Source organism: Streptomyces sp. NPDC048420 (assembly GCF_040651535.1).
Classification (GTDB): domain Bacteria; phylum Actinomycetota; class Actinomycetes; order Streptomycetales; family Streptomycetaceae; genus Streptomyces.
The window spans coordinates 1-54,424 of record NZ_JBEZKG010000043.1 but is presented as its reverse complement, the minus strand read 5'-3'; the positions used below and the strand labels follow the sequence as shown (position 1 = coordinate 54,424).

Below are 54,424 nucleotides of genomic sequence, written 5' to 3'. Positions count from 1 at the left end.
CGATCCGAAAACCGGTCATCCGACGACGACTTCACCTGTCCGGGCCTTGGCACACCACACCCAACGACCCGAAAACCCCAAAGTCACCGGTATTGGGGCTAGAGGACTGGAACCGTTGTCACCGCGGCTGTCGGGGCGCATGGCTCAACTGCGTTCCTGCACGAGCTTCACGCGGTGCCCCTCAGGATCGAGTACCCAGGCGTACCGAAGACGTCCGTCGGGCGAGTCGGTCGGATTCGTGAGTGGCTCGCCTCCTGCGTCGAGCGCCGTCCGATGCAGGCCGTCAACGTCGTGGCACCACAACACGACCTCGGTGTTCTGGCCGGGCGTCGTGGCGATGCCGAACAGCTCGCTGCCCACACGGGCGGAACTGAACCCGATCCGGACGCCCGCAGCCTCCACCTCGACCTGCTGAGGCTCGCCGTCGGACGGGAAACGGAATTTCTCCGGCATCCCGAGGCTGCGGAAGAACGCCGCGCAGCGCTCCACGTCATCGCACCACAGGTTCACCTGAACACCCTCGAACACCGCCATGCCCACACGCTACTCGGCAAGGTGTGGGCGCAGGCCGCTGACCGGAAGTCGGTGCGCACCGACTTGGCCCGACTTTGGGGCAGCTGCGGCCTACGGCGGTTTTCTCGCCGCCAGGTATGTCCGGTACGGCTCGGGATGTGTACCGGTTGCCGGCGGTGGCGAAAGGCTGAGCCTCAGCTTCATCGTCTAGCATCGTCGTTCGCTTGTGCGACATCCGACGAGTTCGATGAGGCTACGACGGGGGCGGCCGACGTGAGTGCGGAGGCGTTGCGGCAGGGCAACCTGCGGGCGTTGGTGGGGGAGTTCCGGCGCGGCGAGGTGTTGGTGCCGGTCGTGGACGGTTCGTTGCTGTCGGCGGAGTCGGGTGGCATCCGCTGGTTGTTTGCGTTCACGGATGTCGCGGCGCTGGAACGGTTCGCCGAGGCGCGGGGTGAGGCGCTGCCGGAGCGGATACCGGTGTTCGGGGCGCGGTTGCTGGATCAGGTGATCCCGAGGGTGGACGGCCCGGCGGGGATCGCGGTGGACGCGGGCAGTCCAACCGGCTTCGTGCTGCCGCCGGTTGTGGGGATCGTGCCGGATGCGGTGGCCGTGGACGTCGCGTCGTGAGCGCCGGTGACGGCTATCAGGTCGATCCGGAGGCGATGGAGCGGATCACCCGCGGGATCGACCAGGCGATGGCGGAGCTGAAGGAGTTCGGCTTCGACATCGAGGCGAACCTGGGCCGAGGTTTCGGTGATTTGTCGCTGGCGGGTCTGGAGGCGGGTGATGACGCCCTGCAGCAGGTGTTCGCGGACTTCTGTGACCGTTGGGGCTGGGGTGTGCGGTCGCTGATGGGTGACGCGAACGAGTTCGCGGGCCGGCTGGGGCTGTCGGCGGGGATCTATCACGAGCAGGAGCAGTACGTCTCCGACACGTTGAAGTCCGTGTGGACGGCTGGCACGGGCAACCCCTACCTGTCGCCCGAGCAGGTGAAGGGAACGTTCCTGGTCGCAGACGTTGAAGGACAACCCGGTCTCGCAGGTGGCGGATGCGGACTACAGCGCGGAGTCGTTCACGGCGGGGCAGGACGAGGTGAGGGCGGCGTGGTCGCAGGCGGCGGAGGACGTGCGGACGTCGACGGTGGTGCGGGGAGTATTGGAGAGGGCTGGTTCTGGGTCCATGACCCAATGGGTGTGCACCTTCCTTCTCGGATCGCTTCTGTGATCGGACGGCCTGAATTCATGGCCTTGTCTCCGGATGGTGCTCGCTTGTGTGCTGTCTCGCTGGAGGGTGATGAATACTGGGTGATCGCCCATCATTTTTCAGCGTAACGAATATGAAGCCTCTGTGGGGCCCCGAAGAATTGATAGGTGAAGAATGTCGTTCGGTCCGCCTCCTGCGGGCTTCGGTCCTCTCGCTCCGTCTTCCTGGACCCCTCCCTCAGAAGTCGAGCAGGCACTCCTGGATGCCAAGTCTCGTGACGATTGGCCGGCGTACTTCGATGCGCTGGCGCAGAGTCGCGTGTACTTCGAGATCCAGCGGGACAAGGTGGACGCCAGGTCCACTGATATTCGGGCGCTCTTCGAGTTCGACTCCCGGGTCGCCGGCGGGAGGATTTGGGCGGTCTACACCGAGGGCATGCTGCCCGCGCCTGAACCACACCGCGTATTCGATTGGCAGCCCCTCTCATGGTTCGCGAAAGTCTGGGATCCAACCGACCCTCCGATGATCGTCGTCAATCCCAGGACACCATGCGAGGCGTTCCTGCCCTCCGCGCCGCCGCACTCCCATGCCTGGGCTCAGTACACGGACCGGAAGAAGAGCCCTTCGGACGAGGCAGCTTTGCGGGCCCTCAGGGTGGGCGGCCCACTGCACGGACCCGTGGCCCAAGGGCTGGCTTGCGGCGCCCATCTCATCGTTCTTCGCGGCCTGCCGTGGAACGCCCTGGCGTACCACGGTCAGGGCTACCCCGCCGAGCGCGAAATGCTGAGCACGTACTGGGGCATCACCAGCCACCAACAGTGGCAGGTCCAGCAGCACGCCCTGCTGTCAACCGACGGCGCCAACCCGGTCTGGGAATTCGCCCTCGGCCTGCGTCGCGTCATCGCGCGTGACTTCGGTGGCTACGTCGAGACCGCTCTCTGGCGAGATTCAGCCGCGCGGGTCCTGCGCCAGCGGGCGGAGGGCGAGATTCTTCTCACCCCGGACGGCATCACGAAGACCGAGCCCGTCCCCGCGGCCGAGACCGAGGCGCGCGTCAACGGAGTCCAGCACCTCATCGGCCGTATCACCCGTTACGAGGCCCGCATGCGCGCTGACGGCATCCTCGACGAAGGCCAGTACGTCAGCTCGGCCGACGCCTGGGATCTCGGCCGGGCTTCGTGCATGGCCCGCTGGGGCGTGAGCACCCGCTACTGCGCCGTGCCGGAGGCCGAGGCAGCCGTCGTCGAAGCCGGGTATCGGGCCGCCCGTTGCTACGAGTCCTGGCGGGAATTCTCTGCCGCGTTCATCCTCGGCCGCTGTCTGCAGTTCGACAACGAGAAGTTCGGCAGTTGGTACCAGGACATGGTCACCGTCCACAGGATCCTGACTTCGGACCCGGGCAGTCCCTGGCTCAACATTCCCTTCCGGTAGATCCCCGACGGGGTCTGTCCTACGCCGGTTTCCTCGCCACGAGGTAGGCGCGGGACAGCTTCTCGTCGTCCAGGGGCTCTCGGAGTACGCGGACGATCACCTGGAGGCCTGCCTTTGCGAGTTTTTCGGCGACCTCGTCCGGGGTGCGCCAGTGGTAGTCGAGGGAGATCTCGTGGCCGAAGCGTTCGTCCAGGTGCATGTGGCCGCCGCCTTGCTCGTACTGGAAGCCGATCAGGGCGTGGGTGCCGGGGGCGAGGACGCGGTGGAACTCTGCGAAGGCTGTCGGCAGGTGGTCGTCGGGGACGTGGATGATCGAGTAGAGGGCCGTTATGCCGCCCAGCGTTTCCGACGGTAGGTCCAGGGACGTCATCGAGCCCACGTGGAAGCGGAGGTTCGGGTGGGTCCTGCGGGCCAGTTCGACCATCTTCGGTGAGACGTCCACGCCGAAGACCGGGATGCCGAGTTCGTGGAGCGCCGCGGTCACGTGTCCCGGGCCGCTGCCGATGTCGGCCACCGGGCCCTTGCCCTGCTCCTTCACCAACTCCGCGAAGCCCGTGATCTGGGCTCTGTCCAGCGTGGGGATGCCGGCCCAGTCGGAGAACTGCTCGGTGTAGGGCTCGGCGATCGTGTCGTACGCGGTTCGGGTGGCCCGTATGAAGTCAGGGGTCTCGGCGTTCACGGGCTGCACCCTAGCGGGGGGTGAGGGCGGAGTGCGGTGACTTCAGGGTGGTGAGGAAGGCGCTGAAGGCCGTGGTCGGGAAGGTGAGGGTGGCCCTCGTCCGGGTCTTCGAGTCGCGGACGGCTATGTGGGAGTGCAGGTCCGCTATCTCCACGCAGTCGTTGCCCTCACCTCCACCGGAGAAGGACGACTTCTTCCACTCGGCGGGGGCGGTCATGTCGGTCCTCACAGTTCCTTGGCCAACTGGTGGATGAGGTCACGCGACTGCTCCGGAGGCAGTGACCCCTCCTTCACCCTACGGAAGAGCTTTCGAAAGTGGTCCAGTTGGGCCTCGGAGTCCACGAAGGCTGTTCCGTTGGGGGCGTCGCGGATCACGGTGTCCAGTCGGGGGACTGCTCCTCCCAGGTGGACCAAGGTGCTTCCGCCTCCCGCAAATTCGTTCAGGCTGAGGGGGATGACCCTCACCGTGACGTGATCGGCCTCGGACATCTCCAGGATTCGGGTCAACTGGGCCCGGGACGCGGCGGGTCCGGCGACCTTGATGCGGAGGGCCGCTTCGTGGATCACCGTCTCGTACGGGATGGGAGCGGGGCCTTCGATCACGACCTTTCGCCTCATCCGGTGAGCCACGCGGAGCTCCACCTCGTCGTCCGGGAACTCCGGGTTCATGTAGGCGAAGAGGGCCCGGGCGTAGTCCTCCGTCTGGAAGAGCCCCGGCACGTGGATGACGGCCACGTCGTGGCGAAAGGTGGCGTGGTGATCCAGCTCGGCCAGGTCCAGGTAGGCGGAGGGAAGGACGCCTCGGTACTCCTCCCACCAGCCCTGGGTCCGATCGGTCGCCATGGCCACCAAGCTGTCGATCAACTCGGCGTCTGAGCAGGTGTAGTTGGCGGCGATACGGCGAAGACGCTTCTCGCTCAGCCCTGCGAGCCCGGCCTCGATCTGGCTGATCTGCGCAGAGCTCACCCCCAGCAACTCCGCAGCCTGGCGGGTCGTGAGTCCCGCCGCTTCGCGGAGTCGACGCACCTCTACCGCCAGACGTAGCTGACGTGCGGTTGTCTCGCGCCGCAAGACCATCCGGTGTTCCTCCCAACGCGCCTGCGGGCGCGACTCGTTCGGGGTCAGATTACGGGACCGACTTGCGGAACCTAAACCGTAATCCGTACCGTCGGTGACGCGACGCACACTCTGCGGAATCGCCGGGACCCCCGGAAGCGCACCGCCCCGTCCTGCCATGACGGCCGCGGCACTGCCACCGCCCGCCGAACTCCCCCCGCGCACACCACCCGAACGGAGCTGACCCATGCCGGAAAGCGCCCCCTGGGAGTACACCCTGTACATCCCCAACGACCTCCGCGCTGTCACCGTCGCCCGCCGCACCCTCCGCCTCATCCTCACCCTGCACGGCCTGATCCGCCTCGTCGACACCGCCGAGCTCCTGGCCGCGGAGTTGGTCTCGTATGCCGTACGGCATACGAAGGGGCCGGCCGCGCTGCGCGTGCGTTACATCGCAGGGGTGTTGCGGGATCGGGGCCTGGGACGCCGATCCCGAACCGCCTGAACCTCCCGGGAAGTTGGGCGACATCACGGAGACGGAGATGGAGTCGGGACGGGGGCTGGCGATGGTGCGGGCCTGTGCCGATCTGTGGGGGTGGCAGCCGTTGGTCAAGCAGGGCAATCGTGGGAAGTTCGTGTGGTGTGAGCTGGGGGCCGCCTAGACAGGGTGTCGGCCTCCGCGAAAACCCGTTGGTGAACCCCCATCACCCCTGCTAGCTTCCCCGTGGCCGTGCCGGAGAATGAGGAGGTGGTACCCGTGAACGCAGTATCGACATGGGTGCTCCCCTCCGGGGTCGCGGTCGGGCGGTAGGTCGTCCGGGAGCGCCGTTCATGCGCACTCCCGAAAGGCACGACCATGGAAAACAAGATCCTCGAATTCGCTTCCGAACAGCGTCTCGACGACCGCGTCATCGAGCGCGAGTTCACCCTCGGCGAGATCCCCGGCACCCTGTGGACGCCCGAGTCCGCCACGCCCGCCCCGCTGGTGCTCATGGCCCACAACAACGGCCTGCCCAAGCGGGACTCCCGGCTGGTGGCCCGGGCCAGGATCACCGCGGCGCACGGCTACGCGGTGGCCACCATCGACGCCGAAGGGTGCGGGGACCGGCCCCGTTCCACCGCCGACGAGCAGATCCGCGCCGAGCTGCGGCGGGCGATGCAGGCCGGCGCACCGCGCGACGAGGTCGACGAGATCTTCGAGTCCCTCGTCGGCCCGCTGGTCGAGAAAGCCGCCCCGGAATGGCTGACCACCCTGGACGCACTCCTCTCACTGCCCGAGATCGGCGGCCCGGGTGAGTCGGTCGGGTCGGTCGGGTACTCGGGATGGATGGCCCTCGGTATCCGGCTGGCAGCGGTCGAGCCGCGTATCGCGGCCGTGGGCTTCTTCGCCGGAGGATATGTGCCCCGCGCCCAGCGCGAGGAAGCCCGGCAGGTCACCATCCCGCTGCTGATGCTGTTGCAGTGGGACGACGAAGGGAACCCGCGGCGACGGGCCCTGGACCTGTTCGACGCCTTCGGCAGCAAGGAGAAGACGTTGCACGCCAACCTCGGCGGGCACACCGGCACCCCGGCGTTCGAGCTGGAGGACGGGAACCGGTTCTTCGGCCGCCACCTGAGCCGTCACCTGACATGAGACCGGGCCGGCATCAAGACAGGGTCGGCCGTTCGAGTGAATCCGGTGCGTGACGGATCGGGTGCGGTCACGTAGGGCGGCCTGTCCGAGGCGGGCCGACTGGGCCGCGCCGGCTGCGCGGGGACCGTCGTACTCCCTGCGCAGTCGCCCCGTCACACAGCGGTGATGATTCCGGGACCCCGCTCCGGTTCCGCCTCCGGCCGGTTTCGACAGGTGAACAGATCGGCATGCGGAACCGGGGGCATGGTATGCGTGGAGAAACGGGGTTCCTACCCATCTCCATCCACCCCCATGCGTCGAGCGGCCAGATTTTCTTCCCTTCGGGGTTGAAGTTTTGTTGATCGAGGGTCGGCCGGCCACTCCCGCGTCCTACGCTTAAGAGGGTGAAGCAACTGATGTCACCAGAGTCCGAGGTCGATCTTCCCGGGGAAGCCGTGCTTCCCGGTGTGCTGAGTGCGGAACTGCACGCCGAACTCGTGGCCTTCCGGCGCGACCTGCACATGCACCCGGAGCTCGGCAACCAGGAGTTCCGCACCACCGCGGCGATCAAGGAACGGCTGGAGAGGGCCGGGTTGAAGCCGCGTGTGCTCGCCGTCGGGACCGGGCTCGTCTGTGACATCGGGGAGTGGGACGGCGAGCGGCCCATGCTCGCCCTGCGCGCCGACATCGACGGGCTGCCCATCCCGGACACGAAGACCGAATGCTCGTACCGGTCGACCGTGCCCGACCGGGCGCATGCCTGCGGGCATGACGTGCATACGACCGTGGTGCTGGGAGCGGGACTCGTTCTCGCCGAGCTCGACCGGAAGGGCCTGCTGCCCCGGCCCGTGCGGCTGCTCTTCCAGCCCGCCGAGGAAGTGCTGCCCGGCGGCGCCGCCGACGCCATCGACTGCGGGGTGCTGGAGGGGGTCGGGAAGATCCTCGCCGTGCACTGCGACCCGCGGGTCGACGCCGGGAGGATCGGGCTCAGGACCGGTGCCATCACCTCCGCCTGCGACCGGCTGGAGATCTCCCTCGACGGGCCCGGCGGGCACACCGCCCGGCCGCACCTCACCACCGACCTCGTCACCGCCGCCGCCCGCGTCGTCACCGACGTGCCCGCGATCGTCGGCCGGCGCGTCGACACCCGGGCCGGCCTCGCCGTGACCTGGGGGCGGATCGAGTCGGGGCACGCCCCGAACGTCATCCCGCAGCACGCCGAGCTCTCCGGGACCGTGCGCTGCCTGGACCTGGACACCTGGCGGCAGGCCCCGGACGTCGTCGTCGCCGCGATCGACGAGGTCGCCAATCTGCACGGCGCCAAGTCCGAGATCAACTACGTGCGGGGCGTCCCGCCCGTCGTCAACGACGCGGGCATGACCGAGCTGCTCCGGGACGCCATGACCGCCCGCCGCGGGCCCGAGTCGATCGAGGACACCGAGCAGAGCCTCGGCGGCGAGGACTTCTCCTGGTACCTGGAGCAGGTGCCGGGTGCCATGGCCCGCCTCGGAGTGCGGACGCCGGGCGAGCGGACCGTGCGCGACCTGCACCAGGGCGACTTCGACGCCGACGAGTCCGCGATCACCGTGGGTGTGGAGATGTTCACGGCCGCCGCGCTGATCGACGCCGCACAGTGATCCCAGCGTGACTGACGGCCCCCTCGGGGGCCGTTCCGCCGACCGGCGCAACATGCTCGTAAGCCAATTGTGCGCGCATCGCAATCCGGGTGTGCGAGGCCCGCAGACCCTCAGTTCAGACGCTGTTTGCCTCGAATCGATAACGGCTTCGGAAGAGGTCTGTTTCCGACATCTACGCGCGTTACGATGCCGCGAAGCCGACGCCGCAGGGGCGTGCAGGCCCGGGCACTGGCATGGTGCTCACATGAAGCGCCGACAAGGCGCTCAGGTCAGGTGAAGGAGCCTCCCGTGCGCCGGGTAGCCAAGCTTTCCGCTGCGTGTATCGCGACCGCAGCTCTCGCACTGACTGCCACTGCCTGTGGCAGCACCTCCTCCGAGGAGGACAGCTCGTCCTCCTCCTCCGCCAGTGGCGGTACGGGCATCAAGATCGGCCTCGCCTACGACGTCGGCGGCCGTGGCGACCGCTCCTTCAACGACTCCGCCGCGCGCGGTGCCGACAAGGCCGAGAAGGAGTTCGGCGGTTCCATCAAGGAGCTCACCGCCAAGAGCTCCGACACCGAGGCCGACCGCGAGCAGCGCCTGACCGACCTGGCGGACGCCGGCTACAACCCGATCGTGGCCGTCGGCTTCTCCTACGCCACCTCGGTCGACAAGGTCGCCGCGAAGTACCCGAAGGTCAGCTTCGGCCTCATCGACTCGGTCGCGACCGCCAAGAACGTCGACAGCATCACGTTCACCGAGGAGCAGGGCTCCTACCTCGCCGGTGTCGCCGCCGCACTGAAGACCAAGAAGAACCACGTCGGCTTCATCGGTGGCGTGGACACCCCGCTGATCAAGAAGTTCGAGGCGGGCTACGCGCAGGGCGTCAAGGACACCAAGCCCGCGGTCAAGGTCGACGTCCAGTACCTGACCCACGGCTCCGACCTGTCCGGCTTCGCCAGCCCCGACAAGGGCAAGGAAGCCGCGTCCGGCATGCTCGACAACGGCGCCGACGTGATCTACAGTGCGGCCGGCTCCTCCGGCAACGGCGCGATCGAGGCCGTCTCCGCCGTCAAGGGCGCCTGGGCCATCGGCGTGGACTCGGACCAGTACAACATCCCGGGTCTGAGCAAGTACAAGAACTCGATCCTGACCTCGATGGTCAAGAACGTCGACGTCGGTGTCTACGACTTCGTCAAGTCCGTGCACGACAAGAAGCCGCTGACCGGCAACCAGGTCTACTCGCTCGCCAAGGGTGGCGTGGGCCTGGCCACCAGCGGTGGCTTCATCGACGACATCCAGCCGCAGCTGGACGCCGCGAAGAAGAAGATCGTCGACGGCACCGTCAAGGTCAAGACCAGCTGATCTGACGGTTCCCGCGGGACCCGGGCTCGGCGAGGGGGCCTCGACAACCCCCTCGTCGAGCCATAACAATGTGTCAACTCTACGCGTGTAGCGTGGAGTTGCCGCGCTAGAACCTGTCCGGTGGATCAGGTCGGTGCCGAGCAGCGGTACCTTGTCAGCGCGGGTGAGCGGGGCCTGGAGCGTCCAGCTGCAAGGCGGAGGAGGGCGTCGACGCGGAGCGTCGGCAACCGACGACAACGCCGCAGATGGGTGTGCCGGGCCCAGCGACACCGGCATGATCCGCCGGCCAGGCCCTGAGCGTCGCCGACGCCTGCCCTCCCCTACGCAGCCCCTTTTCCCCGAGGAGAGTGCGCCATCAACGCGTCCAGCCCTCCCGCTGCCGTCGAACTGCGCGGCATCACCAAGCGATTCCCCGGCGTCGTCGCCAACAAGGACATCGACATCACCGTCCGCACGGGCACCGTGCACGCCCTGTGCGGTGAGAACGGCGCCGGCAAGTCCACCCTGATGAAGATCCTCTACGGCATGCAGCAGCCGGACGAGGGCACCATCACGGTGAACGGCGAGACGGTCACCTTCGCCACCCCCGCCGACGCCATCGGCCGCGGCATCGGCATGGTGCACCAGCACTTCATGCTCGCCGACAACCTCACCGTCCTGGAGAACGTCGTCCTCGGCGCGGAGAAGCTCTACGGCATCGGCGCCAAGGCCCGCGCGAAGATCAGGGAGATCTCCGACGCGTACAGCCTGAACGTCCGCCCCGACGTCCTCCTGGAGGAACTCGGCGTCGCCGACCGCCAGCGCGTGGAGATCCTCAAGGTCCTCTACCGCGGCGCCAAGACGCTGATCCTCGACGAGCCCACCGCCGTTCTCGTGCCGCAGGAGGTCGACGCCCTCTTCGACAACCTGCGGGAGCTGAAGGCGGAAGGCCTCACGGTCATCTTCATCTCGCACAAGCTGGGTGAAGTCCTCTCCGTGGCCGACGAGATCACCGTCATCCGCCGCGGCACCACCGTCGGCACCGTGAAGCCGGCCGGCACCACGACCAAGCAGCTCGCCGAGCTGATGGTCGGCAGCGAACTGCCCACCCCGGAGACCGAGGAGTCCACGGTCACGAACGTCCCGCTGCTGAAGCTGGACGGCCTGCGCCTGGCCCAGACCGACCTCGACGGCGTCGAGCGGATCATCCTCGACGACATCTCCTTCACCATCCACAAGGGCGAGGTCCTCGGCATCGCCGGCGTGGAGGGCAACGGCCAGTCCGAGCTCGTCGAGGCCATCATGGGCATCCGTGCCCTGAACGCCGGCACGATCGCCCTCGACGACACCGACATCTCCCACGCCCCCACCCGCCACCGCCGCGAGGCCGGCGTCGGCTACATCCCCGAGGACCGCCACCGCCACGGCCTGCTCCTCGAGGCCCCGCTGTGGGAGAACCGGATCCTCGGCCACGTCACCGAGAAGCCCAACTCCCGCGGCCAGTTGCTCGACATCAAGGCGGCCCGCACCGACACCGAGCGCATCATCCAGGCGTACGACGTCCGCACCCCCGGCATCGACGTCACCGCCGCCTCCCTCTCCGGCGGCAACCAGCAGAAGCTGATCGTCGGCCGCGAGATGAGCCACGCGCCCAAGCTGCTCATCGCCGCCCACCCCACCCGCGGTGTGGACGTCGGCGCGCAGGCCGCGATCTGGGACCACATCCGCGAGGCCCGCCGCGAGGGCCTGGCCGTGCTGCTGATCTCCGCCGACCTGGACGAGCTCATCGGCCTGTCCGACACCCTGCGGGTGATGTACCGCGGCCGACTGGTCGCCGACGCCGACCCCGCCACCATCACCCCCGAGGAGCTGGGCTCCGCCATGACCGGTGCGGCCACCGGCCACCTGGAGCACGCAGAGGGCTCCGCAGACGACTCCGCAGCGGTCTCCGCCGAGGACGACGAGGACGCCCGATGAACAAGCTGACCCAACGCATCGACAAGGAGCGGCTGCTCCTCGGCATCGCGGCCCCGCTGCTCGCGGTCGTCGCCGCGCTCGTCGTCACCACCCTGGTGATCCTCGCCACCGGCAAGAACCCGGGCGCCGCCTTCAGCGACATGCTGACCTACGGCTCCGCCAGCGACAGCCAGGTCTACATCCTCAACAAGGCGACGACGTACTACCTGGCGGGCGTCTCGGTGGCCATCGGCTTCCGGATGAACCTGTTCAACATCGGCGTCGACGGCCAGTACCGCATCGCCGCGTTCTTCGCCGCGGTCCTCGGTGGCGCGCTGACCACGCCGGGCTGGATCTCCATCCCGCTGATCATCCTGTGCGCCATGGGCACCGGCGCCGCGTGGGCGGCCATCGCGGGCGTCCTCAAGGTGACCCGCGGGGTCAGCGAGGTCATCTCGACGATCATGCTGAACTCGATCGCCACCGCCATCATCGCCTACCTCCTCCAGCCCGGGAAGCTCGCCGAACTCCAGGCCGGCGGCACCGTCGTCTCGACCAAGCCACTGCCCGAGTCGTCGTACTTCTTCCAGATCGACACCGGCGCCGCGGGCGAGCTGTGGGGCTTCATCGTGATCGCCGTGATCGTCGGCATCGCGTACTGGTTCGTGCTCGGCCGCACCCGGTTCGGCTTCGACCTGCGCACCGTCGGCCAGTCCGAGAGCGCCGCCGCCGCGAGCGGTGTCTCGGTGAAGAAGATGGTCGCCACCAGCATGGTGATCTCGGGCGCGGTGGCCGGTCTGATCGGTATGCCGACCCTGCTCAACGACAGCCACCAGTTCAGCAACGACTTCCCGACCGGCATCGGCTTCACCGGTATCGCCATCGCCCTGCTCGGCCGCAACAACCCGGTCGGCATCGCGCTCGGCGCCCTGCTCTGGGGCTTCCTGGAGCGCACCACCAACCACCTGGAGTTCGAGGGCTACGACAAGGAGATCCTCGGCGTGATCCAGGGCGTCATCGTCCTGTGCGTCGTCATCGCCTACGAGGTCGTACGCCGTTACGGACTCAAGCGCCAGCAGCAGCGGGTCGGCGCCGAGCTCGCCGCCCAGGCCGCAGCCCCGACCCAGAAGCAGGAGGTGGCGTGATGACTGCCACGATGACCGACACGCCGCCGCCCGCGGCACCCAAGGCGGACACCGCCACCCGGTCGGGCCGCTCGCTCGGCCAGATCCTGATGATCGTCGCCGGTGCTCTGCTGCTCATCGCGGCGGTGCGGGTCATCTCCGGCTCGGACCAGCTCACCTCCGACGGCCAGGTCTCCGCCGCGCTCAGCCTCGCCGTGCCGATCGGCCTCGCCGGTCTCGCCGGTCTGTGGTCCGAGCGGTCCGGTGTGGTCAACATCGGCCTCGAGGGCATGATGATCCTCGGCACCTTCGGCGCCGGCTGGATCGGCTGGCAGTCCAGCCCCTGGCTCGGCCTGCTGTGCGGCGTCGGCTTCGGTGTCCTCGGCGGCCTGCTGCACGCGGTCGCGACCGTCACCTTCGGCGTCGACCACATCGTCTCCGGTGTGGCGATCAACCTGCTCGCGCTCGGCGCCACCCAGTACCTCGCCAAGCTCTTCTTCGTGGACGGCAAGGCGGCGGAGGCGGGCGGCAACCCCAAGCAGTCCCCGCCCGTGGACTCCCTGCCCAACTTCGACGTCCCGGGCCTGTCCAGCGGGCTGCACTCCATCGAGAACCACCACTGGTTCCTGATCTCCGACATCGCCGGCATCCTCGGCGGTCTGGTCACCAACCTGTCCGTGGTGACGGTCCTCGCGGTCGTGCTGTTCGTCGGCAGCTGGTGGCTGCTGTGGCGCACCCCGTTCGGCCTGCGGCTGCGTTCCTGCGGTGAGAACCCGATCGCCGCGGAGTCCCTCGGCGTCAACGTGTACAAGTACAAGTACATGGCCGTGGCCGTCTCCGGCGGCCTCGCCGGCCTCGGCGGCGCCTTCCTGGCGCTGGTCACCTCGCACACCTACCTCGAAGGCCAGACCGGCGGACGCGGCTACATCGGTCTCGCCGCCATGATCTTCGGCAACTGGCGTCCCGGCGGACTCGCCATGGGCGCGGGCCTGTTCGGCTACTCCGACGCGCTCCAGCTGCGCAGCGGCGGCGAGACCGTCCACGCGCTGCTGCTCCTGCTGTTCGTGCTGCTGCTGGCGATGGCCGGCTGGAAGCTGTACAAGAAGGCGCACTGGCAGGGCGGCATCAGCCTCATGGTGGCCGCGGGCGTCCTGGTCTGGTACTTGACCACCGACGAGGTCCCCAGCGACTTCGTGGGCGCCACCCCGTACGTCGTCACCCTGCTGGTGCTGTCGCTGTCCGCGCAGCGCCTGCGGATGCCCAAGGCGGACGGCATGCGCTACCGGAAGGGACAGGGCAAGTGACCTCCCCCGGCGGGGTCGACTGGGAGGCACTGCGGGCGGCGGCCCGAGCCGCCATGTCCCGGGCGTACGCCCCGTACTCCGGCTACCCGGTCGGCGTGGCCGCCCTCGTCGACGACGGCCGTACGATCACCGGCTGCAACGTCGAGAACGCCTCCTACGGCATCGGCCTGTGCGCCGAGTGCGGTCTGGTCTCGGAGCTGCAGAACACCGGGGGCGGCCGCCTCACGCACTTCACCTGCGTGGACGGCCGGGGCGAGATCCTCGTCCCCTGCGGCCGCTGCCGCCAGCTGCTGTACGAGTTCGGCGGCCCCGACCTCCTCCTGGAGACCCCGGCGGGCCTCCTGCCGCTGTCGGAGATGCTCCCGCAGGCCTTCGGGCCGGAGCACCTCACCAAGTAACTCCCGCGCGGCCCCTCCGAGTTGATCATGTTCTACGGCTCGGAGGGGCCGTCGCTTTGAACGTTCGGAAGGAAAGCCACAGCTATGGACGTCATCTCCGTCATCCGCACCAAGCGGGACCGTGGTGAACTCAGCGACGAGCAGATCGACTGGGTCATCGACGCCTACACCCGCGGAGAGGTCGCCGACGAGCAGATGTCCGCGCTCGCGATGGCGATCCTGCTCAACGGCATGAACCGCCGCGAGATCGCCCGCTGGACGGCCGCGATGATCGCGTCCGGCGAGCGCATGGACTTCTCGTCCCTGTCCCGCCCCACCGCCGACAAGCACTCCACGGGGGGTGTCGGCGACAAGATCACGCTCCCGCTGGCCCCCCTGGTGGCGGCCTGCGGTGCGGCGGTCCCCCAGCTCTCGGGCCGCGGCCTCGGCCACACCGGCGGCACGCTCGACAAGCTGGAGTCGATCCCCGGCTGGCGCGCCCTGCTGTCGAACGAGGAGATGCTGAACGTCCTCGACACCACCGGCGCGGTGATCTGCGCGGCGGGCGACGGCCTGGCCCCCGCCGACAAGAAGCTGTACGCCCTGCGTGACGTCACCGGCACGGTCGAGGCGATCCCGCTGATCGCCTCCTCGATCATGTCGAAGAAGATCGCGGAGGGAACGGGTTCGCTGGTCCTGGACGTCAAGGTCGGCACGGGCGCCTTCATGAAGACTCTGGAGGACGCCCGCGAACTGGCCTCGACGATGGTGGGCCTCGGCACCGACCACGGCGTGAAGACGGTGGCCCTGCTGACGGACATGTCGACCCCGCTGGGCCTGACGGCGGGCAACGCCCTTGAGGTCCGCGAGTCGGTGGAGGTCCTGGCGGGCGGCGGCCCCTCGGACGTCGTGGAGCTCACCGTCGCACTGGCCCACGAGATGCTGGCGGCGGCGGGCATCCGCGACGCCGACCCGGCGAAGGCGCTGGCCGACGGCTCGGCGATGGACGTGTGGCGCCGGATGATCGCGGCGCAGGGCGGCGACCCGGACGCGTCGCTGCCGGTGGCCCGCGAGCAGCACGTCATCAAGGCCCCGTCCTCGGGCGTCCTGACCCGCCTCGACGCCTACGGCATCGGCGTCGCCGCCTGGCGCCTCGGCGCGGGGCGCGCCCGCAAGGAGGACCCGGTGCAGGCGGGCGCGGGCGTGGAGATGCACGCCAAGCCGGGCGACACGGTGACGGAGGGCCAGCCCCTGCTGACCCTGCACACGGACACGCCGGAGCGCTTCGCGTACGCGCTGGAGGCGATCGGGGGGTCCTACGACATCGGGGCGACGGGGGCGGACTTCTCGGGGGCGCCGGTGGTGCTGGAGCGCATCGCCTGACCAGCGGGTTCCTCGTATGGGTGAACGGGATCGGTGGACCGCCACTGGTCCCGTTCGGCATGCTGGACTCGGTGACGCACCGATAGGAGACCGCCATGAGCGCACTCACCGTGGGCCACGATCCCGGCCAGAGCTGGGACGACCTCGTCCAGCTCTGGGACGAGATGGAATGGCCCGAGGGCAGCAAGGTGGAGATCATCGAGGGGATCATCACCGTGTCACCTGCTCCCGCGCCGCGTCACAACGTGATCGCGGAACGTATTCAGCGCCGCCTTTACTCCGTGATCCCCGATGACTGGGGGGTGTTCCAGACCCAGGCCATCGCTGTTCCGTCGCGGTTGGGGATGTTCATCCCGGACATCCTGGTCGCCCCGATCGAGGAGTGCACCGACGCGGAGACCTACTTGCCGGCTGCCGTCGCCGAACTCGTCGTTGAGGTCACCTCCAGGAAGAACGCCCGCCACGACCGGGTGAGCAAGCCTGCCGCCTACGCGTCCGCCGGCATCCCGCTCTACCTCCTCGTCGACCGCTGGGCGCCAGAAGGCCCCACCGCGACCCTCTACGGAGAGCCCCAGGGAGACGTCTACCGCCCCCTGGCAGTCGCCAAGTTCGGCGAACCCCTCACCATCCCGGCCCCCTTCGACCTTGTCATCGACACCGGTGAGTTCCCCGAGACCTGAGTCACCCCAACAGCGCCGCCACCCCCACCAGCACCGGCACCGACACCACCGTCGACACCAGGATCGAGTCCCGGGCCAACCGCTCGCCCACCCCGTAGGCCGACGCGTACGTGTACAGGTTCTGCGCGGCCGGGAGCGCCGAGGTCACCACCACGTCGAGCAGCGGAGCGCCCCGCAGGCCGAAGACGCCCGCCGCCAGTGCCCAGGCGACCAGGGGCTGGCCCAGAGACTTCAACACGACCGACAGCAGGACGAGTTGGCGGTCGGTCCCCCGGCCCGGCATCGTGCTGCCGCACAGCGAGATGCCGAAGGCGAGCAGCACCGCCGGGACCGACATGCCGCCGATCAGGGTCAGGGGGTCCATGACGGGGGCGGGGACCTTCAGACCGGCCGCCGAGACCGCCATGCCGGCCAGCGAGCCCAGCGCGATCGGATTGCGCAGTGGGGTCAGCAGCCGTAGCCACAGCGGGCTCTTCCCACCCGCGCCCGACGCCAGATCCAGGACCGTCAGCGCCACCGGAGTCACCCCGACCAGCTGGAACAGCAGCACCGGCGCCACGAGCGACGCGTCGCCCAGGACGTACACCGCGATCGGGATGCCGAGGTTGCCGGAGTTGACGTAGGAGGAGCACAGCGCGCCGATCGTCGTACGGCCGACTCCCCAGCCCCGTACGACCCCCACCGCCACGAAGACGCCCGCCGCCGCTGCCGTGCTGAGCGCGGTCACCAGCAGGCGGCTGGAGAAGATCACCGACAGGTCGGTCCGCGCGAGTGTGGTGAACAGCAGGGCCGGGGACGCCACATGGAAGGCGAGCTTGGTCAGGACCTCCCGGCCCTGGTCGCCGAGGTAGCCGCGCAGACCGATGAGATAGCCGACCCCGATGACCACCGCGATGACCGCGAAACCGGTCAGCACTCCCTGCACGGGGACTCCTCAAGGGTGAGGAGGGCGTGAGGTATCCAGGGAGGTGCTGATGGGTGGCGCATACAGGTAACCCTCGGGGGCAGGCGGCACCCAGGTCAACGTGATCCTGCCCGCGCCGAAGGGACGTCGGCCGATGAGTTACGCCCGCCCGCCAGGTCTACCGATCGTGGACGCCATGACACCCGCTGTACTCGTGCTGGCCGGCCCCGTCACCCGGGACGAGGTGACGGGGCTGAGCGACGAGGTCCGGGCGCTGTTGCGGACGACCCGGGCCGGAGTCGTGGTGTGCGATGTCGCCGGGCTCGGGCCGCCGGGCCTCGGCAGCGTCGACCTGCTCGCCCGGCTCCAGCTCGCGGCCCGGCGCGCAGGGGGCCGGATCAGACTGCGCGACCCCGATCCCGGACTACACGCCCTCCTTGACCTAGTCGGCCTCCGCTTCGAGGTGGAGGGGCAGGCCGAACAGGGGGAACCAGCGCTGGGTGTCCAGGAAGAAGTGGAACCCGGTGAGCCGGCCCTCTGAGATCTCCAGCACCTGGACCGCCCAGGGGGTGTGACCGCCCTTGTCGGGGTCCGGCTTGTACTGGGCGAACCCCGGCATGCCGTTGACCTGCACCGGGACCAGGCGGGAGCCCTCGCAGGCCGAGCCCAGGGTGGTCATGAAGCCCGTGATGTCGTCGTGGCCCGTCAGCCACAGGTCGAACGGCGGCATCGTCATGATGGCGTCCTCGTGGAGGAGGGCCGTCAGGGCCGTCATGTCGTACCCCTCGAACGCCTTCACATAGCGGTCCAGGAGCTTCTGCTGCTCCTCGTCCAGCGGGTCGGAGACGGCCGCGTCGGCGCCGTGCTCCTCCCGCTCGGCGAGGGTGGCGCGGGCTCGCTGGAGGGCGCTGTTCACCGAGGCGACCGAGGTGTCCAGCAGCTCGGCGACCTCGCTCGCCTTCCAGGCCAGCACCTCGCGCAGGATCAGCACCGCGCGCTGCTTGGGCGGCAGTTGCTGGAGGGCGGCCATGAAGGCGAGCCGCACGGTCTCCTTGGCGACGGCCGCCTCCGCCGGGTCCTCGACGGTCGGCAGGATGCGGTTGTCCGGCATCGGCTCCAGCCAGGTGTGGTCCGGGCGGGGGGAGAGGGCGGCCTGGGAGAGGGGGGTCGACTCGCTGAGGTCCATGGGGCGGGCGCGCTTGTTGCCCGCCGTCAGCATGTCCAGGCAGACGTTGGTCGCGATGCGGTACAGCCACGAGCGGAGGCTGGAACGGCCCTCGAACTTGTCGTAGCTCCGCCAGGCCCGCACCATCGTGTCCTGCACCGCGTCCTCGGCCTCGAAGGAGGAACCGAGCATGCGATAGCAGTAACCGGTCAGCTCTGTGCGGTGTTTCTCGAGCCTGATGTCGAGGTCTGTCGTCGTAGCGTCCGTCATCGTCCACCCACCCCTGTGGCCGTGCTGTGTCGCGCCTTTGCGCCCAGTACTCGGAAGCTACCGCAGCCCACTGACAACGGCCCCTGGAGCGGATGAACACCCAGGTCAGATGCCTCCTGTAGAAAAGCCGATCCCCCTGGTCGACCGACCTCGACCAGGGGGAAAGGGGAACGTGCGGCTCAGGCCGTCGCGAGCCGCTGCTGGGCCCGGGCCGCACGTGTTCCGAGGACGGTGATCGACACCACGCCGAGCACCGCCAGCAGTCCGACCCCGACCGTTCCGGCCCAGCCGCCCGCGTGGAAGGCGAGCGCGCCGACCGTGCTGCCCGCGCTGGAGCCGATGTAGTAGGCGGACTGGTAGAGCGCCGAGGCCTGGGCGCGGCCGTGGGTGGCCGTCTTGCTGACCGCCGAGGAGGCCACCGCGTGCCCCGCGAAGAACCCGCCGGTGATCAGGACCAGGCCCAGCAGCACCAGCCACAGCGAACCGGCCAGGGAGAGCAGCAGGCCCGTCGCCGTCGTACCGCCCGCCGCGTACAGGGCGCCCCGGCGGCCCAGCCGTCCGACCAGCCGGCCCGCCGTAGACGCGGACACCGTGCCCACCAGGTAGACCAGGAAGATCGAGCCGATGATGCCCTGGGGGAGCGAGAAGGGCGCCTCGGTCAGCCGGTAGCCGATCACCGTGTACACACCGCCGAACACCGTCATGAACAGCGCGCCGATCGCGTAGAGGCGGCGCAGCAGCGGGTCACCCAGGTGCTCGCGCACCGTGCCGAGCAGCACGCGCGGCTTCAGCGAGCCCGCCACGAAGTGCTTCGGCGCCGGGAGCAGCAGCCGGAACGCCACCGCGCAGGCCACCGCGATCGCGCCGATCACACCGACGGCCACCCGCCAGCCCCACTCCTGCGCGACCCAGCCGGTGATGACCCGACCGCTCATCCCGCCCACACTGTTGCCCGCGACGAACAGACCGATCGCCGTGACCAGCGCCTTCGGGCGGACCTCCTCGGCCAGATACGCCGTCGCCGAGGCCGGCAGCCCGGCCAGCGCAGCACCCTGCACCGCCCGCAACGCCACCAGCGCGGGCAGCGAGGGCGCGAAGGGGACCAGGATCCCGACCGTCACCGCGACCGCCAGCGAGGCCGTCATGACCGTACGGCGTCCGAAGCGCTCGGAGAGGGCGCTCATCGGCAGCACGAACAGCGCGAGCCCACCGGTCGCCGCCGCCACCGTCCAGCTCGCGTCGCTCGCCGCCACCCCGAACTCGTCCGAGATCAGCGGGAGGAGGGCCTGCGTGGAGTACAGCAGCGCGAAGGTCGCGACACCGGCGAGGAAGAGGGCGAAGCTCATCCGGCGGTAGCCGGGGCCGCCCGGGGTCAGACGGGAATCGACGGCGACAGGGGCGGGGGATACGGCGCCCACGCGGGTGGACGCCTCGGTACTGGCAGGCATGCTTCGAAGCTACGTACGACCACTCTCATCCGTCCAATGCATGGATTCGCCATAATCGTTCCCATGGAGCATCAGCAGAGGTCGCAGGCGCGTCTGTCACCGTCCAGTGACACAGAAGACATGGTGATGTTGCTGGCCCCGCGGCTCGTCTACTTCGCCGGGGTCGCCCGCACCGAGCACGTCACCCGCGCCGCGCAGGAGATGGACGTACCCCAGTCGACGCTTTCGCGGGCGATGGTCCGCCTGGAACAGGACCTGGGTGTCGATCTGTTCGCCCGCATCGGCCGCACGGTCTCCCTCACCCCGGCGGGGCGTACCTTCCTCGGTTCCGTCGAGCGGGCCCTCGCCGAGATCGAGCGCGCCGCCGACGAGGTCCGCGCCGACGCCGACCCGGCCACCGGCAAGGTCGCCTTCGGCTTTCTGCACACCATGGGTTCGGAAACGGTCCCCGGCCTCATCCGCGCCTTCCGCGCCGATCACCCCCGCGTCCGCTTCAGCCTGGTCCAGAACTACGGCGAGGCGATGATCGAGCGGTTGCGGGCGGGGGAGCTGGACCTGTGCCTGACCTCCCCGGTCCCGGACGCCCCGGACCTCGTGGCCCGACGCCTCGACGAACAGAAACTGCGGCTCGTGGTCCCCGCCGACCATCCTCTCGCGGCCCGCAAGCGGGTCCGCCTCGCCGAGGCCGCCGACGAGGTCTTCGTCACCCTGGAACCCGGCTACGGCCTCCGTCGCATCACCGACGACCTCTGCCAGGAGGCCGGCTTCAAGCCGCGGATCGCGTTCGAGGGGGAGGAGGCGGAGACCCTGCGGGGCCTGGTGGCGGCGGGGCTGGGAGTCGCTCTCCTGCCACCGCCCGCCTTTCCCCGTCCGGGAGTGGCGGAACTGACGGTCACAGCGCCACGCGCGGCCCGCGAGATCGGTGTCGCCTGGCTGGACGGCCACCCGGACACACCCCCGGTGGCCGCCTTCAAGAAGTTCCTGCTGTCGAGAAGGGGCAACCTGTTGCCCTGACCGACCTCCTGTTGCCCTGACCTACCGCCGACGCCCGAAGCCGGAAGCAAGGGGCATGCGCAAGCCCAGCGGCGGCGGAGCAGCGAGCGCGTCCCGGACCGGCCGCGACAACGCCCGCCCGAACAGCGCCCCCATCACGAAGTCCTCGGTCAGCGCCTGCACTTCGGCCCGGTACTGATGCAACCCGTGACCGTCGGAGTGCACCTCGAACCGGCACACGTCCCGGTTCGCCTTCTTCGCCCGGGACGCGAGCCGGAAGGACAACTCGGGGTCGCTCTCGTCGTCGTTCGTGCCGTGCACGATCAACACCCGCCGCCCCACGAGCTGCTTCACCGGCTCGGGCGTCGCCGCCACGTCCTCCTCGGGCAGCCAAGGGGCGATCGCCACCACGGAGTTGACCGCCTCGTGTCCACCCGCGTGCAGCGCGGCCCGCGCGCCCATGTCGACACCGACCAGGGACACGGGAACGTCGCCGTAGCGCCGTACGACCTCCTCCGCGGCCCAGGTCGCGTCGTGCGCGAGATGCGCCTCGCTGCCGTTCCAGCCGCGATAGCGGTAGTGGACCAGGTGCGACGCCAGGCCGTCCCGCTGTCCCGTCCGGGCCAGTCGTCGCCCCAACGCCCTTACGGCGGACGGGAGTCGCATCGAGGAAGGCCTGCGCAGAGAGGTTTCGTCGCCGCCCGGAAGGAGCAGCACCACGCCGCTCACCGCCGCCGGCTCCGGGCCGAGTGTCCTGCCCAGTCGGGCGCTGCGAACCGGCGTCGCTTGCTGTGCCATGACAGAACAGTGTCAGAAGCCCGGGTGTACGACACGGGGCGGGGCGGTCACCGTTACGTATCGGCGGATTCGTACAACGGGCGATCTACGCGCGTAGGAGTTAGAGTGCGTGAATGACGAGCCAGACTGACCGGATGGGGAACCCCCCGAGCGCGGACCAGATCCGCCGGGCGCCCAAGGTTCTGCTGCACGATCACCTCGACGGCGGGCTGCGTCCCGGCACGATCGTCGACCTCGCCCAGGAGTCCGGGTACTCCGGGCTTCCCGAGACCGACGCGGACCGGCTGGGGGTCTGGTTCCGCGAGGCCGCCGACTCCGGTTCGCTGGAGCGGTACCTGGAGACCTTCTCGCACACCGTCGGGGTCATGCAGACCCGTGAGGCGCTCACCCGCGTCGCCGCCGAGTGCGCCGAGGACCTCGCCGAGGACGGCGTCGTCTACGCCGAGGTGCGGTACGCCCCCGAGCAGCATCTCGAGAAGGGCCTGACCCTCGAACAGGTCGTCGAGGCCGTCAACGAGGGCTTCCGGGAAGGGGAGCGCAGGGCCAGGGTGAACGGCCACCGCATCCGCGTCGGCGCCCTCCTCACCGCCATGCGGCACGCGGCCCGTGCCCTGGAGATCGCCGAACTCGCCAACCGGTACCGGGACCTGGGGGTGGTCGGGTTCGACATCGCGGGCGCCGAGGCCGGTTACCCGCCCACCCGGCACCTCGACGCCTTCGAGTACCTCAAGCGCGAGAACAACCACTTCACCATCCACGCCGGTGAGGCCTTCGGGCTGCCGTCCATCTGGCAGGCCCTCCAGTGGTGCGGCGCCGACCGGCTCGGGCACGGGGTGCGCATCATCGACGACATCCAGGTCCACGAGGACGGCACGGTCAAGCTCGGCCGACTCGCCTCCTACGTCCGCGACAAGCGGATCCCGCTGGAGCTGTGCCCCAGCTCCAACCTGCAGACCGGGGCCGCGTCCTCGTACGCCGAGCACCCGATCGGACTGCTGCGGCGGCTGCACTTCCGGGCGACCGTGAACACCGACAACCGGCTGATGTCCGGCACCAGCATGAGCCGGGAATTCGAGCACCTTGTCGACGCGTTCGGCTATACGCTCGACGATCTCCAGTGGTTCTCCGTCAATGCGATGAAATCAGCGTTCATTCCTTTCGATGAACGACTCGCGATGATCAATGACGTCATCAAGCCCGGATATGCCGAGCTGAAGTCCGAATGGCTGTTCAAGCAGACCGCCTCCACCAGCGGTTCTGTGGACGAGGAGAGCTGACCGGGGTAATTCTCCGGCACGGAATGCGGGCGGGGTGTTCACAATCCGTCCGCATTTCGATGTTTGCGGGAGGTGGGTGCGCATGTTTACGGTCGTGGACCGCTCACACCCCGTAAACCCATTTCGAGGACGCATTTCATGAAGCAGTCTGCTGCCAAGACCCTCGGTGTCGCCGCCCTCGGTGCCGCCTTCGCCGCCACCGGCGCGGGTGCCGCGAACGCCGCTCCGGCGGTCCCGGACGCCACCCAGGCGCTCGGCTCCGTCTCCCAGGGGCTCCCCACCGAGAACGTCACCAAGGCGCTGCCGGGTGCCGGTGAGGCGCTGGCGCAGGCCCAGCCGGCGCTCGGAGCGGGCCTCGCGGCCGCCCAGCCCGCCGTCCAGAAGGTGCTCGCCGACGGCCCCACCGCGCCCGTCGCCGGTCTCCTCGGCGGTCTGCCGGTCGGCAAGGTCCTGCCCGGCGGCAGCGGCACCGGCGTCAACGGCCTGCCGCTCGGCTGAGGCCCGCCACCCCTGGCACCCGCCGGTGGGGCGCACCCCGTGATCTCGGGGTGCGCCCCACCGGCGTACGTGCGCGGTGACGGTTACCAGGCGGCCTGGGCCTTCTCCTCCGAGGGGAACAGGATCCACAGCGCTATGTAGAGCAGGAACTGCGGGCCCGGCAGCAGGCAGGACACCAGGAAGATGACGCGCATGGTGGTCGCGGAGGTGCCGAAGCGCCGTGCCAGCGCGGCACACACGCCGCCGATCATGCGGCCGTTGGTGGGGCGGGCGAGGCGGGACATTGCGGCTCCTTCGTGAGCGTCGGTGGCCGGCGGTCCGGGTGACCGCCGTTTCCATCTGCCTTCAACGCTACGGAGACGAACCGCACAAAGCGTCGCTCTACGGTGCGATCCCGACCCTGGGAATCGTCGGGGTCCGACCCTGAGCCGGCTCCTCCTGGCGGACGGCGGCACGCCGGCGGCGCTCGGTCCCGCGGCGGAGCCAGTGACGGGCCGCCGGCACCACGGCGAGATGCGCGAGGGCCACCCCGGCGGTGTTCAGGAGCAGCGAGTCGATGTCGACGACCTGGCCGGGTACACCGGTCTGCAGGAGCGCGATGCCCAGGGAGATCAGGGCGCCCGCGGCGGACGTACGGATCAGGGAGCCGAGCGGAGAGGCCCAGAGCCTGCCGTGCGCCATCGGGAGCAGGAAGCCGAGCGGGGCGAGCAGGGCCAGGCCCTCGCCGATCCGGCGGGCCGCCTCCTGCCAGCCGAGCGCGAGGTCGGCGCGGATGCCGGCCAGCGGGTGCAGGTTGGCCGGGACGACCCACGGTACGTCCAGCGGCCGCAGCGCGAACCAGGCGACGAACGCGAGGTGTGCGGCGAGGAGGACACCTCCTGCCACACGGACGCGAAGGGCGGCGCCGCCGCCGATGAAGCCTTGCTGCACGACCCCCTAGACGCCCCGCTCGGCACGATCGGTTCCGGAACACCCCGAGGTACCTGGGTGAGGTCTGCGCCACACGTGGTGGTCAGACCCGCGTCAGCCGCCCGTCACCTCGCTCGACGGCGGCTGCACGCTGCCCGGCCGGGTACGGAGCTCGTCCGTGCAGTCGTAGCGGCGCAGCGGGGTGGTGTCCGGGCCGCCGAGGATGACGGAGCCGTCGCCCTCGGCCGCCGCCGAGTCGGAGAAGGTGCAGACGACCTGGGCGAGGGCGTGGGCGGAGAGCTCGGCGGGCGGGGTGCTCAGCCGCAGGGTGTCCTCGGGGTCGCCGGGGCGCGGTCCGCCCACGGTCATCCCGCCGCGTACGTACGTCGTGTAGCCGGCCTCGCGCTCGGCGGTCGACGGCGCCTCCGCGAGCTGGTCCAGGAGCCCCTGCGCGACCAGCACCCGCCGCTCGGAGTCCGCCGTGCCGTCCGCCACCCGCACGGTCCGGTCCACGGCCACCAGCGACGACCCGCACAGCAGGAACACCTGCACGGCCAGCCCCCGCGACGCCTGCGCCGCCACATCCGGCTCGGACAGCGAACAGCGCACCCGCGAGGGCGCGGGCCCGAAGTCGGTGGGCACCTCGGTGGACCGGATCCCGCACCCGGCGAGCAGCAGGGCGAGAACGGGGAGCGCCATCAGACGTCGTACGTTCATCAGGCGTCCCCCTTCTTCGAGCCGTCGTCGTCCTTCTTGGCCGCCAGGAGTTCCTCGGCCAGTTCCGAGGCGTCCCGGGGGATCCGCAGCGTGAACACCGCGCCCCCGTCGGGGGAGTTGGCCGCGGTGATCTCACCGCCGTGGATGTGGGCGTTCTCCAGGGCGATGGAGAGGCCGAGGCCGCTGCCCTCGGAGCGGGGACGCGAGGCGCTGGCCTTGTAGAAGCGGTCGAAGACGTGCGGGAGGACGTCCTCGGGGATGCCGGGGCCGCCGTCCCGTACGGCGATGACGACCTCGTCGGCCGCGGCCCGCACCGACACCCGCACCGGCGATCCGCCGTGCTTGAGCGCGTTGCCGATCAGGTTGGCGAGGATCACGTCGAGGCGGCGCGGGTCCAGGCGGGCGTGGATGCCGCGCTCGGCGTCCAGCTCCACCGCGTCCAGCCACGCGCGCGCGTCGATGCAGGCGGTGATCTGGTCGGCCACGTCGACGTCGTCCAGGACGAGACGGGCCGTGCCCGCGTCGAACCGGGTGACCTCCATCAGGTTCTCGACCAGGTCGTTCAGGCGCCGCGTCTCGCTGACCACCAGGCGCACGGCGGGCTCGATCATCGGGTCCATCGAACCCGACTCCGCCTCCAGCTCCTCCTCCAGGATCTCCGTCACGGCGGTGATCGCGGTGAGCGGCGTACGGAGTTCATGGCTCATGTCGGCCACGAACCGCCGGGAGGCGTCGTCGCGCGCGGCCATGTCGGCGACCCGCTTCTCCAGCGCCTCGGCCGCGTAGTTGAACGTCCGTGACAGATCCGCGAGTTCGTCCGTACCGGAGACCCTGAGCCGGGTGTCCAGCCTGCCCTCGCCGAGCCGGCGCGCGGCGACCCCGAGCCGGTGCACCGGCTTCAGTACGGTCGTCGCGGCGGCCTGCGCGAGCAGCGCGGAGCCGATCAGGGCCAGCCCGGTGGCGATACCCAGCGACCAGGCAAGGGAGTTGAGGTCCTTGGCCTCCGGCTCCAGCGACTTGAGCATGTAGCCCGTCGGCCCGCCGCCGATCACCCGGGTACCGGCGACCAGATACGGGGTGTCGTGGTTCACGGTCCGCTGCCAGTACAGGTGATAGGCGTACTTGTTGGCGGAGTCGACCGCCTGCTTCTCGTTCACCGCCTCACGCAGCGACACCGGCACGTCCTGGAGGGTGAACCCGTCCAGAGCACCCGAATTGCCGTACACGGTCTTGCCGTTCGCGTCCGTCGCGACGAGCAGCACGCTGAAGCGCTGGCTGCTGCCCGCCATCTGCCCGGCCGCCTGCTGGAGTTCGTCCTGCGTGGGTGCCTCGGGCAGGGCGCCCGCGCGGTTCTGCATCTCCTGCTGGAAGTCGCGCAGCACCGCGTCCTGGGCGCGGGTGAGCACCGCCTCGCGGTTGAGCCAGTAGGCGATCCCGGACGCGGACACGGCCGCGGTCAGCGCCACCAGGCCGAAGACGACCACGAGCCGCAGCCGCAGACTGGTGAACCGCAGCCGTGACCACACACTCTTGCGAGCCGCGAACCAGCCGCGGAACCCCCCTTGCGCTTCGGTCACTGAGGCGTGTCCAGCCGGTAGCCCACGCCCCGCACGGTACGGATCAGCGTCGGGGACGACGGCACGTCCTCAACCTTGGCGCGCAGCCGCTGCACACAGGCGTCCACCAGGCGCGAGTCACCGAGGTAGTCGTGCTCCCACACCAGCCGCAGCAACTGCTGGCGGGACAGCGCCTGGCCGGGCCGCCGGCTCAGCTCCAGGAGCAGCCGCAGCTCGGTCGGCGTGAGTTGCAGATCCTCGCCGTTCTTCGTCACGGTCATGGCCGCCCGGTCGATGATCAGCGAACCGAAGCTCGCCGCGTCGGTCGACTCGCGTTCCCCGCGTCGCAGCACGGCCCGGATCCGGGCGTCGAGGACCCGCCCCTGGATCGGCTTGACCACATAGTCGTCGGCGCCGGACTCCAGTCCGACCACGATGTCGATGTCGTCGCTGCGCGCGGTCAGCAGGATGATCGGCAGCTGGTCCGTGCGCCGGATGCGCCGGCACACCTCGAACCCGTCGATGCCGGGCAGCATGACATCCAGCACGATCAGGTCCGGCCGCTGCTCGCGCAGCAGCTGCAGGCCGTCCTCGCCGGTGGCAGCGGTGGCAACCCGGTGACCCTGGCGCGTGAGGCTCAGCTCCAGGGCCGTACGGATGGCGTCGTCGTCCTCGATCAGCAACAGGGAAGGCACGGGCTCATTCTGGCCCATGGAGGGGGTGCTGTTCGACCTGTGGGCCACGGCAGTGCCTACGGCATTCATCCATGAGCCTCCTGTGCGATTCCTGATACCGGCCCCTGTGACAGGTCTGTGACAGTCGGCGGACACAGCGATGAAGTGGCCCGGGCAGAGTTCTCGGCACAGGCAAGGAAGCACCGCGGAACACCAGCGGCGGACCGGCACCTGAGCAAGCCGAACACCGGAAGTCCACGACGGGGGGCGCGAGATGAACACGCTGCACAGCACCAGCACCAGCGCAGTGGTCACGCGGCTGCACGACGTGACCCGGGGTTCCGAGAAGTCCGGTGCCGTGAGCGGGCGGGGGTGCGCTCGCGGCACCGGGCGTCAGCACACCGGGTACATGACGGTGGTTGACACCTTCACGGGGGAATCGCACGGGGGATCGTCGTACAGGGAGGGCACGGGGGAGCGTTCGCTGTCGGAGGCGGAGTTCACCGCCTACGTCCAGGAGCGCCGCGCCTCCCTGTACGCAACCGCCTACCACCTGACCGGTGACCGCTTCGAGGCCGAGGACCTGCTGCAGAGCGCGCTGTTCTCGACGTACAAGGCGTGGGACCGGATCAGCGACAAGGCCGCGGTCGGCGGTTACCTCCGCCGCACCATGACCAACCTGCACATCAGCGCGTGGCGCCGCCGCAAGCTGAACGAATACCCGACCGAGGAACTGCCGGAGACGCCCGGAGACACGGACGCGATGCGCGGCACCGAACTGCGCGCGGTCCTGTGGCAGGCGCTCGCCCGGCTCCCCGAACTCCAGCGCACGATGCTGGTCCTTCGCTACTACGAGGGCCGCACCGACCCGGAGATCGCGGAGATCCTCGACATCAGTGTCGGCACGGTGAAGTCCAGCATCTGGCGGTCGCTCCGCCGGCTGCGCGAGGACGAGGTCCTCAGCTTCGGCCGTGACGAGGAGAACGCCTTCGGGGAGCTCGTGGCCTGAGGGTGGGGGAAGCGGGACCGGGGGGACCGGGGACCGGCTGGGGGGCCGGTACCCCGGGTGGGGGGGGGGGGGGGGGGGTTCCACGGGGGGGACCGGGGCCAACCGGGGGTCACGGGGGACCAACGGGGAAGCACCACCACGGGGGAGCACCAAGAAGCGGGACTGGAGGGCCGGGGGGTCCGTCCAGTCCCGCTTTGGTGTGTACGGTCAGCCGAAGTCGTTCAGCCGGCCGACGGCCCGCCGCGGCGGTGGCGAGGCGGCCGGGGGCGGTCTGGGGGGCCGCGATCGGCCGCTCGGCCCGTATCGGGCGCCAGCCAGGGCCGGTCCTACGACGGAGTCGGCACCGAGGTCGTTCAGGCGGCTGGGGTCGCTGCCGGTCGGCGGCCCGCTGCTGCGGCGGCGAGGCGGCCGAGGGCCTCGTCCTTGTCGCAGCGGTGGGCGCCGAGGGCGGTCTGCCGGGCCACGATCGACCGCTCGGCCCGCATCAGCCGCCAGCCGCGACGCAGCAGGAAGGGCACGGACTTGCGGCCCTCCTTCAAATCCCGCAGGAAGCGGCGCCGGAACGTCCGCACGGGACCCCGGCTCAGACACAGCGCGTCCGCCAGTACGCCGAGTTCCCGGCAGCGGGTGACGATCTCGGCGGCGAAGATGCCCTCAGCGATGAACAGCGGGGTCCGGCCCAGCTCGACCGCCTCCTCGCCGGTGCGGGCGCTCAGCGAGATGTCGTAGACGGGGATCTTCGTACGGCCCGTGCGGCACAGTTCCACGATCGCCGTCACCGCGGTGTCCGCGTCCCACGATCCGGGGTGGTCCCAGTCGATGTCGGAACTCCCCGTCACCAGCGGCAGCGTCGGGTCGTCGGCCTCCTTGTAGAAGTCGTCGAGCCTGAGCACCGGGAGGCCGGAGCGGGCCGAGAGGAGGGACTTGCCGGAGCCGGAGGGGCCGCAGAGCAGCACGACTCGCGTCGGTATGGGCGGTTGGGAACTCACGGGACACCAGTGTGAGGCATTCACGCGCTGTTCATCGACCCCGCGGGTCGGCTTTGAAGCGTGCGTCACACGTAAACTACCCTTCGTGCCAACGCGATTACCTGCTGTACGGAGAAGGTGGCAGAAGCGATGGCCCGACATGAGAACCCGACGACCCAGCGTGCGCTGGTCGCCCTGGCGACCGCGGGAGTGGCGCTCGGCGCCGGTGCGGTGACGGCTTCCGCCGCGGACGCGGAACCGGTCCTCGACGTGATGCGCACCCGGCCGACCTCGCTGGGGAACGTCGACCCCCAGGCCGGGGTCCAGGGCCTCGTCGGGACGGTCGGGTACGTCACCGGGCCTGTCGCGGGCCTCAAGCCGAATCCCTTGGCGGGGACGGGAGTCGACCCGCTGGACAACGGGGTGGGGACGCAACTCGCCGACTTTCAGCCGTTGGCCACGCAGGCCTTGACCGGTCCTGTTGCGCAGGCACAGTCGATCGGCTCGATGCCGGTGGTGGGGCCGGTAACGGGGTTGCTGCACGGCTGATGACGGGCCATGCGGAGAGCCGCGTTTCCCGGGCGACGGGGAGCGCGGCTCTCGGTTTCGGTCAGGCGGTGCGGCCCAGGTGGGTGACCATGATGTGGATCACCCCGTTGTCGATGACATACAGGACCCGGTAGTCGCCGACACGGAGGCGGCGGATGTCGGCTGTCCCGTACGGCGTCGACGCCGCAGGGCGGGGGTCATCGGCCAGTTTGTCGATCGTGTCGAGGACCAGTGCAAGGCCGCTCGGATCTTCCTTCAGGAACCTGGCTGCCGAGTCAAGGGCGTGCGGCTCGAAGACGATCTCGTACTTCACTGCTGTTCGAGCCCTAGCCGTCGACGAACCTCGGCCATCGGGATGCCGGGTCCGAGAGTTCCCTCTGCCTTGCGCCGCTGGTAGTCCGCCACCGCCAGGGCGTCTTCGAAGTCCTCTATCACCTGCGGCGACACGAGGAGTGCAGCCACGTGTCCGTGGTCGGTGAGGGCGATGGTCTCCCGGCCGTGGGCGGCACGGCGGACCAGGTCGCCGAGTTGGGCACGGGCAGCGCTGATGGCGATCTCAACCATGGTGCACATGCTGGCACAGGATGTATCTAGTGTGCAATTGATTCATCCTGGAGGATGGCGAGAGGAGCCGCGCCTCCCCGGCCGGAAGGGAAGCGCGGCTCTCCGATGTTCCGGGGCTCGTCGTCAGTACGCCGAGCCGGACGCCCCCAGCGACCCCGTCGGGTGCCACACCGTCTTCGTCTCCAGGAAGGCCGTCAGGCGGTCGATGCCCGGCGTCTCCGTCCAGTTGTCCACAGGCTGTGGACGCAGGACCCGCTTCAGGTTGTCCGCCGCCGCGATCTCCAGTTCCTTGGCGAGGATCTCGTCCGCGCCCGCCAGGTCGATCGCGTTGACGTCCTGGTGGGAGGCGAGGGGGGCCGCGATCTCCGCCGTACGGCCGGAGAGGACGTTGACCACGCCTCCGGGGACGTCGGAGGTGGCCAGGACGTCGCCCAACGACAGCGCCGGGAGCGGGGAGTTCTCCGACGCCACCACCACCGCCGTGTTGCCCGTGGCGATCACCGGGGCCAGCACCGAGACCAGGCCCAGGAACGACGACTCCTGCGGGGCCAGGACGGCCACCACGCCCGTCGGCTCGGGGGAGGAGAGGTTGAAGTACGGGCCCGCCACCGGGTTGCCGCCGCCCACGACCTGGGCGATCTTGTCGGCCCAGCCCGCGTACCAGACCCAGCGGTCGATCGTCGCCTCGACCTGCTCGGCCGCCTTGGACTTCGACAGGCCCTCGGCGTCGGCCACCTCGTGGACGAACTGCGCCCTGCGGCCCTCCAGCATCTCCGCGACGCGGTAGAGGACCTGGCCGCGGTTGTACGCCGTCGCGCCCGCCCAGCCGCCGAACGCCTTGCGCGCGGCCACGACCGCGTCACGGGCGTCCTTGCGGCTCGACTGCGGTGCGTTCGCCAGCCACTTGCCCTTTGCGTCGGTCACCTCGTACACCCGGCCGCTCTCGGAGCGGGGGAACTTGCCCCCGACGTACAGCTTGTAGGTCTTGAAGACAGACAAACGGTCAGACATCGAGGTACGCCTCCAGGCCGTGGCGACCGCCCTCGCGGCCGAAGCCCGACTCCTTGTAGCCGCCGAAGGGCGAGGTCGGGTCGAACTTGTTGAACGTGTTGGACCAGACGACTCCGGCCCGGAGCTTGTTGGCCACGGCCAGGATCCGCGAGCCCTTCTCCGTCCAGATGCCCGCCGACAGGCCGTACTGCGTGTTGTTCGCCTTGGCGACCGCTTCGTCGGGCGTACGGAAGGTCAGGACCGACAGCACCGGGCCGAAGATCTCGTCCCTCGCGATGGTGTGCGCCTGGGTGACGTTCGTGAAGAGCGTCGGGGCGAACCAGTAGCCGGAGGAGGGGAGTTCGCACTCCGGGGACCAGGGGTCGGCGCCCTCGGCCGCGCCCTTCTCGACCAGCGAGGTGATCCGCGCGAGCTGTTCGGCGGAGTTGATCGCGCCGATGTCGGTGTTCTTGTCGAGCGGGTCGCCGAGGCGGAGGGTGGACAGGCGGCGCTTGAGCGAGTCCAGCAGCTCGTCCTGGATCGACTCCTGGACGAGGAGGCGGGAGCCCGCGCAGCAGACCTGGCCCTGGTTGAAGAAGATGCCGTTGACGATGCCTTCCACGGCCTGGTCGATCGGGGCGTCGTCGAAGACGATGTTGGCGCCCTTGCCGCCCAGTTCCAGGGTGAGCTTCTTGCGGGAGCCCGCGACCGTGCGCGCGATCTCCTTGCCGACGGCGGTGGAGCCGGTGAAGGCGACCTTGTTGACGTCCGGGTGCGCGACGAGCGCGGCGCCCGTGTCGCCGTAGCCCGGAAGGATGTTGACGACGCCCTTGGGCAGACCCGCCTGGCGACAGACGTCCGCGAAGAACAGGGCGGACAGGGGGGTCGTCTCGGCGGGCTTCAACACCACTGTGTTGCCGGTGGCGAGGGCGGGCGCGATCTTCCACGCCAGCATCAGGAGCGGGAAGTTCCACGGGATGACCTGGCCGGCCACGCCGAGGGGCTTCGGGGAGGCCCCGAACCCGGCGTGCTCCAGCTTGTCCGCCCAGCCCGCGTAGTAGAAGAAGTGCGCGGCGACCAGGGGCAGGTCGGCGTCGCGGGTCTCCTTGATGGGCTTGCCGTTGTCCAGGGTCTCCAGGACGGCGAGCTCGCGGCTGCGCTCCTGGATGATCCGGGCGATGCGGAACAGGTACTTGGCGCGCTCGGAGCCGGGCAGCGCCGACCACTTCTCGAAGGCCTTGCGGGCGGCCCCCACCGCGCGGTCGACGTCCGCCTCGCCCGCCTGGGCGATCTCGGACAGGACCTCTTCCGTGGACGGGGAGACGGTCTTGAAGACCTTGCCGTCCGCGGCCTCCACGAACTCGCCGTCGATGAACAGGCCGTAGGAGGGGGCGATGTCGACGACCGAGCGGGACTCGGGTGCCGGTGCGTACTCGAATGCGGATGCAGGTGCCATGGTGATCAGTCCACCGTCACGTAGTCGGGGCCGGAGTAGCGGCCGGTGGCCAGCTTCTGACGCTGCATCAGCAGGTCGTTCAGGAGCGAGGAGGCGCCGAAGCGGAACCAGTGGTTGTCCAGCCAGTCCTCGCCGACGGTCTCGTTGACCAGTACGAGAAACTTGATCGCGTCCTTGGATGTGCGGATACCGCCGGCCGGCTTCACGCCCACCTGGACGCCGGTCTGCGCGCGGAAGTCCCGCACCGCCTCCAGCATGAGCAGGGTGTTCGCGGGCGTGGCGTTGACCGCGACCTTGCCGGTGGACGTCTTGATGAAGTCCGCGCCCGCCAGCATGCCGAGCCAGCTCGCGCGACGGATGTTGTCGTACGTCGACAGCTCGCCGGTCTCGAAGATGACCTTGAGCCGGGCGTCGGTCCCGCAGGACTCGCGCACGGCGACGATCTCGTCGTACACCTTCAGGTAGTTCCCCGCGAGGAACGCCCCGCGGTCGATGACCATGTCGACCTCGTCGGCACCGGCCGCCACGGCGTCGCGCACGTCGGCCAGCTTCACGTCCAGGGCGGCGCGGCCGGCCGGGAAGGCGGTGGCCACGGAGGCGACCTTCACACCGGAACCGGCGACGGCCTCCTTGGCGACGGCCACCATGTCGGGATACACGCAGACCGCGGCCGTGGCGGGGGCCGTCCGGTCGGTCGGGTCGGGGCGGACCGCCTTGGCGCCGAGTGCCCGGACCTTGCCCGGGGTGTCCGCGCCTTCCAGCGTCGTCAGGTCGACCATCGAGATGGCGAGGTCGATGGCGTACGCCTTCGCGGTGGTCTTGATGGAACGGGTACCTAGGGAGGCGGCACGCGCCTCCAAGCCGACCGCATCCACGCCGGGCAGCCCGTGAAGGAACCGGCGCAGCGTGCTGTCGGACGCGGTCACGTCCGTGAGCGGGTGTGCGGCTGATGCAGTGGTGGGCATGGTCACCAGACGAGCATATCTACGCGCGTAGCGGCTGTACAGGGGGTGGGTGGGCCTACCCGGAACGGGTGCGGGGCCGGAGGGGCACTCTTACCGACGGCGCTTAGGATCGCGAACATGACGACCGCACCCCAGGAATCCCCGGACCGCATCTACCGCTCACCCATGGCGCTGGCCGGCGGCTTCCTCCTCCTCGTCATCATCGGCTGGCTCGGCATCGACGCGGTCGTCTCCGGCAACGGCCGCACCCCCTGGCTGGCCCTCGCCGCCATGATCCTCGTCGTACCGCTGGTGGTCGCCTTCACCCTCCGCCCGGCCGTCTTCGCGAACAACGACCGCCTGCGCATCCGCAACCCGTTCCGCGTGATCGTCGTGCCCTGGGGCGAGGTCGAGGTGTTCCGGTCCAGCTACTCGAACGAGGTGTTCGTCAAGTCCGGCACCAAGTACCAGCTGTGGGCGATCCCGGTCTCCCTGCGCGGCCGCAAGAAGGCGGCACGGCAGACGGCGCGGCAGGCGGCCCAGCAGTCCGACGGCCGCCGGGTGCCCAGGGGGTTCGGCGGCCGTACGCCCGTCCAGGAGGGGCCCACGCGGGCCGAGACCGACAAGATCATGGACGAGTTGCGCGGGTTGCTGGAGGCGCGGGGGGAGGCCTCGCGGGGTGAGGTTTCGGTGCGGTGGGCTTATGAGATCGCGGGGCCTGCGGTGGCTGGGGCGGTGCTGTTGGCGATTCTGGTGGCTGTTGGGTGACGCGGTTCGGGGTGCCACGGGTTGTTGTGTGGCGTCTGCGGCGCCGTTGGGGCTGGTCGCGCCCACGCGGCGGAGCCGCATATCGACACAGCCCCGCGCCCCTGAAAGCTCCTACGGCGGTCCTGTCCATACGAGTGCCATGTAGGCGCCCCAGTACGCCGAACCCAGTACTGCCGTCGTCAGGATGAGTGTGCGGTGGCGGCGGGGTGCCCTCGCCAGCCGTACGGCGATCGGGAGCAGGAGCGGGAACGCCGGCAGGAGATAGCGGGCCCGGGGGAAGTAGACGCCGCCGCTGGTCAGGACGATCAGCAGGGTCACGCCCGTGAAGACCAGCAGGGGCAGGGGCTGACGGTCCCGGGCCGAGAGGGCCCACAGGGCCGCCGACGCCAGCAGGGTCACGGTCACCAGGACCAGGAACAGCTCGGGTGTCGAGTCGTACATCAGCAGGCTTCTGAACCGGCGCAGGGTCTCCATGCCGCCGTCCAGCTCGTTGCGCCACGTCCGCTGTACGGCGAAGTAGCCGTCCCAGCGGCCCAGGCGCAGGCTCACCCAGCCGACGTACGCGCACCAGCCGAGCGGCGCGAGGGCGGCGGCCGCCAGGGCGCGCGGGCGGCGCCAGGACAGCAGGCAGGTCACCGTGACCGCGGCCGCCACCGCGATGCCGGTCGGGCGGGTCAGCCCCGCCAGGACCGCGAGCCAGGCCGCGGTCAGGGGACGGTCGGTGAGCAGCGCGTACAGCGCCCAGGCCGCGAGCGCCGTGAACAGGGACTCCGTGTAGCCCATCCACTGCACCAGACCGACCGGGAGGGCGGCCCACAGGACGGTCAGCAGGATGCCGACGCGGTGGCCGTGCAGCCGGTCGCCGACCGCGTGGACACCCCAGGCCGCGACCAGCGAGGCGGCGACGGCGAGACACAGGCCGGTGGTGGCACGGGAGCCGGGGGTGACGGCCGCCACCGCCTTCACCAGGACCGGGTAGAGCGGGAAGAACACCAGGTTGTTGCCGCCGTCCATGCCGCCGAGCTGATGTGCGTACCCGTGGTCGGCGATGCCCAGGTAGTACTCGGCGTCCCACTGGGTCGCCAGGACCGGCCAGACGCCGTGGTGCTGACGGTGGGCCCACAGGGAGAGCACCAGGAGACCCAGGGCGCGTACGCCGACGTAGGCGAGGAGGGCCTGCGCGAGGGCCGGGACGCGGCGGAGGGGGGTCTCCGGGGCGGTGGGCGCTCGGTGCGGTGTCGGAGGGGCGGCGGTCGAGGACACGGTGACGGGGCTCCAGGGCTGGCTCGGGGCGGGTGCGTTTCGCGTCCACCGTTGCCCGGGGGCGGGGGCCGGACCGGGAACCAAGGTCAACGTCCATCCCTAAATCACCCGATGGGGTGCTCCGGGGCCGCCCATGGGGCAATGCAGAGGTCCAGTCCAATTGCCCAGCGGTACGCACGAGCCCTCGCGCGGGGTGCCGTGTACGTGACCGCGGTCGCAGGTCGCAGGTCGCAGGTCGCAGGTCGCAGGTCGCGGGCCGCAAGGTCGACGAGAGCGTCGACTGGGCGCGGGTGCGGTACACCGGGTACTTGTTCATCCGCGTCGACGTGAAGCCCGCGCGGGCAGGGCGTACGGCCACGCTGACCGTGCGGGTCCTGGCGGCGACCGGGGCGGACGTGGACCGGTTCGCCGTGGCGCGCGAGGCGGGGCGGGCGTGAGGTGAGGTGAGGTACGTGAGGTGAGGGGCGGCCCGGGCGGGGGCCGCCCCTCGGTTCAGATGCCGGCCGCCGTCGACAGGTCGCGCTTGATGGCGGTCAGCAGGTCGGTCGCGGTGGTGTGGGCTGCCGGGAGGTCCGCGTGGGTGGCTACCGGGATCACCACTTCCAGGTAGCACTTCAGCTTCGGCTCGGTGCCGCTCGGGCGGACGATGACCCGGGCGCCGGTGAGGGTGTAGCGCAGGCCGTCGGTGGGCGGGAGCTTGTCCGTGCCCCGGGTGAGGTCTTCCGCCTTGGTGATGGGCAGACCCGCGAGCTCCGTCGGGGGGTGCTCGCGGAGCTGCTCCATCGCGCGGGCGATGACCGACAGGTCCTCCACGCGGACCGAGAGCTGGTCCGTGGCGTGCATGCCGTGCTCCACGGCGAGGTCGTCGAGGAGGTCGGGGAGCGTGCGGTTCTGTTCCTTCAGCTCGGAGGCGAGCTCCGTGATGAGGAGGGCCGCGGTGATGCCGTCCTTGTCCCGTACGCCCTCGGGGTCCACGCAGTAACCCAGGGCCTCCTCGTAGCCGTAGCGCAGGCCGTCCACCCGGGCGATCCACTTGAAGCCGGTGAGGGTCTCCTCGTAGGGCAGGCCCGCCTTCTCGGCGATCCTGCCGAGGAGGGAGGAGGAGACGATGGACTCGGCGAAGGTGCCGTGCGCTCCGCGGGTCACCAGGTGGGCCGCGAGGAGGGCGCCCACCTCGTCGCCCCTCAGCATGCGCCAGGTGTCGTCTTCCTTGACGGCCACCGCGCAACGGTCGGCGTCGGGGTCGTTCGCGATGATCAGGTCCGGGTTCGTCTCGGCGGCCTTCGCGAAGGCGAGATCCATCGCGCCGGGCTCTTCCGGGTTGGGGAAGGCGACGGTCGGGAAGTCGGGGTCCGGGTCGGCCTGTTCCGCCACGAGTTCCGGGGTGGGGAAGCCGGCTCGTGCGAAGGCGGCGAGGAGGGTGTCCTTGCCGACGCCGTGCATCGCGGTGTAGACGGTGCGGGCGGTGCGGGGGGAGTTCTTCGCGAGGACGGCGTCGGTGCGGGCCAGGTAGGCGGTGAGGACCTCGTCGCCGAGGGTTTCCCAGCCGGTGTCGGGGCGGGGGATGTCATTGAGGGACGTGATCGCGTCGATCTCCGCCGCGATCTCCGCGTCGGCGGGCGGGACGATCTGGGAGCCGTCGCCGAGGTAGACCTTGTAGCCGTTGTCGCGGGGCGGGTTGTGGCTGGCGGTGACCTCCACGCCGGCTACCGCGCCGAGGTGCCTTATGGCGAACGCGAGGACGGGGGTGGGGAGGGGGCGGGGGAGGACGGCTGCCTTCAGTCCGGCGCCGGTCATCACGGCCGCGGTGTCCTTCGCGAAGTCTTCGGACTTGTGGCGGGCGTCGTAGCCGATGACGACGAGGCCGTCGGTGCTGCCCTGCTTCTTGAGGTACGCGGCGAGGCCGGCGGCGGCTCGGATGACGACCGTGCGGTTCATACGCATCGGGCCTGCGCCGAGTTCGCCGCGGAGGCCTGCGGTGCCGAACTGGAGGGTGCCGGTGAAGCGGGCCTTCAGTTCGGTGACGTCTTGGGCCTCGATGAGCTTTTCGAGCTCGTCGCGCGTGTCCGGGTCGGGGTCCTCGGCGAGCCAGGTCGTGGCCCGTTCGATGAGATCGTCATGCACGGGTGCCTCCGGCGGTTGGGCGGTTCTTGTGCGGGTTCGGTGGGGGCGGGCGTCTTGCGCAGTTCCCCGCGCCCCTTGGATGCCTGCGGCGCAGCTGCGGGTCCGGTGGGGGTTTGTGTAGCGCTTGCGGTGTGTTGTGGGTCGGGGCCGGGGTGGGGGATATCCGTCCTCGGTCCGGCGGCTCGGTCCGTCGAAGAAGGGGGCCTGTAACGGACGCCGGCCGCTGCGGGCGGACACCCCCCACCCCGTCCCCTGCGCGCCGTCGGCGGCTGGAGGAGCGTCCACATGGCCGGCCCAGGGGCGCGGGGAACTGCGCGACCAGCCACAACGGACCCGCAGCCGCCCTACGACATCAGATCCGGTCGAGCACCTGCGCCAGCAGCGAACCCATTCGCGTCGCACTGTCACGGCCCGCCTGCAGAACCTCCTCGTGGTTCAGCGGCTCGCCCGTCATTCCCGCGGCGAGGTTCGTCACCAGGGAGATGCCCAGCACCTCCGCCCCCGCCTCGCGCGCGGCGATCGCCTCGAGGACCGTCGACATGCCCACCAGGTCCGCGCCGATGACGCGGGCCATGCGGATCTCGGCCGGAGTCTCGTAGTGCGGGCCGGGGAACTGGGCGTAGACGCCCTCCTCCAGCGTGGCGTCGATCTCCTTGCACAGGGCGCGCAGGCGAGGGGAGTAGAGGTCGGTCAGGTCCACGAAGTTCGCGCCGACGATCGGCGAGGTCGCGGTCAGGTTGATGTGGTCGCTGATCAGGACCGGCTGGCCGGGGCGCATGCCCTCGCGGAGGCCGCCGCAGCCGTTGGTGAGGACCACCGTCTTGCAGCCGGCGGCGACGGCGGTACGGACGCCGTGCGCGACGGCGGCGACACCGCGGCCCTCGTAGTAGTGCGTGCGGCCGAGAAAGACCAGGGCCCGCTTCTCACCCATCTTGTACGAGCGGATCTTGCCTCCGTGGCCCTCGACGGCCGGCGGCGGGAAACCGGGGAGGTCGGTGACCTGGAACTCGGCGTCGGGGGCACCGAGCGCGTCCACGGCCGGTGCCCAGCCGGAGCCCATCACGAGGGCGACGTCGTGGGACTCGGCGCCGGTCAGTTCGCGCAGGCGCGCGGCGGCGGCGTCGGCGGCGGCGTGCGGGTCGCCCTGGATGTCGTCCGGAAGAAGAGATGCGTTCACGCGGATGAGCGTAGCCGGTCGAGGCCTACGCGCGTAGATGACAGAGCGGACGGGATGGCGATCGTTGTCTTGTCGTTTCCAACCAATCGGGCCGGAGAGCGTGCCCTCAGCAGGGGCGTTTGCGCAGTTCCATGACGTAGTCGTGCGGCGCGCCCGCCGATTCCGCCGCGTCGGCGACCTCGCCCAGGTAGCGGGCGGAGGGCAGGCCGCCCTCGTAGCCGTTCAGGACGTACGTCCAGGCCTGCTCCTCGCCCTCCAGGGTGTGCACGCGGACGCGGGTGCGGCGGTAGATGTCCAGGCCCACGCCTTCCCAGCGGTCCATCGACTGGTCGTCGGCGGGGGCGATGTCGTAGAGCGCGACGAAGACCTGGGAGAGGGGGTCCTCGACGATCGTCGCCAGGGCCCCTTCCCAGCCCATGTGCTCGCCGCCGAAGGTCAGCCGCCACCCGTTCAGCCACCCCGTGGCGCGCATCGGCGAGTGCGGGGCACGGCGGGTCATCAGCCGCGCGTCGAGGTTGCCGGCGTAGGCGGCGTAGAGCGACATGCGTCGAGGGTACGGCAGCCTTCCCCGGCGTCTCTCCCGTAACAGTGGCATCTCGGGGCGGACCCCAGGCCGTGGCATCGCGGGGCGTGCGGGACAATGGAGTACGTGACTCGGATCGTGATCATCGGTGGCGGACCCGGCGGATACGAGGCGGCCCTGGTGGCCGCCCAGCTCGGCGCGGAGGTGACCGTCGTCGACTGCGACGGTCTGGGCGGAGCGTCGGTGCTGACCGACTGCGTGCCGTCGAAGACCCTTATCGCTACGGCCGAGGTCATGACGACCTTCGACTCGTCCTATGAGGAGCTGGGGATCATCGTCGCCGACGACACCCCGCCTCTGGAGCAGGCGGCTCGGGTGGTCGGGGTTGATCTGGGCAAGGTCAACCGGCGTGTGAAGCGGCTCGCTCTCGCCCAGTCCCATGACATCACCGCCTCGGTGACGCGTGCCGGTGCGCGGGTGCTGCGCGGGCGTGGGCGCCTTGAGGGCATGCAGGCGCTCGACGGGTCGCGGAAGGTCGTGGTGCGGGCCGCCGACGGGAGTGAGGAGACGCTCGTCGCGGATGCCGTGCTGATCGCCACGGGTGGGCATCCCCGTGAGCTGCCCGACGCCCAGCCCGACGGTGAGCGCATTCTCAACTGGACCCAGGTCTACGACCTCACCGAGCTGCCCGAAGAGCTCATCGTGGTCGGGTCCGGTGTGACCGGTGCCGAGTTCGCCGGTGCCTACCAGGCGCTCGGGTCCAAGGTGACCCTCGTCTCGTCGCGGGACCGGGTGCTTCCCGGTGAGGACCCGGACGCTGCCGCGGTGCTGGAGGACGTCTTCCGGCGGCGTGGCATGAACGTCATGGCCCGCTCCCGTGCCCAGTCCGCCAAGCGGGTCGGGGACCGGGTGGAGGTGACCTTGGCCGACGGGCGGGTCATCAGCGGGTCGCACTGTCTCATGGCCGTCGGTGCCATTCCGAACAGCGCCGGGATGGGCCTTGAGGAGGCGGGCGTCAAGCTGCGCGAGTCCGGGCACATCTGGACCGACAAGGTGTCCAGGACGACGGCTCCCGGTGTGTACGCCGCCGGTGACGTCACCGGCGTCTTCGCGCTCGCGTCGGTGGCGGCGATGCAGGGGCGTATCGCCATGTACCACTTCCTCGGCGACGCGGTGGCCCCGCTCAACCTGAAGACGGTCTCGTCCAACGTCTTCACCGACCCCGAGATCGCCACCGTCGGCTACTCCCAGTCGGACGTGGACGGCGGCAAGATCGACGCCCGGGTCGTCAAGCTGCCGTTGCTCAGGAATCCGCGCGCCAAGATGCAGGGCATCCGCGACGGCTTCGTCAAGATCTTCTGCCGGCCGGGCACCGGGATCGTCGTCGGCGGTGTCGTCGTCTCGCCCCGCGCCTCGGAACTGATCCATCCCATCTCGATCGCGGTCGACAACAATCTGACGGTCGAACAGATCGCGAACGCGTTCACCGTTTACCCCTCCCTTTCGGGCTCGATCGCCGAGGTGGCACGGCAGTTGCACACACGCAAGGAGACCGGAGAGGCCTGACGGCCGAAAGCGATTCCTGCCTGGTCACAGGGAGTTGCCGACCATTCGTGCGGCATAGGCGGGGAGATTAGGCCCTATACCACTTCCCGTCCTGCTGTGCGAACATCTTCTGCTATTCGGCGCAAACAGCTGAAAGCAGACGGTCGTCCGCGTTACTGTCAGTTTCGTGTTCGCTGCAGAACGTCGCCAATTGATCCTCGAAATGGTGCGAGCCAACGGGGCTGTATCGCTCCGTGAGCTCGCCCGCGTCGTCCAGACCTCCGAAGTGACCGTACGGCGGGACGTGCGCGCACTGGAGGCAGAAGGACTCCTCGACCGCCGGCATGGCGGTGCGGTATTGCCGGGCGGGTTCACGCGGGAGTCCGGCTTTCCGCAGAAATCGCATCTCGCGACCGCCGAGAAGACGGCCATCGCCGATCTCGCCGCGGGTCTCGTCGAAGAAGGCGAGGCCGTCGTGGTGGGGGCGGGTACGACCACGCAGGAGCTGGCGCGCCGGCTCGCCCGGGTTCCCGGGCTGACCGTCGTGACCAACTCCCTCCTGGTGGCTCAGGCGCTCGCCCATGCCAACCGGGTGGAGGTCGTGATGACCGGCGGCACCCTGCGCGGTTCCAACTACGCCCTGGTGGGTTCGGGGGCGGAACAGTCGCTCCAGGGGCTCAGGGTGTCGCGGGCCTTCCTCTCCGGGAGCGGGCTCACCGCCGAGCGCGGGCTCTCCACGTCCAACATGCTGTCGGCGTCCGTGGACCGGGCGCTGGTGCAGGCCGCCGCGGAGGTGGTGGTCCTCGCTGACCACACCAAGCTCGGCACCGACACGATGTTCCAGACCGTGCCGACGGACGTGATCACCCGCCTTGTCACGGACGAGCCCCCGGCCCACGACGACCGGGCCGCCACGGAACTCCAGGCGCTCGCCGACCAGGGGGTGCAGATCGCCGTGGCCGGTGCGTCGGGAGCGCCGGGGGGTGATCAGGTCCCGGCGCGCCGACACGAGCGCCGGGACGTCCCCCTCCCGGGGCCTCGCCGGGGCCAGGTCCAGGGCGCGGGCCCGACCCTCCGAACGGCCGCGGTCCTCGGCGACCCGACTCCGGGGGCGGAGCGGGCCCGGGTGGCGGACCTGCGACGCCGCTGAGGTCTGCCGACGGGGGGGGGCTGTCTTCGGGCTGCTGAGGATGCCTCCGGGGTGCTTGCGGGGGTGGGTGGCTTCGGAGGTGGGTTCGTCGTGGGGCGGTGGGCTTGGTGTGGTGCGTCGAGGGGCGCGGGTCTGTCTAGGGCGGGCGGGGTGGCTGCGGAGGCGGGTTCGTCGACGGGCGGGTGGCTTTCGGGGGCCGGTTCATTGAGGGGTGCGGGTCTGTCGAGGGGCGGTTGGTTTCGGAGGCCGGTTCATCGGGGGTGCGGGTCCGTCGTGGGGCGGTTGGTTTCGCTAGCGGGTTCATCGTGGGGCGGTGCTTCGGGGGCCGGCTCGTCGGGGGGTGCGGGTTTGTCGAGGGGCGGTTGGCTTCGGGGGCCGGTTCGTAGAGGGGTGCGGGTCCGTCGCGGGGCGGTTGGCTTTGGGGTGGGGCTCGTCGAGGGGCGGTAGGGAGCCGAGGCCGCACAGGGAAATCTCTGGCGAGAGCAGCGCCGGGAGAGTGGCATGGAGATCAGCGGGGCGGACGCGCGTCGTGTCGTGGAACTGGGTCGGGAACTGGCGGACGCCGCCCGGCCCGAGGAGCTGTGGGAGCGGGCGCTCACCGCGGTGATGGGGCTCGTGCCCGCGGACGCCGGACAGCGGTACCGGTTACCGCTCGACGGACGCGGAGTGTTCGTGCTCAACGTGCCCGCGGACTCCTTCCACGCCGACCCGATGGTGATCTACGACCACCCCCTGGACCACCCCCTCACCGATCTGATGCTCGACACCGGCACCCCCGGCGCCTGGCGCGTCAGCGACGTCGCCGGTGACCGCCAGTGGCAGCGCACCCACTGCTACAACCTCGACTTCCGCCCCTTCGGCCTGCACCACCACCTCGTCGCATCCGCCGGCTCGGCCGGCGCGACCGCCGTCGAGGGCTACGCCCTGGTCCGCTCCGGTGCCGACTTCACCCCACGCGAACGCGACCTGCTCGGCCTGGCCCAGCTCCAACTCAACTACGTGGAAAGCCAGTTGGTCGAACGCCGCCGTCTCCTCGCGCTCTCCGCCGCCGCCCTGCGGCTCGCCGAGGGCAGCGGCTGCGGGGTCGCGAGCGTCGACGACGCCGGCCGTCCGCACCCCCTCAACGCCGTCGCCGCCGAGCTCCTGACCGTCCTGCGCGACGACCCCCGTCTCGCCGGCGGCATCTCCTTCACCGCCCGCCACGTCGAGGTCCGGCACCTCCCCGCCACCCCCGGCCTTCCCTCCCTGCTCCTCCTCCACGACCTGTCCCGCGCCCGCGCCGTGGCCCGCCTGTTCGGTGTCACCGAGCAGGAGCACCGCACGCTCGTCCACCTCCATGACGGCCGTACGGCGACGGAGACGGCCCGCCTGATGAGGCTGTCCCCCGCGACCGTGCGCGGCTACATCGCCTCGCTGCACCGCAAACTGGAGGCCGGCCACACCGCGGCCCTCCTGCGCCGCGGCCGCGACCTGGGCCTGCTCACCGATCGAACCGACCGAACCGACCGAACCGACCGAACCGACCGAACCGACCGAACCGAGCGAACGGTCCGTACGGACCAAAGCGACATGTCGCGACCCCCTCAGAATTGACGGATGGTCACCGCTCACCCCTTCTCGCTTCACTGACAGAAGGCGCTCCGCACGGGGGCAGACCGCCAAGGGGGACTCACATGACCACCACGCCGTCCCGCACGCCCACCGCCGCCGCGGAAGGGGCCACGCCCGGCACCGCCCGCCTCCTCGCCGCGATCGCGGCCACCCTCGGCCCGCTGATGTTCGCGGCGGCGGGCCTCGTCGCCCCGTACGCCACGGACGCATCCAGCAAGGAGATCGCCCGGGACATCGCCGCGCACCAGGGAGCCTCCGAACTGTCCGTGTGGCTGTGGACGGTGGGCACCGTGCTGTTCCTGCCGGGACTGGTCGCCGTGGCCCTGCTCGCGGTGGCCCGCTCCGCCCGGCTGGGGCTGTGGGGCTCGGTCCTCTTCGGCACCGGGCTGATCGCGGTCAACGCCACCCCGAACCTCGACGTCGTGGCGCTCGGCGGGTTCGAGAAGGGCGTGAGCGAGGACTCCGTGGTCCGGATCGCGGACGGCGTCAACGAACTCGCCGTGGTGAACGGCCCGATCCTCTACTTCGTCGTCGCCCACGTCGTCGGCGCCATCCTGCTCGGCGTCGCCCTGCTGCGCGGCCGGGTGATCCCGGCGTGGGCCGCCTGGCTGCTGATCCTGTCCATGCCGCTCAACGTCGTCGGATACGTGATCGGCATCGCCGCCCTGACCGCCGTCTCCTTCGTCATGCCGGCCGTCGCCTTCGGCTACGCGGGACTCGCCCTCGTCCGGCACGGCACCGGCTGGACGCGGACCACCTAGACCACCGTCTCGGGGGACGGGGAAGCGAGACGCCCCACGGACCGACTGCTCCGGTCCGTGGGGCGCCTCGTCATGCCGTAGAGCTGATCAGTCCTTGATCTCGCAGATCGCCGAGCCCGAGGTGATGGACGCGCCGACCTCCAGGGACAGGCCCTTGATGGTGCCGGAGCGGTGGGCGTTCAGCGGCTGTTCCATCTTCATGGCTTCGAGTACGACGACGAGGTCGCCCTCCTCGACCTCCTGGCCCTCCTCGACCGCGATCTTGACGATCGTGCCCTGCATCGGGGAGGCGAGGGTGTCGCCGGAGGCGGCCGGGCCGGACTTCTTGGCGGCCCGGCGCTTCGGCTTGGCGCCCGCGGCGAGGCCGGTGCGGGCCAGCGACATGCCCAGGGAGACCGGGAGGGAGACCTCGAGGCGCTTGCCGCCGACCTCGACGACGATCGTCTCGCGGTCGGTGTCCTCGTCGGCCTCGGTCTCGGACGGGGCGGCGAAGGCCGGGATCTCGTTGACGAACTCGGTCTCGATCCAGCGGGTGTGGACCGTGAACGGGTCCGCCGAGCCGGTCAGTTCAGGGGCGAACGCCGGGTCCTTGACGACCGTGCGGTGGAATGGGATGGCGGTGGCCATGCCCTCGACCTGGAACTCCTCCAGGGCACGCGCGGCGCGCTGCAGGGCCTGCTCGCGGGTGGCGCCGGTGACGATCAGCTTGGCCAGCAGGGAGTCCCAGGCGGGGCCGATGACCGAGCCGGACTCCACGCCCGCGTCCAGGCGGACGCCCGGGCCGGAGGGCGCCTCGAACTTGGTGACGGTGCCGGGGGCGGGCAGGAAGTTGCGGCCCGGGTCCTCGCCGTTGATGCGGAACTCGAAGGAGTGGCCGCGCAGTTCGGGGTCGCCGTAGCCGAGTTCCTCGCCGTCGGCGATGCGGAACATCTCGCGCACCAGGTCGATGCCGGCGACCTCCTCGGTCACCGGGTGCTCGACCTGGAGGCGGGTGTTGACCTCCAGGAAGGAGATGGTGCCGTCCTGGCCGACGAGGAACTCGCAGGTGCCGGCGCCCTCGTAGGCGGCTTCCTTCAGGATCGCTTTGGAGGCCCGGTACAGCTCGGCGACCTGCTCGTCGGAGAGGAAGGGCGCGGGGGCCTCCTCGACCAGCTTCTGGTGGCGGCGCTGGAGCGAGCAGTCACGGGTGGAGACGACGACCACGTTGCCGTGCTTGTCGGCCAGGCACTGGGTCTCCACGTGCCGGGGGCGGTCCAGGTAGCGCTCGACGAAGCACTCACCGCGGCCGAACGCGGCCACCGCCTCACGGACGGCGGAGTCGTACAGCTCGGGGACCTCTTCGAGGGTCCGGGCGACCTTCAGACCGCGCCCGCCACCGCCGAAGGCGGCCTTGATGGCGATCGGCAGGCCGTGCTCCTCGGCGAAGGCCACGACCTCCTCGGCGCCCGAGACCGGGTCGGGCGTGCCGGCGACCAGCGGGGCACCGGCGCGCTGCGCGATGTGCCGGGCGGCGACCTTGTCACCGAGGTCGCGGATGGCCTGCGGGGGCGGGCCGATCCAGATCAGGCCCGCGTCGAGCACGGCCTGCGCGAACTCGGCGTTCTCGGAGAGGAAGCCGTAACCCGGATGGACCGCGTCCGCGCCCGCCTCCCGCGCGGCACCCAGGACCTTGTCGATGTCCAGGTAGCTGGTGGCCGGAGTGTCACCGCCCAGGGCGAACGCCTCATCCGCGGCGCGGACATGCAGAGCGTCCCGGTCCGGGTCGGCGTACACGGCCACGCTCGCGATACCGGCATCCCGGCAGGCCCGGGCAACGCGGACAGCGATTTCGCCACGGTTGGCGATGAGCACCTTGCGCACGATTGAGGCTCCCTCCTTGAAACAAGCCGAGTTTAGGGACAGCCAACACGACACTTCGACCCGTCCCCTGTGGTGAGCTTGCCCACACGGAGCGTGATACGAGGCTCACTCCACCTGTGAAATCCCTTGTCGCACCTCGGTACGCAGGACTCCTCCCGGAAACCCTAGCCCTCCTCTGTGGTCAAGGTCTCTGTGAGAGCGTGCTGCGGACCACTCCGTTTCTTTGTGGAGTCCCTACGAATGGCCCAATGATTCTTTGCCCACGGCCCAACCCTTGTCCCGCGGTTTACCCGTTAGTAGCGTTCGCGCTGTATTGAACGTACTTCAGGTAACAGGAGCACGGCTCGAAAGTGGGTGGGGACCGGTGATACGCAGACCGGTGGCGTGGGTCGTGGCGGTCTTGCTCTTCGCCGAGGGGCTCGGCGTGGCGATGCTGAACTGGATCATGGGCAGTCTCGTCGACGCGCAGAACATGTCGCTGGCCGGTCTGGACCCGGACGCGATGGCGATGTCCTCGAAGATCGGCGGGGTCGTCTTCGGCCTCTACTTCTGGCTGTGCGCGCTGGTCGCCCTGCTGGTGGCGGTGCGCGACCGGCAGCCCGCCGGGCTCGGCCGGGTCCTGCTGGTCAGCGCGGCCGTGGTGCACGGCGTGCTGGGCGCGGTCGCCTGGGCGCTGATCGGCTGGCCTCAGTGCCTCTTCATGGTCGTGATGCTCGGGCTGCTCGTGCTCGTGCTGGTGACCTACGACGGACAGCGAGGGCCGGCCGCGGCGGAGCCGCAGGACACGCAGGGTCCGGGCCCCGAGGGGCCCAAGGAGCCGGAGAGCCCCCAGCCGGCCGGCGGTTCGCCGCTCACGCCTCCGACGGCGCCCACAACTCCGTGATACCGACACCCAGTTGGGCCAGCAGCCTGCGCAGCAGCGGCAGGCTGAGGCCGATCACATTGCCGTGGTCGCCGTCGATGCCGTCGATGAACGGGGCCGAACGGCCGTCCAGGGTGAACGCCCCCGCGACGTAGAGGGGTTCGCCGGAGGCGACGTACGCGGCGATCTCCTCGTCGGTCGGCTCGCCGAAGCGGACGACGGTGGAGGCGACACCGGAGACATACCGGCCGCTCGTCGTGTCGTAGACGCAGTGGCCGGTCTGCAGGGTGCCCGCGCGCCCGCGCATCGCCTTCCAGCGGGCCGTGGCTTCCTCGGCGTCGCCCGGCTTGCCGAGCGCCTCGCCGTCCAGGTCGAGGACCGAGTCGCAGCCGATCACCAGCGCACCCTTGACCTCCGGCTTCGCGGCCACGACGGAGGCCTTCGCCTCGGCGAGGGCGAGGGCAAGTTCGGCGGGGGTGGGGGCGCTGACGGCGTCCTCGTCGACCCCGCTGACGATCACCTCGGGGGTGAGCCCGGCCTGCCGCAGCAGGCCCAGCCGGGCGGGGGACTGGGAGGCGAGGACGAGTCGGCGGCGCGGCTGATCGGTCATGCGGTCAGCGTAGTGCCGGTCAGCGCAGCCCGATCACAATCATCGCGAGCACCATGGCCAGGGCCAGGAAGATGCTCAGCCGCCGGAGCATCTCCTGCATGTCGCGGAGTTCCTTCGGCGGTTCGTTCTCGGGGTCGGACCACAGCATGTCACCAGCGTGGGGCTTGGCCGGGGGAGGGCGCCTGAGTACGGGTACTCAATTCGGCGCCCTCGGCCGTCGCACTGTGCGCGGTTCTCCGCGCCCCTGACGGGTTTCACCCAGGCCAGTAGGAACGAGCCCAAGCTGTCGGGCCCGGCTGCGGCAGCCGGTGGGCTGCGATGCGGGACGGGTCGGACCACGCGGGCCTCGGTGTTTCCGCGCCGGACGGCGTTGTCGTCGCCGCCGCGGCGCGTGCCCGGACCACCGCCAGGGCGGCGGCGAGCTCCTCCGGGGTGGGGTTGCCCCGTACGACCTTGATGTTCACAGCGTCTCCTTAGAGGGGGATGTTGCCGTGCTTCTTCGGGGGCAGGGACTCGCGCTTGGTGCGGAGCTGGCGCAGGCCCCGTACGACGTGGCGGCGGGTGTCGGACGGCATGATCACCGAGTCGATGTAGCCGCGTTCGGCCGCGATGTAGGGGTTGAGGAGGGTGTCCTCGTACTCCTGGATCAGCCGGGCACGCACCGCGTCCAGATCCTCGCCGGCCGCCTCGGCCTCGGCGATCGTGCGGCGGTGCAGGATGTTGACCGCGCCCTGGGCGCCCATCACGGCGATCTGGGCGGTGGGCCAGGCGAGGTTGAGGTCCGCGCCGAGGTGCTTGGAGCCCATGACGTCGTAGGCGCCGCCGAAGGCCTTGCGGGTGATCACCGTGATCAGCGGGACGGTCGCTTCCGCGTAGGCGTAGATGAGCTTGGCGCCGCGGCGGATGATGCCGTCGTGCTCCTGGTCGACGCCCGGGAGGAAGCCGGGCACGTCCACGAACGTCAGCACGGGGATGTTGAAGGCGTCGCAGGTGCGGACGAAGCGGGCCGCCTTCTCCGAGGCCGGGATGTCCAGGCAGCCCGCGAACTGCATCGGCTGGTTGCCGACGATGCCCACCGGGTGCCCCTCGACCCGGCCGAAGCCGGTGACGATGTTCGGCGCGAACAGCGCCTGCGTCTCGAAGAACTCCGCGTCGTCCAGGACGTGCTCGACGACCGTGCGCATGTCGTACGGCTGGTTGGCGCTGTCCGGGACGAGCGTGTCCAGCTCCAGGTCCTCGGCGGTGACGGCGAGGTCCGCCTCCTCCGGGTAGACCGGCGGCTCGGAGAGGTTGTTGGACGGCAGGTACGACAGCAGCTGCTTGACGTACTCGACGGCGTCCTTCTCGTCCCCGGCCATGTGGTGGGCCACGCCGGACACCGAGTTGTGCGTCCGGGCGCCGCCCAGCTCCTCGAAGCCGACGTCCTCGCCGGTGACCGTCTTGATGACGTCGGGGCCGGTGATGAACATGTGCGAGGTCTGGTCGACCATGACCGTGAAGTCGGTGATCGCCGGGGAGTACACGGCTCCGCCCGCGCAGGGCCCGACGACCAGGCTGATCTGCGGGATCACACCGCTCGCGTGGGTGTTGCGGCGGAAGATCTCGCCGTACGCGCCGAGGGAGGCCACCCCCTCCTGGATCCGGGCGCCACCGGAGTCGTTGATGCCGATGACCGGACAGCCGGTCTTCAGCGCGAAGTCCATCACCTTGACGATCTTCTGGCCGTAGACCTCGCCAAGCGCGCCGCCGAAGACGGTGAAGTCCTGGGAGAACACGGCGACGGGGCGGCCGTCGACCGTGCCGTACCCGGTGACGACACCGTCGCCGTAGGGTCGGTTGTTCTCCAGGCCGAAGTTGGTGGAGCGGTGCCGGGCGAACTCGTCCAGCTCGACGAAGGAGTCCTCGTCGAGGAGGAGTTCGATGCGCTCACGGGCCGTCAGCTTGCCCTTGGCGTGCTGCTTCTCGACGGCGCGTGCGGAGCCGGCGTGCGTCGCCTCGTCAATACGACGCTGGAGATCCGCGAGCTTGCCCGCGGTGGTGTGAATGTCGGTCGCTTCCGGCTCGGACATCGGGATCGCGGCTCCCTGCCTGCTCAAAAGGGGGGACGGTTACTCATCCGTAGAGTAGTGGTGCCCCTACGAATCAGCAGTGCGGCGTTTCACACACCTAGGGTGGCTTGCATGACGCCGCGAGATGTTTCAGGAGACGACAGCCGGTGGTCGGATCTCGACCGCCCGCCCCTCAACGCCGCCGCGCTGCGCCGCGGGCTGGTCCGGGAGGGCGGACTGTGGTCCGGGATCGAGGTGATCCCGAGCACCGGCTCCACCAACACCGACCTGGTCGCCCGCGCCACCGCGGGCAAGGCCGCCGAGGGCGCGGTCCTCGTCGCCGAGGAGCAGACCTCCGGGCGGGGCCGCCTGGACCGCCAGTGGACCGCGCCACCGCGCTCGGGCCTCTTCTTCTCCGTCCTGCTCACGCCGGGGGATGTACCGGTGGCGCGGTGGGGATGGCTCCCGCTGCTCACCGGCGTCGCGGTGGCGACGGGCCTGTCCCGGTCCGCCGGCGTCGACACGGCCCTCAAGTGGCCCAACGACCTCCTGGTGACCGTGGGCGGCGAGGAACGCAAGGCCGGCGGGATCCTTGCCGAGCGGGCGGGCGAGGGCGGGGTCGTCGTGGGCGTGGGCATCAACGTCACGCTGAGGGAGGACGAGCTGCCGGTCCCGACCGCGGGTTCGCTGGCGCTGGCCGGAGCGGTGAGCACGGACCGGGATCCCCTGCTGCGGGCCGTCCTGCGCTCTCTGGAGGAGTGGTACGACCGCTGGCGCGCGGCGGCCGGTGACCCGACGGTGAGCGGGTTGCAGGAGACGTATGCGGCGGGGTGCGCGACGCTGGGAAGGACGGTACGGGCGGAGCTGCCCGGAGACCGTTCACTGGTGGGGGAGGCGGTGGCGGTGGACGGCGACGGCCGCCTGGTGATCGCGACGGAGAAGGGCGTCCAGGAACCGGTGGGAGCGGGAGACATCGTGCACCTGCGCCCCGCGTAGGCCGGCACCCCTTGTCGGCGCCCACGGGAGTGAGCTACCGCACACCTGCCGTACAGTTGAGGCCGGTCGATACCTGACCGTGACAGATCGGAAGGGCAGCAGGCGTGACCGCAGACGACACGGGCTCCGGCGCGGACGCGACCCCGCACCCGCTCGCCGTGCGTCTCGAGCAGCTCATCCTCGGCGCCGAGCGGCGCTACACCCCCTTTCAGGCGGCCCGCACCGCCGGCGTCTCCATGGAGCTGGCCACCCGCTTCTGGCGGGCGATGGGCTTCGCCGACGTCGGCCAGGCCAAGGCGTTCACCGAGGCGGACGTCCTCGCGCTGCGCCGGCTCGCGGGTCTCGTCGAGGCGGGGCTGCTGAGCGAGGCCATGGCCGTACAGGTGGCGCGGTCCACCGGGCAGACCACCGCCCGGCTCGCCGAGTGGCAGATCGACTCCTTCCTGGAGGGCCTGACCGACCCCCCGGAGCCGGGCATGACCCGTACCGAGGTGACGTACCCGATCATCGAGCTGCTCCTGCCCGAGCTGGAGGAGTTCCTCGTCTACGTCTGGCGCCGCCAGCTCTCGGCCTCGGCGGGGCGGGTCGTGCAGGCCGCCGACGACGAGGAGATGGTCGACCGGCGGCTGTGCGTCGGCTTCGCGGACCTCGTCGGGTTCACCCGGCTGACCCGCCGTATGGAGGAGGAGGAGCTCGGCGAACTCGTCGAGGCCTTCGAGACCACCGCCGCGGATCTTGTGGCGGCCAGGGGCGGGCGGCTCATCAAGACCCTCGGCGACGAGGTGCTGTACGCGGCCGACGACGCGTCGGTGGCCGCCGAGATCGCCCTGCGGCTGATCGAGACCATGGCGAACGACGAGACCATGCCCGAGCTGCGCGTCGGCATCGCCTTCGGCACGGTGACCACCCGTATGGGTGATGTCTTCGGTACGACGGTGAACCTCGCCTCCCGGCTGACCTCGATAGCTCCCCGCGACGCCGTGCTCGTCGACAGCGCCTTCGCGGAGGAGCTGATCCGCCACGGCGAGGCGCCCGCCTCCGAGGCGGAAGCCGCCGAGGCCGCGGCCACCGCCGAGAAGGAGGGCGAGGAGCCGCCGACGTACCGCTTCGCGCTCCAGCCGATGTGGCAGCGGCCCGTGCGTGGGCTCGGGGTGGTCGAGCCCTGGCTGCTGACCCGCAGGGACGTGCCCTCCTCCTAGCCGCGCTGCTGCACGCACAGGCCGATGATCGGCACGCACAGGCCCGGGGCGGGCTCGGTGGTGTGAGTGGGTTGTGGCGTGGGTGCCGGTGCCGCTGGGGGCGTGGTCCGGGACGGTTGCGGGGCGGCGGTCGTCGTCGGTGAGCGGGGCGTGGTGGTCGGCGTGGGGGCCGGTGCCGGTGCCTGGGTGTTCGGTGCCTGCGGGATCGTCGTGGGGGCCGCGGCGAAGGGCAGGGGTACGGCGGTCGCGGACCCCGTCGGGGCCGGCGAGGTGCCCGGTGCGGGGGTCGCGGTCGCGGAGATCCCGCCCATCGCCGTGGTCGACGACGGGCTCGGCTGCGGGATGGAGCCCACGGTCGCCGCGGCGTTCGTCGCTCGGTCCGTGCCGGTGGCGATGCCGAGGTCCGAGTCCGTGCCGGGGGCGGCCTGGGGGTCGGGCTCCGTGGCGCCGTAGCCGCCCAGTCCCGCGTCGGGGGCCAGCCGTACGAGGCTCAGGGCGCCGGCCGCCAGGGCGAGACCGCCCGCGGCGAGCAGGACCTTGCGGGGGCGGGGCTTGCGGTGGCGGCCGCGGGGTCCGAACAGGCGGGTGCCGCCGTCCTCCGCCGGTCCTGCCGTCGTCGTCATCGTCGTCATGGCCGCCGTCATTTGGTTCCTCCCCTGTGTGCCTGCGCCCCCTGTGCGCCGTGGCGGGGCGCACGTTATGCGCTGCCGTGAGTGGTCGGGGATGAGTTGGGCGGGATGTCACTCGAACGGGGAGTCGGGCGGTTTCCCGGGAACCTTTCGCGGTGGGGGCGGGGCTGCGATGATCGGGGCGTTCTTGTTAACCCGCGTTAACTAGGAGGGTGTCATGGGTGAGGAGCGGTTCGGGGAGTTCGTGCTGGTGAGGCGGCATGAGGACGGGTGTGTCGGCGAGCTGGTGCTCGACCGGCCCAAGGCGATGAACGCGGTCTCCACGGAGATGGCCAGGTCCGTTGCGTCTGCTTGTACCGCGCTGGGGGGTGATCAGGGGGTGCGTGTTGTCGTGGTGACCTCCACGCATGAGCGGGCGTTCTGTGTCGGGGCGGATCTGAAGGAGCGCAACTCCTTCAGCGACGCGGAGTTGGTGCGGCAGCGGCCGGTGGCCCGGGGGGCGTACACGGGGGTGCTGGAGCTGCCGGTGCCGACGATCGCCGCGGTGCACGGGTTCGCGCTGGGCGGGGGGTTCGAGCTGGCGCTGGCCTGCGACCTGATCGTGGCGGACCGTACGGCAGTGGTGGGGTTGCCGGAGGTGTCGGTGGGGGTGATTCCCGGGGGCGGGGGGACGCAGTTGCTGCCGCGGCGGGTGGGGGCGGCGCGGGCGGCTGAGCTGATCTTCACCGCGCGGCGGGTGGAGGCGGAGGAGGCGCGCTCGCTGGGGCTGGTGGACTCGCTGGTGCCGGTGGGGGAGGACCGTGCGGAGGCGCTGTCGTTGGCGTCCCGGATCGCCGCGAACTCGCCGGTGGGGTTGCGGGCGGCGAAGCGGGCGTTGCGGCTGGGGCATGGGCTGGATCTGCGGGCCGGGCTTGAGGTGGAGGACGCGGCGTGGCGGTCGGTGGCGTTCTCGGGGGATCGGGCGGAGGGGGTGGCGGCGTTCAATGAGCGGCGGGCGCCGCGGTGGCCGGGGCAGTGACGGGTGCCGTCCGGCGGTTGGGCGGGGTTCGGTTGTTGGTTGTCTGCGGGCCGGTGGGGGCGGGGGTTTTGCGCAGTTCCCCGCGCCCCTGAGATGCCTGCGGGTTGCCTCCGGCGGTTGGGCGGGGTTCGGTTGTTGGTTGAGTGCGGGTTCGGTGGGGGCTGGTGTTGTGCGCAGTTCCCCGCGCCCCTGGATGCCTGCGGCGGCCCGTTGCGCTCCGGTGGGGGCTTGTGTAGCGCGTGCGGTGTGTTGTGGGTCGGGGCCGGGGTGGGGGGTATCCGTCCTCGGTCCGGCGGCTCGGTCCCTGCAACAG

The 54,424-nt window shown here is 70.3% G+C and carries 56 protein-coding genes and 2 pseudogenes; 29 read left to right on the top strand and 29 right to left on the bottom strand.

The genetic code is table 11. The features are described 5' to 3' along the window. Positions 1-144: 144 nt before the first annotated feature. Positions 145-534, bottom strand: a complete 390-nt coding sequence (locus tag AB0D34_RS44030) for a VOC family protein (RefSeq protein ID WP_362673052.1) — start codon at positions 532-534, stop codon at positions 145-147. 252 nt (positions 535-786) lie between these two features. Between AB0D34_RS44030 and AB0D34_RS44025 the strand changes: the two genes are divergently transcribed. From AB0D34_RS44025 to AB0D34_RS44015, 3 genes are read left to right on the top strand one after another with little or no spacing between them, the layout of a single operon-like run. Continuing rightward, complete coding sequence (locus AB0D34_RS44025) at positions 787-1,140, top strand: SseB family protein (RefSeq protein ID WP_362673050.1); 354 nt, start codon at positions 787-789, stop codon at positions 1,138-1,140. Next, entirely contained in the window at positions 1,137-1,844 is a 708-nt protein-coding gene (locus AB0D34_RS44020; RefSeq protein ID WP_362673049.1) for a hypothetical protein, read from the top strand. Before AB0D34_RS44025 ends, AB0D34_RS44020 begins: the two co-directional genes overlap by 4 nt. A gap of 46 nt (positions 1,845-1,890) precedes the next feature. Next, on the top strand, positions 1,891-3,147 hold the full coding sequence (locus tag AB0D34_RS44015) for a DUF1266 domain-containing protein (protein ID WP_362673046.1): 1,257 nt from the start codon (positions 1,891-1,893) through the stop codon (positions 3,145-3,147). Between the two features lie 19 nt (positions 3,148-3,166). Here AB0D34_RS44015 and AB0D34_RS44010 read toward each other — a convergent pair whose 3' ends face one another. The 3 genes from AB0D34_RS44010 to AB0D34_RS44000 are packed head-to-tail and all read right to left on the bottom strand — an operon-like array spanning position 3,167 to position 4,903. Beyond that, the gene (locus AB0D34_RS44010; RefSeq protein ID WP_362673043.1) at positions 3,167-3,826 is read right to left on the bottom strand and encodes a class I SAM-dependent methyltransferase; all 660 of its coding nucleotides are present in this window, start codon (positions 3,824-3,826) and stop codon (positions 3,167-3,169) included. A gap of 10 nt (positions 3,827-3,836) precedes the next feature. After that, a complete protein-coding gene (locus AB0D34_RS44005) occupies positions 3,837-4,043 on the bottom strand; it encodes a DUF397 domain-containing protein (protein WP_362673041.1) in 207 nt (68 codons plus the stop codon). An 8-nt stretch (positions 4,044-4,051) separates the two neighbouring features. Next, the gene (locus AB0D34_RS44000) at positions 4,052-4,903 is read right to left on the bottom strand and encodes a helix-turn-helix transcriptional regulator (RefSeq protein WP_362673039.1); all 852 of its coding nucleotides are present in this window, start codon (positions 4,901-4,903) and stop codon (positions 4,052-4,054) included. A gap of 226 nt (positions 4,904-5,129) precedes the next feature. On the opposite strand from AB0D34_RS44000, the pseudogene AB0D34_RS43995 reads away from it, so the two are divergent. From AB0D34_RS43995 to AB0D34_RS43950, 10 genes and pseudogenes are all read left to right on the top strand, one after another. Further along, positions 5,130-5,544, top strand: a pseudogene (locus AB0D34_RS43995) (ATP-binding protein). Between the two features lie 194 nt (positions 5,545-5,738). Then, positions 5,739-6,515: an alpha/beta hydrolase gene (locus AB0D34_RS43990; RefSeq protein WP_362673037.1), complete on the top strand. Its 777-nt coding sequence runs from the start codon at positions 5,739-5,741 to the stop codon at positions 6,513-6,515. Positions 6,516-6,910: 395 nt separating this feature from the next. Beyond that, positions 6,911-8,131, top strand: coding sequence for a M20 family metallopeptidase (locus AB0D34_RS43985; protein WP_362673034.1), 1,221 nt, complete (start codon positions 6,911-6,913; stop codon positions 8,129-8,131). Between the two features lie 288 nt (positions 8,132-8,419). Beyond that, the gene (locus tag AB0D34_RS43980) at positions 8,420-9,475 is read left to right on the top strand and encodes a BMP family ABC transporter substrate-binding protein (RefSeq protein ID WP_362673031.1); all 1,056 of its coding nucleotides are present in this window, start codon (positions 8,420-8,422) and stop codon (positions 9,473-9,475) included. Between the two features lie 387 nt (positions 9,476-9,862). Beyond that, positions 9,863-11,431 carry an ABC transporter ATP-binding protein gene (locus AB0D34_RS43975; protein ID WP_362673056.1) on the top strand — a complete coding sequence of 523 codons (1,569 nt, stop codon included), beginning with the start codon at positions 9,863-9,865 and terminating at the stop codon, positions 11,429-11,431. After that, positions 11,428-12,555 (top strand): ABC transporter permease, encoded by a 1,128-nt coding sequence (locus AB0D34_RS43970; protein WP_362673029.1) that lies wholly within the window; start codon positions 11,428-11,430, stop codon positions 12,553-12,555. The genes AB0D34_RS43975 and AB0D34_RS43970 overlap by 4 nt, the downstream gene beginning before the upstream one ends. Continuing rightward, positions 12,555-13,838 (top strand): ABC transporter permease, encoded by a 1,284-nt coding sequence (locus tag AB0D34_RS43965; RefSeq protein WP_362673026.1) that lies wholly within the window; start codon positions 12,555-12,557, stop codon positions 13,836-13,838. Before AB0D34_RS43970 ends, AB0D34_RS43965 begins: the two co-directional genes overlap by 1 nt. Next, a complete protein-coding gene (locus AB0D34_RS43960) occupies positions 13,835-14,236 on the top strand; it encodes a cytidine deaminase (protein ID WP_362673023.1) in 402 nt (133 codons plus the stop codon). Before AB0D34_RS43965 ends, AB0D34_RS43960 begins: the two co-directional genes overlap by 4 nt. An 84-nt stretch (positions 14,237-14,320) precedes the next feature. Continuing rightward, positions 14,321-15,598 (top strand): thymidine phosphorylase, encoded by a 1,278-nt coding sequence (locus AB0D34_RS43955; protein WP_362673021.1) that lies wholly within the window; start codon positions 14,321-14,323, stop codon positions 15,596-15,598. 95 nt (positions 15,599-15,693) lie between these two features. Then, positions 15,694-16,278: a Uma2 family endonuclease gene (locus AB0D34_RS43950; protein WP_362673018.1), complete on the top strand. Its 585-nt coding sequence runs from the start codon at positions 15,694-15,696 to the stop codon at positions 16,276-16,278. 1 nt (position 16,279) lies between these two features. Here the strand turns inward: AB0D34_RS43950 and AB0D34_RS43945 are convergent, their stop codons facing one another. Beyond that, positions 16,280-17,203 carry an AEC family transporter gene (locus AB0D34_RS43945; protein ID WP_362673016.1) on the bottom strand — a complete coding sequence of 308 codons (924 nt, stop codon included), beginning with the start codon at positions 17,201-17,203 and terminating at the stop codon, positions 16,280-16,282. 133 nt (positions 17,204-17,336) lie between these two features. Between AB0D34_RS43945 and AB0D34_RS43940 the strand changes: the two genes are divergently transcribed. Further along, positions 17,337-17,723, top strand: a complete 387-nt coding sequence (locus tag AB0D34_RS43940) for an STAS domain-containing protein (RefSeq protein ID WP_362673014.1) — start codon at positions 17,337-17,339, stop codon at positions 17,721-17,723. Here AB0D34_RS43940 and AB0D34_RS43935 read toward each other — a convergent pair. Beyond that, positions 17,625-18,617, bottom strand: coding sequence for a sigma-70 family RNA polymerase sigma factor (locus tag AB0D34_RS43935; protein WP_362673011.1), 993 nt, complete (start codon positions 18,615-18,617; stop codon positions 17,625-17,627). The two genes, AB0D34_RS43940 and AB0D34_RS43935, sit on opposite strands and share 99 nt — an antisense overlap. Positions 18,618-18,796: 179 nt before the next feature. Further along, on the bottom strand, positions 18,797-20,065 hold the full coding sequence (locus tag AB0D34_RS43930) for an MFS transporter (RefSeq protein WP_362673009.1): 1,269 nt from the start codon (positions 20,063-20,065) through the stop codon (positions 18,797-18,799). A 63-nt stretch (positions 20,066-20,128) separates the two neighbouring features. On the opposite strand from AB0D34_RS43930, the gene AB0D34_RS43925 reads away from it, so the two are divergent. Then, positions 20,129-21,079, top strand: coding sequence for a LysR family transcriptional regulator (locus tag AB0D34_RS43925; RefSeq protein WP_362673007.1), 951 nt, complete (start codon positions 20,129-20,131; stop codon positions 21,077-21,079). Between the two features lie 21 nt (positions 21,080-21,100). On the opposite strand, the gene AB0D34_RS43920 is transcribed toward AB0D34_RS43925, so the two are convergent. Beyond that, complete coding sequence (locus AB0D34_RS43920) at positions 21,101-21,856, bottom strand: alpha/beta hydrolase (RefSeq protein WP_362673005.1); 756 nt, start codon at positions 21,854-21,856, stop codon at positions 21,101-21,103. A 113-nt stretch (positions 21,857-21,969) separates the two neighbouring features. Here AB0D34_RS43920 and AB0D34_RS43915 point away from each other — a divergent pair, with 113 nt between their 5' ends. After that, positions 21,970-23,133 carry an adenosine deaminase gene (locus tag AB0D34_RS43915; RefSeq protein ID WP_362673002.1) on the top strand — a complete coding sequence of 388 codons (1,164 nt, stop codon included), beginning with the start codon at positions 21,970-21,972 and terminating at the stop codon, positions 23,131-23,133. A 138-nt stretch (positions 23,134-23,271) separates the two neighbouring features. Further along, complete coding sequence (locus AB0D34_RS43910; RefSeq protein ID WP_362673000.1) at positions 23,272-23,631, top strand: ATP-binding protein; 360 nt, start codon at positions 23,272-23,274, stop codon at positions 23,629-23,631. Positions 23,632-23,714: 83 nt separating this feature from the next. Here the strand turns inward: AB0D34_RS43910 and AB0D34_RS43905 are convergent, their stop codons facing one another. From AB0D34_RS43905 to afsQ1, 5 genes are all read right to left on the bottom strand, one after another. Further along, positions 23,715-23,915, bottom strand: a complete 201-nt coding sequence (locus AB0D34_RS43905) for a PspC domain-containing protein (RefSeq protein WP_037718826.1) — start codon at positions 23,913-23,915, stop codon at positions 23,715-23,717. 97 nt (positions 23,916-24,012) lie between these two features. After that, positions 24,013-24,561 carry a VanZ family protein gene (locus tag AB0D34_RS43900; protein ID WP_362672998.1) on the bottom strand — a complete coding sequence of 183 codons (549 nt, stop codon included), beginning with the start codon at positions 24,559-24,561 and terminating at the stop codon, positions 24,013-24,015. Positions 24,562-24,654: 93 nt separating this feature from the next. Further along, positions 24,655-25,257: a hypothetical protein gene (locus tag AB0D34_RS43895; protein ID WP_362672996.1), complete on the bottom strand. Its 603-nt coding sequence runs from the start codon at positions 25,255-25,257 to the stop codon at positions 24,655-24,657. After that, positions 25,257-26,834, bottom strand: coding sequence for a HAMP domain-containing sensor histidine kinase (locus AB0D34_RS43890; RefSeq protein WP_362672995.1), 1,578 nt, complete (start codon positions 26,832-26,834; stop codon positions 25,257-25,259). Before AB0D34_RS43890 ends, AB0D34_RS43895 begins: the two co-directional genes overlap by 1 nt. Then, positions 26,831-27,508 carry a two-component system response regulator AfsQ1 gene (gene afsQ1 / locus AB0D34_RS43885; protein WP_362672993.1) on the bottom strand — a complete coding sequence of 226 codons (678 nt, stop codon included), beginning with the start codon at positions 27,506-27,508 and terminating at the stop codon, positions 26,831-26,833. The genes AB0D34_RS43890 and afsQ1 overlap by 4 nt, the downstream gene beginning before the upstream one ends. 253 nt (positions 27,509-27,761) lie before the next feature. Between afsQ1 and AB0D34_RS43880 the strand changes: the two genes are divergently transcribed. After that, positions 27,762-28,496: a SigE family RNA polymerase sigma factor gene (locus AB0D34_RS43880; protein ID WP_362672990.1), complete on the top strand. Its 735-nt coding sequence runs from the start codon at positions 27,762-27,764 to the stop codon at positions 28,494-28,496. Positions 28,497-28,849: 353 nt separating this feature from the next. On the opposite strand, the gene AB0D34_RS43875 is transcribed toward AB0D34_RS43880, so the two are convergent. Next, on the bottom strand, positions 28,850-29,509 hold the full coding sequence (locus AB0D34_RS43875; RefSeq protein WP_362672988.1) for a uridine kinase: 660 nt from the start codon (positions 29,507-29,509) through the stop codon (positions 28,850-28,852). 105 nt (positions 29,510-29,614) lie between these two features. Here AB0D34_RS43875 and AB0D34_RS43870 point away from each other — a divergent pair, with 105 nt between their 5' ends. Next, a complete protein-coding gene (locus AB0D34_RS43870) occupies positions 29,615-30,013 on the top strand; it encodes a hypothetical protein (protein WP_362672986.1) in 399 nt (132 codons plus the stop codon). A gap of 61 nt (positions 30,014-30,074) precedes the next feature. Here AB0D34_RS43870 and AB0D34_RS43865 read toward each other — a convergent pair whose 3' ends face one another. The 5 genes from AB0D34_RS43865 to deoC all read right to left on the bottom strand — a co-directional run bounded on the left by AB0D34_RS43865 (position 30,075) and on the right by deoC (position 33,988). After that, positions 30,075-30,326 (bottom strand): type II toxin-antitoxin system RelE/ParE family toxin, encoded by a 252-nt coding sequence (locus tag AB0D34_RS43865; RefSeq protein WP_362672983.1) that lies wholly within the window; start codon positions 30,324-30,326, stop codon positions 30,075-30,077. Next, positions 30,323-30,577, bottom strand: coding sequence for a type II toxin-antitoxin system Phd/YefM family antitoxin (locus AB0D34_RS43860; protein WP_115913310.1), 255 nt, complete (start codon positions 30,575-30,577; stop codon positions 30,323-30,325). Before AB0D34_RS43860 ends, AB0D34_RS43865 begins: the two co-directional genes overlap by 4 nt. A gap of 123 nt (positions 30,578-30,700) precedes the next feature. After that, positions 30,701-31,588: an aldehyde dehydrogenase family protein gene (locus AB0D34_RS43855; protein ID WP_362672980.1), complete on the bottom strand. Its 888-nt coding sequence runs from the start codon at positions 31,586-31,588 to the stop codon at positions 30,701-30,703. After that, positions 31,581-33,023 carry an aldehyde dehydrogenase family protein gene (locus AB0D34_RS43850; RefSeq protein WP_362672978.1) on the bottom strand — a complete coding sequence of 481 codons (1,443 nt, stop codon included), beginning with the start codon at positions 33,021-33,023 and terminating at the stop codon, positions 31,581-31,583. Before AB0D34_RS43850 ends, AB0D34_RS43855 begins: the two co-directional genes overlap by 8 nt. 5 nt (positions 33,024-33,028) lie before the next feature. Then, the gene (gene deoC / locus AB0D34_RS43845; RefSeq protein ID WP_362673054.1) at positions 33,029-33,988 is read right to left on the bottom strand and encodes a deoxyribose-phosphate aldolase; all 960 of its coding nucleotides are present in this window, start codon (positions 33,986-33,988) and stop codon (positions 33,029-33,031) included. 117 nt (positions 33,989-34,105) lie between these two features. Here deoC and AB0D34_RS43840 point away from each other — a divergent pair, with 117 nt between their 5' ends. Further along, a complete protein-coding gene (locus tag AB0D34_RS43840) occupies positions 34,106-34,735 on the top strand; it encodes a PH domain-containing protein (RefSeq protein ID WP_362672975.1) in 630 nt (209 codons plus the stop codon). A gap of 111 nt (positions 34,736-34,846) precedes the next feature. Here AB0D34_RS43840 and AB0D34_RS43835 read toward each other — a convergent pair whose 3' ends face one another. Beyond that, a complete protein-coding gene (locus tag AB0D34_RS43835) occupies positions 34,847-35,998 on the bottom strand; it encodes a hypothetical protein (protein WP_362672973.1) in 1,152 nt (383 codons plus the stop codon). Positions 35,999-36,258: 260 nt separating this feature from the next. Between AB0D34_RS43835 and AB0D34_RS43830 the strand changes: the two are divergent. Continuing rightward, a pseudogene (locus AB0D34_RS43830) lies at positions 36,259-36,435 on the top strand (phosphoesterase); the annotation flags it as partial. 55 nt (positions 36,436-36,490) lie between these two features. Here the strand turns inward: AB0D34_RS43830 and AB0D34_RS43825 are convergent. The 3 genes from AB0D34_RS43825 to AB0D34_RS43815 all read right to left on the bottom strand — a co-directional run bounded on the left by AB0D34_RS43825 (position 36,491) and on the right by AB0D34_RS43815 (position 39,843). Continuing rightward, on the bottom strand, positions 36,491-38,122 hold the full coding sequence (locus AB0D34_RS43825; protein WP_362672970.1) for a phospho-sugar mutase: 1,632 nt from the start codon (positions 38,120-38,122) through the stop codon (positions 36,491-36,493). A 352-nt stretch (positions 38,123-38,474) separates the two neighbouring features. After that, positions 38,475-39,299: a purine-nucleoside phosphorylase gene (locus AB0D34_RS43820; RefSeq protein WP_362672968.1), complete on the bottom strand. Its 825-nt coding sequence runs from the start codon at positions 39,297-39,299 to the stop codon at positions 38,475-38,477. Positions 39,300-39,405: 106 nt separating this feature from the next. Continuing rightward, entirely contained in the window at positions 39,406-39,843 is a 438-nt protein-coding gene (locus AB0D34_RS43815) for a gamma-glutamylcyclotransferase (protein ID WP_362672965.1), read from the bottom strand. A 96-nt stretch (positions 39,844-39,939) separates the two neighbouring features. Between AB0D34_RS43815 and AB0D34_RS43810 the strand changes: the two genes are divergently transcribed. The 4 genes from AB0D34_RS43810 (at position 39,940) to AB0D34_RS43795 (ending at position 44,889) form a co-directional block, all read left to right on the top strand. Beyond that, positions 39,940-41,388, top strand: coding sequence for an NAD(P)H-quinone dehydrogenase (locus AB0D34_RS43810; RefSeq protein WP_362672963.1), 1,449 nt, complete (start codon positions 39,940-39,942; stop codon positions 41,386-41,388). A 166-nt stretch (positions 41,389-41,554) separates the two neighbouring features. Further along, positions 41,555-42,517 carry a DeoR/GlpR family DNA-binding transcription regulator gene (locus AB0D34_RS43805; RefSeq protein WP_362672961.1) on the top strand — a complete coding sequence of 321 codons (963 nt, stop codon included), beginning with the start codon at positions 41,555-41,557 and terminating at the stop codon, positions 42,515-42,517. Positions 42,518-43,018: 501 nt separating this feature from the next. Beyond that, positions 43,019-44,110: a helix-turn-helix transcriptional regulator gene (locus AB0D34_RS43800; protein WP_362672959.1), complete on the top strand. Its 1,092-nt coding sequence runs from the start codon at positions 43,019-43,021 to the stop codon at positions 44,108-44,110. Positions 44,111-44,190: 80 nt separating this feature from the next. Beyond that, on the top strand, positions 44,191-44,889 hold the full coding sequence (locus AB0D34_RS43795) for a hypothetical protein (RefSeq protein ID WP_362672957.1): 699 nt from the start codon (positions 44,191-44,193) through the stop codon (positions 44,887-44,889). Between the two features lie 87 nt (positions 44,890-44,976). On the opposite strand, the gene AB0D34_RS43790 is transcribed toward AB0D34_RS43795, so the two are convergent. Then, complete coding sequence (locus AB0D34_RS43790; RefSeq protein ID WP_362672954.1) at positions 44,977-46,749, bottom strand: biotin carboxylase N-terminal domain-containing protein; 1,773 nt, start codon at positions 46,747-46,749, stop codon at positions 44,977-44,979. A gap of 364 nt (positions 46,750-47,113) precedes the next feature. On the opposite strand from AB0D34_RS43790, the gene AB0D34_RS43785 reads away from it, so the two are divergent. Next, entirely contained in the window at positions 47,114-47,632 is a 519-nt protein-coding gene (locus AB0D34_RS43785) for a hypothetical protein (RefSeq protein WP_362672951.1), read from the top strand. Here AB0D34_RS43785 and AB0D34_RS43780 read toward each other — a convergent pair. The 4 genes from AB0D34_RS43780 to AB0D34_RS43765 form a co-directional block, all read right to left on the bottom strand. Then, complete coding sequence (locus AB0D34_RS43780) at positions 47,601-48,221, bottom strand: nucleoside triphosphate pyrophosphatase (protein ID WP_362672949.1); 621 nt, start codon at positions 48,219-48,221, stop codon at positions 47,601-47,603. The genes AB0D34_RS43785 and AB0D34_RS43780 overlap by 32 nt on opposite strands. A 19-nt stretch (positions 48,222-48,240) precedes the next feature. Beyond that, on the bottom strand, positions 48,241-48,369 hold the full coding sequence (locus AB0D34_RS43775; protein ID WP_362672947.1) for a hypothetical protein: 129 nt from the start codon (positions 48,367-48,369) through the stop codon (positions 48,241-48,243). Between the two features lie 106 nt (positions 48,370-48,475). Continuing rightward, the gene (locus AB0D34_RS43770; RefSeq protein WP_362672946.1) at positions 48,476-48,685 is read right to left on the bottom strand and encodes an acyl-CoA carboxylase epsilon subunit; all 210 of its coding nucleotides are present in this window, start codon (positions 48,683-48,685) and stop codon (positions 48,476-48,478) included. Between the two features lie 9 nt (positions 48,686-48,694). Next, positions 48,695-50,290, bottom strand: a complete 1,596-nt coding sequence (locus tag AB0D34_RS43765; RefSeq protein WP_362672944.1) for an acyl-CoA carboxylase subunit beta — start codon at positions 50,288-50,290, stop codon at positions 48,695-48,697. Positions 50,291-50,401: 111 nt separating this feature from the next. On the opposite strand from AB0D34_RS43765, the gene AB0D34_RS43760 reads away from it, so the two are divergent. Together AB0D34_RS43760 and AB0D34_RS43755 are read left to right on the top strand one after the other, a co-directional pair. Continuing rightward, positions 50,402-51,265: a biotin--[acetyl-CoA-carboxylase] ligase gene (locus AB0D34_RS43760; protein WP_362672941.1), complete on the top strand. Its 864-nt coding sequence runs from the start codon at positions 50,402-50,404 to the stop codon at positions 51,263-51,265. A gap of 104 nt (positions 51,266-51,369) precedes the next feature. Further along, complete coding sequence (locus AB0D34_RS43755; RefSeq protein WP_362672939.1) at positions 51,370-52,464, top strand: adenylate/guanylate cyclase domain-containing protein; 1,095 nt, start codon at positions 51,370-51,372, stop codon at positions 52,462-52,464. Here the strand turns inward: AB0D34_RS43755 and AB0D34_RS43750 are convergent. Further along, positions 52,461-53,108: a hypothetical protein gene (locus tag AB0D34_RS43750; RefSeq protein WP_362672937.1), complete on the bottom strand. Its 648-nt coding sequence runs from the start codon at positions 53,106-53,108 to the stop codon at positions 52,461-52,463. The genes AB0D34_RS43755 and AB0D34_RS43750 overlap by 4 nt on opposite strands. Before the next feature lie 202 nt (positions 53,109-53,310). Between AB0D34_RS43750 and AB0D34_RS43745 the strand changes: the two genes are divergently transcribed. Further along, on the top strand, positions 53,311-54,111 hold the full coding sequence (locus AB0D34_RS43745) for an enoyl-CoA hydratase-related protein (RefSeq protein ID WP_362672935.1): 801 nt from the start codon (positions 53,311-53,313) through the stop codon (positions 54,109-54,111). Positions 54,112-54,424: the final 313 nt, after the last annotated feature.

What these genes read in the sequence shown, in the direction of transcription:
- AB0D34_RS44030 (WP_362673052.1), bottom strand. Translation starts at nt 534, where the DNA reads ATGGCGGTGTTCGAGGGTGTTCAGGTGAACCTGTGGTGCGATGACGTG.
- AB0D34_RS44015 (WP_362673046.1), top strand. Translation starts at nt 1,891, where the DNA reads ATGTCGTTCGGTCCGCCTCCTGCGGGCTTCGGTCCTCTCGCTCCGTCT.
- AB0D34_RS44005 (WP_362673041.1), bottom strand. Translation starts at nt 4,043, where the DNA reads ATGACCGCCCCCGCCGAGTGGAAGAAGTCGTCCTTCTCCGGTGGAGGT.
- AB0D34_RS44000 (WP_362673039.1), bottom strand. Translation starts at nt 4,903, where the DNA reads ATGGTCTTGCGGCGCGAGACAACCGCACGTCAGCTACGTCTGGCGGTA.
- AB0D34_RS43990 (WP_362673037.1), top strand. Translation starts at nt 5,739, where the DNA reads ATGGAAAACAAGATCCTCGAATTCGCTTCCGAACAGCGTCTCGACGAC.
- AB0D34_RS43985 (WP_362673034.1), top strand. Translation starts at nt 6,911, where the DNA reads ATGTCACCAGAGTCCGAGGTCGATCTTCCCGGGGAAGCCGTGCTTCCC.
- AB0D34_RS43970 (WP_362673029.1), top strand. Translation starts at nt 11,428, where the DNA reads ATGAACAAGCTGACCCAACGCATCGACAAGGAGCGGCTGCTCCTCGGC.
- AB0D34_RS43965 (WP_362673026.1), top strand. Translation starts at nt 12,555, where the DNA reads ATGACTGCCACGATGACCGACACGCCGCCGCCCGCGGCACCCAAGGCG.
- AB0D34_RS43955 (WP_362673021.1), top strand. Translation starts at nt 14,321, where the DNA reads ATGGACGTCATCTCCGTCATCCGCACCAAGCGGGACCGTGGTGAACTC.
- AB0D34_RS43950 (WP_362673018.1), top strand. Translation starts at nt 15,694, where the DNA reads ATGAGCGCACTCACCGTGGGCCACGATCCCGGCCAGAGCTGGGACGAC.
- AB0D34_RS43940 (WP_362673014.1), top strand. Translation starts at nt 17,337, where the DNA reads ATGAGTTACGCCCGCCCGCCAGGTCTACCGATCGTGGACGCCATGACA.
- AB0D34_RS43935 (WP_362673011.1), bottom strand. Translation starts at nt 18,617, where the DNA reads ATGACGGACGCTACGACGACAGACCTCGACATCAGGCTCGAGAAACAC.
- AB0D34_RS43930 (WP_362673009.1), bottom strand. Translation starts at nt 20,065, where the DNA reads ATGCCTGCCAGTACCGAGGCGTCCACCCGCGTGGGCGCCGTATCCCCC.
- AB0D34_RS43925 (WP_362673007.1), top strand. Translation starts at nt 20,129, where the DNA reads ATGGAGCATCAGCAGAGGTCGCAGGCGCGTCTGTCACCGTCCAGTGAC.
- AB0D34_RS43920 (WP_362673005.1), bottom strand. Translation starts at nt 21,856, where the DNA reads ATGGCACAGCAAGCGACGCCGGTTCGCAGCGCCCGACTGGGCAGGACA.
- AB0D34_RS43915 (WP_362673002.1), top strand. Translation starts at nt 21,970, where the DNA reads ATGACGAGCCAGACTGACCGGATGGGGAACCCCCCGAGCGCGGACCAG.
- AB0D34_RS43910 (WP_362673000.1), top strand. Translation starts at nt 23,272, where the DNA reads ATGAAGCAGTCTGCTGCCAAGACCCTCGGTGTCGCCGCCCTCGGTGCC.
- AB0D34_RS43905 (WP_037718826.1), bottom strand. Translation starts at nt 23,915, where the DNA reads ATGTCCCGCCTCGCCCGCCCCACCAACGGCCGCATGATCGGCGGCGTG.
- AB0D34_RS43895 (WP_362672996.1), bottom strand. Translation starts at nt 25,257, where the DNA reads ATGAACGTACGACGTCTGATGGCGCTCCCCGTTCTCGCCCTGCTGCTC.
- AB0D34_RS43880 (WP_362672990.1), top strand. Translation starts at nt 27,762, where the DNA reads ATGAACACGCTGCACAGCACCAGCACCAGCGCAGTGGTCACGCGGCTG.
- AB0D34_RS43870 (WP_362672986.1), top strand. Translation starts at nt 29,615, where the DNA reads ATGGCCCGACATGAGAACCCGACGACCCAGCGTGCGCTGGTCGCCCTG.
- AB0D34_RS43860 (WP_115913310.1), bottom strand. Translation starts at nt 30,577, where the DNA reads ATGGTTGAGATCGCCATCAGCGCTGCCCGTGCCCAACTCGGCGACCTG.
- AB0D34_RS43855 (WP_362672980.1), bottom strand. Translation starts at nt 31,588, where the DNA reads ATGTCTGACCGTTTGTCTGTCTTCAAGACCTACAAGCTGTACGTCGGG.
- AB0D34_RS43850 (WP_362672978.1), bottom strand. Translation starts at nt 33,023, where the DNA reads ATGGCACCTGCATCCGCATTCGAGTACGCACCGGCACCCGAGTCCCGC.
- deoC (WP_362673054.1), bottom strand. Translation starts at nt 33,988, where the DNA reads ATGCCCACCACTGCATCAGCCGCACACCCGCTCACGGACGTGACCGCG.
- AB0D34_RS43840 (WP_362672975.1), top strand. Translation starts at nt 34,106, where the DNA reads ATGACGACCGCACCCCAGGAATCCCCGGACCGCATCTACCGCTCACCC.
- AB0D34_RS43815 (WP_362672965.1), bottom strand. Translation starts at nt 39,843, where the DNA reads ATGTCGCTCTACGCCGCCTACGCCGGCAACCTCGACGCGCGGCTGATG.
- AB0D34_RS43810 (WP_362672963.1), top strand. Translation starts at nt 39,940, where the DNA reads ATGGAGTACGTGACTCGGATCGTGATCATCGGTGGCGGACCCGGCGGA.
- AB0D34_RS43800 (WP_362672959.1), top strand. Translation starts at nt 43,019, where the DNA reads ATGGAGATCAGCGGGGCGGACGCGCGTCGTGTCGTGGAACTGGGTCGG.
- AB0D34_RS43795 (WP_362672957.1), top strand. Translation starts at nt 44,191, where the DNA reads ATGACCACCACGCCGTCCCGCACGCCCACCGCCGCCGCGGAAGGGGCC.
- AB0D34_RS43780 (WP_362672949.1), bottom strand. Translation starts at nt 48,221, where the DNA reads ATGACCGATCAGCCGCGCCGCCGACTCGTCCTCGCCTCCCAGTCCCCC.
- AB0D34_RS43775 (WP_362672947.1), bottom strand. Translation starts at nt 48,369, where the DNA reads ATGCTGTGGTCCGACCCCGAGAACGAACCGCCGAAGGAACTCCGCGAC.
- AB0D34_RS43765 (WP_362672944.1), bottom strand. Translation starts at nt 50,290, where the DNA reads ATGTCCGAGCCGGAAGCGACCGACATTCACACCACCGCGGGCAAGCTC.
- AB0D34_RS43760 (WP_362672941.1), top strand. Translation starts at nt 50,402, where the DNA reads ATGACGCCGCGAGATGTTTCAGGAGACGACAGCCGGTGGTCGGATCTC.
- AB0D34_RS43750 (WP_362672937.1), bottom strand. Translation starts at nt 53,108, where the DNA reads ATGACGGCGGCCATGACGACGATGACGACGACGGCAGGACCGGCGGAG.
- AB0D34_RS43745 (WP_362672935.1), top strand. Translation starts at nt 53,311, where the DNA reads ATGGGTGAGGAGCGGTTCGGGGAGTTCGTGCTGGTGAGGCGGCATGAG.